57 protein-coding genes (1 of these 57 cut by a window edge) are annotated in these 55861 nt (G+C 74.6%); 36 read left to right on the forward strand and 21 right to left on the reverse strand.

The genetic code is table 11. From position 1 onward, the window contains the following. The 4 genes from ACI799_RS18055 to glfT1 all read left to right on the forward strand — a co-directional run. Window positions 1–409, forward strand: a 409-nt coding sequence (locus ACI799_RS18055; protein WP_456589957.1) for an LGFP repeat-containing protein, incomplete at its 5' end; no start/stop codon positions are given. Window positions 410–509: 100 nt separating this feature from the next. After that, the gene (gene wzm, locus ACI799_RS18060) at window positions 510–1343 is read left to right on the forward strand and encodes a galactan export ABC transporter permease subunit Wzm/RfbD (protein ID WP_456589956.1); all 834 of its coding nucleotides are present in this window, start codon (window positions 510–512) and stop codon (window positions 1341–1343) included. 2 nt (window positions 1344–1345) lie between these two features. Beyond that, complete coding sequence (gene wzt, locus ACI799_RS18065) at window positions 1346–2110, forward strand: galactan export ABC transporter ATP-binding subunit Wzt/RfbE (protein ID WP_456597069.1); 765 nt, start codon at window positions 1346–1348, stop codon at window positions 2108–2110. Next, window positions 2107–3012 (forward strand): galactofuranosyltransferase GlfT1, encoded by a 906-nt coding sequence (gene glfT1, locus ACI799_RS18070; RefSeq protein WP_456589954.1) that lies wholly within the window; start codon window positions 2107–2109, stop codon window positions 3010–3012. The genes wzt and glfT1 overlap by 4 nt, the downstream gene beginning before the upstream one ends. Here the strand turns inward: glfT1 and ACI799_RS18075 are convergent. Together ACI799_RS18075 and glf are read right to left on the reverse strand one after the other, a co-directional pair. Further along, window positions 2996–4945, reverse strand: coding sequence for a glycosyltransferase (locus tag ACI799_RS18075; RefSeq protein ID WP_456589953.1), 1950 nt, complete (start codon window positions 4943–4945; stop codon window positions 2996–2998). The genes glfT1 and ACI799_RS18075 overlap by 17 nt on opposite strands. A gap of 7 nt (window positions 4946–4952) precedes the next feature. After that, window positions 4953–6140 carry a UDP-galactopyranose mutase gene (gene glf / locus ACI799_RS18080; RefSeq protein WP_456589952.1) on the reverse strand — a complete coding sequence of 396 codons (1188 nt, stop codon included), beginning with the start codon at window positions 6138–6140 and terminating at the stop codon, window positions 4953–4955. 160 nt (window positions 6141–6300) lie between these two features. Between glf and ACI799_RS18085 the strand changes: the two genes are divergently transcribed. The 4 genes from ACI799_RS18085 (at window position 6301) to ACI799_RS18100 (ending at window position 10095) form a co-directional block, all read left to right on the forward strand. Further along, window positions 6301–7245: a glycosyltransferase gene (locus ACI799_RS18085; RefSeq protein ID WP_456613621.1), complete on the forward strand. Its 945-nt coding sequence runs from the start codon at window positions 6301–6303 to the stop codon at window positions 7243–7245. Window position 7246: 1 nt separating this feature from the next. Beyond that, entirely contained in the window at window positions 7247–8347 is a 1101-nt protein-coding gene (locus ACI799_RS18090; protein ID WP_456589950.1) for a mannose-1-phosphate guanylyltransferase, read from the forward strand. Window positions 8348–8368: 21 nt separating this feature from the next. Further along, window positions 8369–9139 carry an SDR family NAD(P)-dependent oxidoreductase gene (locus tag ACI799_RS18095; RefSeq protein WP_456589949.1) on the forward strand — a complete coding sequence of 257 codons (771 nt, stop codon included), beginning with the start codon at window positions 8369–8371 and terminating at the stop codon, window positions 9137–9139. 89 nt (window positions 9140–9228) lie between these two features. Beyond that, entirely contained in the window at window positions 9229–10095 is an 867-nt protein-coding gene (locus ACI799_RS18100; RefSeq protein ID WP_456613622.1) for a DNA-3-methyladenine glycosylase family protein, read from the forward strand. Here ACI799_RS18100 and rfbA read toward each other — a convergent pair. Genes rfbA through cofD form a run of 3 tightly spaced genes read right to left on the reverse strand, consistent with a single transcriptional unit; the run spans window position 10092 to window position 13046 of the window. After that, complete coding sequence (rfbA, locus tag ACI799_RS18105) at window positions 10092–10958, reverse strand: glucose-1-phosphate thymidylyltransferase RfbA (protein WP_456589947.1); 867 nt, start codon at window positions 10956–10958, stop codon at window positions 10092–10094. The genes ACI799_RS18100 and rfbA overlap by 4 nt on opposite strands. A 29-nt stretch (window positions 10959–10987) precedes the next feature. After that, window positions 10988–12040 (reverse strand): coenzyme F420-0:L-glutamate ligase, encoded by a 1053-nt coding sequence (locus tag ACI799_RS18110; protein WP_456613623.1) that lies wholly within the window; start codon window positions 12038–12040, stop codon window positions 10988–10990. 58 nt (window positions 12041–12098) lie between these two features. Beyond that, complete coding sequence (gene cofD, locus ACI799_RS18115) at window positions 12099–13046, reverse strand: 2-phospho-L-lactate transferase (protein ID WP_456613624.1); 948 nt, start codon at window positions 13044–13046, stop codon at window positions 12099–12101. Between the two features lie 382 nt (window positions 13047–13428). Between cofD and ACI799_RS18120 the strand changes: the two genes are divergently transcribed. Together ACI799_RS18120 and ACI799_RS18125 are read left to right on the forward strand one after the other, a co-directional pair. Beyond that, window positions 13429–13659 carry a WhiB family transcriptional regulator gene (locus tag ACI799_RS18120; RefSeq protein WP_456589959.1) on the forward strand — a complete coding sequence of 77 codons (231 nt, stop codon included), beginning with the start codon at window positions 13429–13431 and terminating at the stop codon, window positions 13657–13659. A gap of 127 nt (window positions 13660–13786) precedes the next feature. Continuing rightward, window positions 13787–14599, forward strand: a complete 813-nt coding sequence (locus ACI799_RS18125) for a GNAT family N-acetyltransferase (RefSeq protein WP_456599943.1) — start codon at window positions 13787–13789, stop codon at window positions 14597–14599. A gap of 3 nt (window positions 14600–14602) precedes the next feature. Here the strand turns inward: ACI799_RS18125 and ACI799_RS18130 are convergent, their stop codons facing one another. Together ACI799_RS18130 and ACI799_RS18135 are read right to left on the reverse strand one after the other, a co-directional pair. Beyond that, window positions 14603–15502: a hypothetical protein gene (locus tag ACI799_RS18130; protein WP_456599942.1), complete on the reverse strand. Its 900-nt coding sequence runs from the start codon at window positions 15500–15502 to the stop codon at window positions 14603–14605. Window positions 15503–15515: 13 nt separating this feature from the next. Beyond that, window positions 15516–15983, reverse strand: a complete 468-nt coding sequence (locus ACI799_RS18135; protein ID WP_456589942.1) for a metallopeptidase family protein — start codon at window positions 15981–15983, stop codon at window positions 15516–15518. A 220-nt stretch (window positions 15984–16203) separates the two neighbouring features. Between ACI799_RS18135 and ACI799_RS18140 the strand changes: the two genes are divergently transcribed. The 7 genes from ACI799_RS18140 to ACI799_RS18170 all read left to right on the forward strand — a co-directional run bounded on the left by ACI799_RS18140 (window position 16204) and on the right by ACI799_RS18170 (window position 22767). Beyond that, window positions 16204–16554 (forward strand): DUF3499 domain-containing protein, encoded by a 351-nt coding sequence (locus ACI799_RS18140; RefSeq protein WP_456589941.1) that lies wholly within the window; start codon window positions 16204–16206, stop codon window positions 16552–16554. A 97-nt stretch (window positions 16555–16651) separates the two neighbouring features. Further along, a complete protein-coding gene (locus tag ACI799_RS18145; RefSeq protein WP_456613625.1) occupies window positions 16652–18031 on the forward strand; it encodes a phosphomannomutase/phosphoglucomutase in 1380 nt (459 codons plus the stop codon). After that, complete coding sequence (locus ACI799_RS18150) at window positions 18028–18240, forward strand: Trm112 family protein (RefSeq protein WP_456613626.1); 213 nt, start codon at window positions 18028–18030, stop codon at window positions 18238–18240. Before ACI799_RS18145 ends, ACI799_RS18150 begins: the two co-directional genes overlap by 4 nt. After that, window positions 18237–19382, forward strand: a complete 1146-nt coding sequence (locus tag ACI799_RS18155) for an SIS domain-containing protein (protein ID WP_456589938.1) — start codon at window positions 18237–18239, stop codon at window positions 19380–19382. Before ACI799_RS18150 ends, ACI799_RS18155 begins: the two co-directional genes overlap by 4 nt. 75 nt (window positions 19383–19457) lie before the next feature. Continuing rightward, a complete protein-coding gene (locus tag ACI799_RS18160) occupies window positions 19458–20402 on the forward strand; it encodes a DUF808 domain-containing protein (protein ID WP_456589937.1) in 945 nt (314 codons plus the stop codon). Between the two features lie 183 nt (window positions 20403–20585). Further along, on the forward strand, window positions 20586–21761 hold the full coding sequence (manA, locus tag ACI799_RS18165; RefSeq protein ID WP_456589936.1) for a mannose-6-phosphate isomerase, class I: 1176 nt from the start codon (window positions 20586–20588) through the stop codon (window positions 21759–21761). Window positions 21762–21852: 91 nt separating this feature from the next. Then, window positions 21853–22767: a GmrSD restriction endonuclease domain-containing protein gene (locus ACI799_RS18170; RefSeq protein ID WP_456613627.1), complete on the forward strand. Its 915-nt coding sequence runs from the start codon at window positions 21853–21855 to the stop codon at window positions 22765–22767. Window positions 22768–23107: 340 nt separating this feature from the next. Here ACI799_RS18170 and ACI799_RS18175 read toward each other — a convergent pair whose 3' ends face one another. The 4 genes from ACI799_RS18175 to ACI799_RS18190 all read right to left on the reverse strand — a co-directional run bounded on the left by ACI799_RS18175 (window position 23108) and on the right by ACI799_RS18190 (window position 26824). Continuing rightward, entirely contained in the window at window positions 23108–23953 is an 846-nt protein-coding gene (locus ACI799_RS18175; protein ID WP_456589934.1) for a helix-turn-helix domain-containing protein, read from the reverse strand. Between the two features lie 104 nt (window positions 23954–24057). Further along, on the reverse strand, window positions 24058–24696 hold the full coding sequence (locus ACI799_RS18180) for an Atu4866 domain-containing protein (protein WP_456613628.1): 639 nt from the start codon (window positions 24694–24696) through the stop codon (window positions 24058–24060). Beyond that, window positions 24693–26084, reverse strand: a complete 1392-nt coding sequence (locus ACI799_RS18185; RefSeq protein ID WP_456589932.1) for an amidohydrolase family protein — start codon at window positions 26082–26084, stop codon at window positions 24693–24695. Before ACI799_RS18185 ends, ACI799_RS18180 begins: the two co-directional genes overlap by 4 nt. Further along, entirely contained in the window at window positions 26081–26824 is a 744-nt protein-coding gene (locus ACI799_RS18190; protein ID WP_456599937.1) for an Atu4866 domain-containing protein, read from the reverse strand. The genes ACI799_RS18185 and ACI799_RS18190 overlap by 4 nt, the downstream gene beginning before the upstream one ends. 506 nt (window positions 26825–27330) lie before the next feature. Between ACI799_RS18190 and ahcY the strand changes: the two genes are divergently transcribed. The 6 genes from ahcY (at window position 27331) to hpf (ending at window position 34849) form a co-directional block, all read left to right on the forward strand. Next, window positions 27331–28815, forward strand: a complete 1485-nt coding sequence (gene ahcY, locus ACI799_RS18195) for an adenosylhomocysteinase (RefSeq protein WP_456597088.1) — start codon at window positions 27331–27333, stop codon at window positions 28813–28815. Between the two features lie 185 nt (window positions 28816–29000). Continuing rightward, a complete protein-coding gene (gene mtrA / locus ACI799_RS18200; protein ID WP_456589929.1) occupies window positions 29001–29717 on the forward strand; it encodes an MtrAB system response regulator MtrA in 717 nt (238 codons plus the stop codon). Window positions 29718–29802: 85 nt separating this feature from the next. Continuing rightward, window positions 29803–31530 carry an MtrAB system histidine kinase MtrB gene (mtrB, locus tag ACI799_RS18205; protein WP_456613629.1) on the forward strand — a complete coding sequence of 576 codons (1728 nt, stop codon included), beginning with the start codon at window positions 29803–29805 and terminating at the stop codon, window positions 31528–31530. 20 nt (window positions 31531–31550) lie between these two features. Further along, the gene (locus tag ACI799_RS18210) at window positions 31551–33254 is read left to right on the forward strand and encodes an LpqB family beta-propeller domain-containing protein (protein WP_456613630.1); all 1704 of its coding nucleotides are present in this window, start codon (window positions 31551–31553) and stop codon (window positions 33252–33254) included. A gap of 85 nt (window positions 33255–33339) precedes the next feature. Next, a complete protein-coding gene (locus tag ACI799_RS18215; RefSeq protein WP_456613631.1) occupies window positions 33340–34125 on the forward strand; it encodes a ComF family protein in 786 nt (261 codons plus the stop codon). 40 nt (window positions 34126–34165) lie between these two features. Further along, window positions 34166–34849, forward strand: coding sequence for a ribosome hibernation-promoting factor, HPF/YfiA family (gene hpf / locus ACI799_RS18220; RefSeq protein WP_456589925.1), 684 nt, complete (start codon window positions 34166–34168; stop codon window positions 34847–34849). A 34-nt stretch (window positions 34850–34883) separates the two neighbouring features. On the opposite strand, the gene ACI799_RS18225 is transcribed toward hpf, so the two are convergent. Together ACI799_RS18225 and ACI799_RS18230 are read right to left on the reverse strand one after the other, a co-directional pair. Then, window positions 34884–35441 (reverse strand): GNAT family N-acetyltransferase, encoded by a 558-nt coding sequence (locus tag ACI799_RS18225; RefSeq protein ID WP_456589924.1) that lies wholly within the window; start codon window positions 35439–35441, stop codon window positions 34884–34886. 10 nt (window positions 35442–35451) lie between these two features. Continuing rightward, window positions 35452–35844 carry a pyridoxamine 5'-phosphate oxidase family protein gene (locus ACI799_RS18230; RefSeq protein WP_456613632.1) on the reverse strand — a complete coding sequence of 131 codons (393 nt, stop codon included), beginning with the start codon at window positions 35842–35844 and terminating at the stop codon, window positions 35452–35454. An 83-nt stretch (window positions 35845–35927) separates the two neighbouring features. Here ACI799_RS18230 and secA point away from each other — a divergent pair, with 83 nt between their 5' ends. Next, window positions 35928–38960: a preprotein translocase subunit SecA gene (gene secA, locus ACI799_RS18235; RefSeq protein WP_456613633.1), complete on the forward strand. Its 3033-nt coding sequence runs from the start codon at window positions 35928–35930 to the stop codon at window positions 38958–38960. Between the two features lie 76 nt (window positions 38961–39036). Here the strand turns inward: secA and ACI799_RS18240 are convergent, their stop codons facing one another. Together ACI799_RS18240 and ACI799_RS18245 are read right to left on the reverse strand one after the other, a co-directional pair. Continuing rightward, window positions 39037–39579 (reverse strand): Rv3235 family protein, encoded by a 543-nt coding sequence (locus tag ACI799_RS18240; protein WP_456613634.1) that lies wholly within the window; start codon window positions 39577–39579, stop codon window positions 39037–39039. 40 nt (window positions 39580–39619) lie between these two features. After that, a complete protein-coding gene (locus ACI799_RS18245) occupies window positions 39620–40348 on the reverse strand; it encodes a LysM peptidoglycan-binding domain-containing protein (RefSeq protein ID WP_456613635.1) in 729 nt (242 codons plus the stop codon). A gap of 96 nt (window positions 40349–40444) precedes the next feature. Here ACI799_RS18245 and ACI799_RS18250 point away from each other — a divergent pair, with 96 nt between their 5' ends. Next, window positions 40445–41014: a hypothetical protein gene (locus ACI799_RS18250; RefSeq protein ID WP_456613636.1), complete on the forward strand. Its 570-nt coding sequence runs from the start codon at window positions 40445–40447 to the stop codon at window positions 41012–41014. A 4-nt stretch (window positions 41015–41018) separates the two neighbouring features. Here the strand turns inward: ACI799_RS18250 and ACI799_RS18255 are convergent, their stop codons facing one another. Next, window positions 41019–41273 carry a helix-turn-helix domain-containing protein gene (locus tag ACI799_RS18255; protein ID WP_456599927.1) on the reverse strand — a complete coding sequence of 85 codons (255 nt, stop codon included), beginning with the start codon at window positions 41271–41273 and terminating at the stop codon, window positions 41019–41021. 201 nt (window positions 41274–41474) lie between these two features. On the opposite strand from ACI799_RS18255, the gene ACI799_RS18260 reads away from it, so the two are divergent. From ACI799_RS18260 to ACI799_RS18280, 5 genes are all read left to right on the forward strand, one after another. Beyond that, entirely contained in the window at window positions 41475–42299 is an 825-nt protein-coding gene (locus ACI799_RS18260; protein ID WP_456613637.1) for an SAF domain-containing protein, read from the forward strand. After that, entirely contained in the window at window positions 42299–43594 is a 1296-nt protein-coding gene (locus ACI799_RS18265; RefSeq protein WP_456589916.1) for an AAA family ATPase, read from the forward strand. The genes ACI799_RS18260 and ACI799_RS18265 overlap by 1 nt, the downstream gene beginning before the upstream one ends. A gap of 62 nt (window positions 43595–43656) precedes the next feature. Further along, the gene (locus ACI799_RS18270) at window positions 43657–45036 is read left to right on the forward strand and encodes a WS/DGAT/MGAT family O-acyltransferase (RefSeq protein ID WP_456613638.1); all 1380 of its coding nucleotides are present in this window, start codon (window positions 43657–43659) and stop codon (window positions 45034–45036) included. Window positions 45037–45092: 56 nt separating this feature from the next. Continuing rightward, window positions 45093–45605, forward strand: a complete 513-nt coding sequence (locus ACI799_RS18275; RefSeq protein WP_456589914.1) for a DUF6912 family protein — start codon at window positions 45093–45095, stop codon at window positions 45603–45605. Window positions 45606–45697: 92 nt separating this feature from the next. Continuing rightward, a complete protein-coding gene (locus tag ACI799_RS18280; RefSeq protein WP_113798727.1) occupies window positions 45698–46207 on the forward strand; it encodes a MaoC family dehydratase in 510 nt (169 codons plus the stop codon). A 23-nt stretch (window positions 46208–46230) separates the two neighbouring features. Here ACI799_RS18280 and ACI799_RS18285 read toward each other — a convergent pair whose 3' ends face one another. Then, complete coding sequence (locus ACI799_RS18285; RefSeq protein WP_456589913.1) at window positions 46231–46647, reverse strand: NUDIX hydrolase; 417 nt, start codon at window positions 46645–46647, stop codon at window positions 46231–46233. Window positions 46648–46729: 82 nt separating this feature from the next. Here ACI799_RS18285 and ACI799_RS18290 point away from each other — a divergent pair, with 82 nt between their 5' ends. The 5 genes from ACI799_RS18290 to ACI799_RS18310 all read left to right on the forward strand — a co-directional run bounded on the left by ACI799_RS18290 (window position 46730) and on the right by ACI799_RS18310 (window position 50123). Then, entirely contained in the window at window positions 46730–47353 is a 624-nt protein-coding gene (locus ACI799_RS18290) for a DUF6758 family protein (protein ID WP_456589912.1), read from the forward strand. 162 nt (window positions 47354–47515) lie between these two features. Continuing rightward, entirely contained in the window at window positions 47516–47674 is a 159-nt protein-coding gene (locus ACI799_RS18295; protein WP_456589911.1) for a hypothetical protein, read from the forward strand. A gap of 4 nt (window positions 47675–47678) precedes the next feature. After that, window positions 47679–48314, forward strand: a complete 636-nt coding sequence (locus tag ACI799_RS18300; protein ID WP_456599924.1) for a PH domain-containing protein — start codon at window positions 47679–47681, stop codon at window positions 48312–48314. Between the two features lie 50 nt (window positions 48315–48364). After that, window positions 48365–49222, forward strand: coding sequence for a PHP domain-containing protein (locus ACI799_RS18305; RefSeq protein ID WP_456589909.1), 858 nt, complete (start codon window positions 48365–48367; stop codon window positions 49220–49222). A gap of 37 nt (window positions 49223–49259) precedes the next feature. After that, window positions 49260–50123 (forward strand): RecB family exonuclease, encoded by an 864-nt coding sequence (locus tag ACI799_RS18310; RefSeq protein ID WP_456589908.1) that lies wholly within the window; start codon window positions 49260–49262, stop codon window positions 50121–50123. Window positions 50124–50189: 66 nt separating this feature from the next. On the opposite strand, the gene ACI799_RS18315 is transcribed toward ACI799_RS18310, so the two are convergent. From ACI799_RS18315 to ACI799_RS18330, 4 genes are read right to left on the reverse strand one after another with little or no spacing between them, the layout of a single operon-like run. Then, window positions 50190–51065, reverse strand: a complete 876-nt coding sequence (locus ACI799_RS18315; RefSeq protein WP_456613639.1) for an oxygenase MpaB family protein — start codon at window positions 51063–51065, stop codon at window positions 50190–50192. Next, entirely contained in the window at window positions 51062–51982 is a 921-nt protein-coding gene (locus tag ACI799_RS18320; RefSeq protein WP_456613640.1) for an alpha/beta fold hydrolase, read from the reverse strand. The genes ACI799_RS18315 and ACI799_RS18320 overlap by 4 nt, the downstream gene beginning before the upstream one ends. Window positions 51983–52031: 49 nt before the next feature. Then, window positions 52032–53231, reverse strand: a complete 1200-nt coding sequence (locus tag ACI799_RS18325; protein WP_456613641.1) for an outer membrane protein assembly factor BamB family protein — start codon at window positions 53229–53231, stop codon at window positions 52032–52034. Further along, the gene (locus ACI799_RS18330; protein WP_456589904.1) at window positions 53231–54928 is read right to left on the reverse strand and encodes a DEAD/DEAH box helicase; all 1698 of its coding nucleotides are present in this window, start codon (window positions 54926–54928) and stop codon (window positions 53231–53233) included. Before ACI799_RS18330 ends, ACI799_RS18325 begins: the two co-directional genes overlap by 1 nt. 317 nt (window positions 54929–55245) lie before the next feature. Between ACI799_RS18330 and ACI799_RS18335 the strand changes: the two genes are divergently transcribed. Further along, a protein-coding gene (locus ACI799_RS18335) for a ferritin-like fold-containing protein (protein ID WP_456589903.1) crosses the window boundary here: on the forward strand, window positions 55246–55861 show its 5' portion. 35 nt of this gene lie beyond the right edge of the window; the window shows 616 of its 651 coding nt (coding positions 1–616); the start codon lies at window positions 55246–55248; its stop codon lies off the right edge, out of view.

A 55861-nucleotide genomic window follows, 5' to 3' on the forward strand; every position in this document is an offset into this window, starting at 1 on the left:
GCTGGGGTACCCGACCGGGGACGATCAGCCGACGGCGGATCGGCGTGGCTACATGACGCCGTTCCAGGGTGGGGAGATCCACTGGTCGGCGCAGACCGGTGCGCAGGTGGTGCGGGGCGCGATCCTGTATACCTGGAAGCAGGCGGGCGGAACGGGTGGCTACCTGGGCTTCCCGACGACCAGCGACGCCCCCGCGCCGGGCGGTCAGGGCTACCAGACTTCTTTCCAGGGCGGCACCATCTACTGGTCCGCAACCACCCAGGCGCGGGTGCTGAGGACCGAGCTGAACGCCGCCTACCTCGCGCAGGGCGGCACGACCGGGCCGCTGGGGTACCCGATCTCCGACACCGTCGTCGTGGGGGCGCAGCAGCGGGCCGAGTTCCAGAACGGGGTGCTCACGGCGCCGTAGCGACAGGCGCGGGGCCGGCGGGACGGGTGTGACGAACAGGTCCCGTCGGCCTCGCGAGCCGACGCCGTTCCGCTCCGGTGCGCAGGTACCGTGACTGCTCGTGACAGTGGCACAACCGACCGGGCGGACTCTGTCTGCCGCCGTTGCCGATCTCCGGCGCGGGTGGGAGCAGCGGCCGCTGTGGGGCTACCTCGGTTGGCAGGACATCCGGCAGCGCTACCGGCGCTCGGTCCTCGGGCCGGTCTGGATCACCATCAGCATGGCCGTCACGGCCGTCGCGCTCGGGATCCTCTACTCGGGGCTGTTCGACATCCCGCTGGAGCGGTTGCTGCCGCACGTGCTCGTGGGCTTCATCGTGTGGGGCTTCATCAGCGGCTGCATCACCGAGGGGTCGGAGGTGTTCATCGCCAACGAGGGCCTGATCAAGCACCTCCCGGCACCGCTGTCCACCCACGTGTACCGGCTGATCTGGCGGCAGACGCTCTTCCTCGCCCACAACCTGATCGTCTACCTGATCATGCTGCTGTTCTTCCCGCAGCCGCTGCACTGGACGGTGCTCGCCGTCGTGCCGGCCTTCGTGCTGCTCGCCCTCAACGGCGCCTGGGTCGCCCTCGCCGTCGGCGTCGTCACGGCGCGGTTCCGCGACATCCTGCCGATCACCCAGAGCATCGTCCAGCTGATGTTCTTCCTCACGCCGATCGTCTGGATCTACGACGAGCTGATCAACAGCCCCAACCCCGCCATCGCCGAGCGGGCCAGGCTGGCCGAGTTCAACCCCTTCCTGCACTTTCTCGAGATCGTCCGCCGTCCGCTGCTCGGTCAGGACCAGCAGCTGCGGTACTGGCTGGTCGTCCTCGCCATCACCGTGGTCGGCTGGGCGCTGACGATGTTCGTGCTGCGCCGCTACCGGTCCCGCGTCTCCTATTGGGTGTGAGCGTGTCCCAGATCAAACCCGGCCCGGTCAGCATCGTCACGAAGGACGCCTGCGTCGACTTCCCGATCTTCGACGCGAAGAGCCGGTCGCTGAAGAACACCGTCATGGGCGTGGTCGGCGGGCACATCGACAGCGCCGCCAAGGTGCCCGTCATCGAGGCCCTCCGCGACATCACCGTCACCCTCGAGCACGGCGCCCGCGTCGGGCTCGTCGGCCACAACGGGGCCGGCAAGTCCACCCTGCTGCGACTGCTGTCGGGCATCTACGAACCGACCCGCGGTGTCGCCGAGGTCCGGGGGCGCGTGGCGCCGGTCTTCGACCTCGGGGTAGGCATGGACCCGGAGATCTCCGGGCTCGAGAACATCATGGTCCGCGGCCTCTTCCTGGGCATGACGCGCAAGCAGATGGAGGCCCGGGTCGACGACATCGCCGACTTCACCGAGCTCGGCGACTTCCTCCGCATGCCGCTGCGCACGTACTCCACTGGTATGCGGGTGCGCCTGGCTCTCGGGGTCGTCACGAGCATCGACCCGGAGATCCTGCTGCTCGACGAGGGCATCGGTGCGGTGGACGCGGCCTTCCTGGAGAAGAGCAAGCAGCGGCTGGTGCAGCTGGTGGAGCGTTCCGGTCTGCTGGTCTTCGCCTCGCACTCCGACGAGTTCCTCCGCGAGCTCTGCGACACCGCGATCTGGATGGAGCACGGCCAGATCAAGCAGCAGGGGCAGCTGGACGACGTCCTGCGGGCCTACAAGGGGCAGCGGGCATGACGGCCGGGTCCGGGACGGAGAAGGTCGTCGCCGTCGTCGTCACGCGGCACCGGCCCGAGCTGCTGGCCGAGAGCCTGGCCGCGCTGGCGGGCCAGCGCCGGCCGGTCGACCACGTCGTGGTCGTCGACAACGGGCCCGACCGGGCCGTGGCGGAGGTCGTGCGCGCCAGCGGGCTGCCGGCGACCTACCTGCCCAGCGAGCGCAACCTGGGCGGGGCCGGCGGCTTCGCGCTCGGCATGCTGCACGCCCTGGCGCTGGGGGCCGACTGGGTGTGGTGCGCCGACGACGACGGCCGCCCGGCGGACGGCACCGTGCTGGACACGCTGATGACCACGGCTCACGAGCACGGGCTGGCCGAGGTGTCGCCGTTGGTGACCGACCTCGCCGACCCGGAGAGGCTGGCGTTCCCGCTGCGCCGGGGGCTGCGGTGGCGACGCCGCCGCAGCGACTTCGACGGCATCGAGGTGCTGCCCCGCTACGCCTCGCTCTTCAACGGCGCGCTGTTCCGGGCCGAGGCGCTGGACGTGGTGGGCGTGCCCGACTACCGGCTGTTCTTCCGCGGCGACGAGACGGAGATCCACCGTCGCCTGCTCCGCTCGGGGCTGCCGTTCGGCACCTGCACCGCCGCGGCCTACCTGCACCCCGAGGGAACGACGGAGTTCGTCCCCATCCTGCGCGGGAAGCTCTCCGCGCAGTACCCGGGCAACGAGGTCAAGCGGTACTTCACCTACCGCAACCGCGGGTACCTGATGGCTCAGCCGGGGATGCGCTGGCTGCGCCCGCTGGAGACCGTGCGCTTCGGCTGGTTCTTCCTGGTGTCGCGCCGCGACCCGGGTGGGTGGCGCGAATGGCGCCGCCTCACCCGGGCCGGCCGGCGGGAGGAGCTCACGCGCCCGGCGTGAACTCCCCGTCGAACGCCTTCGACCAGCTCTGCTGGCTGGTCAGCTGCTCCATGTGCGCCCGGTACTGCTTGGACAGCCGGGGGAACTCGCGGTAGAGCTTGACGTGCACCCGGATCGAGTGCCGCAGCATCTGCCAGAACGTCCCCGGCTCCCGGCGGCGGAAGGTGACCCCGCGACCGTCCGCGGTCCCGACCGTCGCGCTGTCGAGCCGGGCGAGCAGGAACCAGCGGGCGTCCTGCGCCGAGATGTTCATCTGCGGGCGCTCGGCGGCGTCCGGCTTCGGCCTGCGCAGGTTGTGGGCGAGCGCCGCGGCCAGGGTGCGGGTGATGGTCGTCGGCGTCGTCGGCGGCTTCATGAACCGCTCGGCCTTCGTCGGGCTCATCGAGGGCAGGGGCAGGTCGGACGAGGAGCCGATGACCTGGCCGTCGGGGTAGTCGCCCTGGTGCCGCAGCGCCGTCGGCAGGGCCGTGGGCAGCAGCGGGAAGAGCCGGTCGGGGCCGGCGAGGAAGTCGTCGTACGCCCGGTGGTGCAGCGCCGCGGTGGCGTACTGCAGCATGATCAGGAACTTCAGGTCGAACTTGAAGGTGTCCCGCAGCAGCGTGCCACCCCGCTTGTACTGGCTGTGCAGCGCCGCGGCGACCAGCCGGTTCCGGGTGTGGAAGTAGGCCTGCCACCCCGCGGTGTCGTCCTTGTCGCTCCAGGACAGGTGCCACACCGCCGCGCCCGGCAGCGTCGCGGTCGGGTAGCCGTGCTCTCCGGCGCGGATGCCGTACTCGGCGTCGTCCCACTTGATGAAGACCGGCAGAGCGAAGCCCAGCTCCTGCATGACCTGGCGCGGGATCAGGCACATCCACCACCCGGTGTAGTCCACGTCGATCCGCCGGTGCAGGGCGGGAGTCGACCGCAGGCTCCGCCTGGCGAAGTCGTGGGCGTACTCGGTGTTGGGTGCCGCACGCCAGAAGAACTTGTCCGGCGCGACGACCTCGCCCATGGTGTGCAGCACCGAGCGGTCCTGCAGGGCCAGCATCTGGCCGCCCACCAGCATCGGCTTCTTGGTGAAGCGGGCGAAGGCGAACATCCGCGCGATGCTGTCGGGTTCGAGCTGCACGTCGTCGTCGAGCAGGATGTGGTGCGTCGCGTCCGTGGAGGTCAGCGCCTCGTGCATGGTGCGGGAGAACCCGCCGCTGCCGCCGAGGTTGGGCTGCTCGACCAGCAGCAGCCGGTCGCCCAGGGCGGCGGCCGCGTCGGCGAAGCCGCCCGCGTCGCGGACCTTCTTGGTGCCCTGGTCGGCGACGATGACGCGCGAGATCAGCCCGTCGACGACGGGGTCGCCGGCGAGCGCGGCGAGCGCGGAGACACAGTCGTCGGGCCGGTTGAAGGTGCAGATGCCGATCGACAGGCGCGTCTCGTGGGCCGGCTCGCGCGCGGCGGACCAGTCGGCCTCGTGCACCGTCACCGGCGCGTCGTCGGCGGTGACGTCGAACCAGTACCAGCCGCCGTCTTCGAACGGGGTGAGCTCCAGCTCGAACTCGAGCGCCCGGTCCTCGCCCGTGGTCGTCGTGCCGGTGACGTGGATGATGCTGCCGTCGGCCTTGGAGCGGTAGACGTCGACGCGGCCGGGGCCGGAGAGCCGCATGCGCAGGATGACCTGCTCCAGGACCGTCCAGCGGCGCCAGTAGCTCGCCGGGAAGGCGTTGAAGTAGGTCGCGAAGGAGACCTCGCTGCCCGCGGCCACGGTCGCGTCCGAGCGGGTGGTGGACTTGACCCGCTTGTTCCGCTCCTCGTCGACGTAGAGGCTGCGGACCTTCAGCGGGTCACCCGGGCGCGGCATGATGACGCGCTGGAGGAGCGTGACGGCCTTGCCCTCGGCCAGATCCGCGGCGGTCGGTTCGCTGACCCGCTCCGGGGACACCGTCTGATGTGTTGTCGTCATGTGGTGCTCAGTCCTCCAGGCGGCCGTCGAGGGCGCCGCCCTGGTCGAAGAAGGGGCGGATGCGGTTGTCGAACATGGTCAGCGCCGACCCGATGGCCATGTGCATGTCCAGGTACTTGTAGGTGCCCAGCCGACCGCCGAAGAGAACGCGCTTCTCGGCGGCCTCCTTGGCCGCGAGCTCGCGGTAGCGCTCCAGCTTGGCGCGGTCCTCGGGGGTGTTGATCGGGTAGTAGGGCTCGTCGCCGGTCTGCGCGAACCGTGAGAACTCCCGCACGACCACGGTCTTGTCCGTGGGGTAGTCCCGCTCGGGGTGGAAGTGGCGGAACTCGTGGATCCGGGTGAAGGGGACGTCCTCGTCGGCGTAGTTCATGACGGAGGTGCCCTGGAAGTCGCCGATCGGGAGGACCTCGGTCTCGAAGTCCAGCGTCCGCCAGCCCAGTTCCCCGGCCTCGTAGTCGAAGTACTTGTCGATCGGCCCGGTGAACACGGTGGGGACGTCACGGGGCAGCTCGTCGCGGACGTCGAAGTAGTCGGTGTTCAGCCGCACCTCGATGTTCGGGTGGTCGGCCATCCGCTGGAGCCAGGCCGTGTACCCGTCCTTGGGCAGGCCCTCGTACGCGTCGTTGAAGTACCGGTTGTCGAAGGTGTACCGCACCGGCAGACGGGCGATGACGGCGGCGGGCAGCTCGGTCGGGTCGGTCTGCCACTGCTTCTTCGTGTAGCCGCGGATGAACGCCTCGTACAGCGGGCGGCCGATCAGCGAGATCGCCTTCTCCTCGAGGTTCTTCGCCTCGCCGGTGTCGAACTCGCCGGCCTGCTCCGCCACGAGGGCCCGCGCCTCGGAGGGGGAGAAGCTCTTGCCGAAGTACTGGCAGATGGTGGCCAGGTTCATCGGGAGGGAGTAGGTCTGGCCCTGGTAGATCGAGTAGACCTTGTGCTGGTAGTTCGTGAACTCGGTGAACCGGTTGACGTACTGCCAGACCCGCTCGTTGGACGTGTGGAACAGGTGGGCGCCGTAGACGTGCACCTCGATGCCGGTCTCCGGCTCGGGCGCGGAGTAGGCGTTGCCGCCGATGTGGTCGCGGCGGTCGATGACCAGCACTCGCTTGTCGAGCTGGCTGGCCACCCGCTCTGCGACGGTGAGGCCGAAGAAGCCGGAGCCGACGACGACGAGGTCAGGTCCTGTGGTGGTCACGGGTCTCGACGGTACCTGTCGGTCCGGAGGGGCACGACCACGGAGCGGCGGTTTCCCGGCCGTAGCGACCCGTTCCGTCACACTGACCACACGCACCCCGGAGACCGCTCCGCGGCGCGCATCCGCGCTCGCCCGCGGTCAGTGCCTAGGGTGGTCCTCCGTGTCGTCTGCCTCCGACTCGTCGCCCCTGCGCGTCGTCGCCGTCACCTACTCGCCGGGCGCGGCGCTCGAGGACTTCGTGGCGTCGCTGGCGGGTGCCACCACACGGCCGGTCGAGGTGGTGCTGGCCGACAACGGCTCGACCGACGGGGCACCGGAGCGCGCCGCGGCCCGGTACCCGCACGTACGCGTGCTGCGCACCGGCGGGAACATCGGCTACGGGGCAGCGGCGAACGCCGGGCTCGCCGACGCCCGCAGCGGACGGGCGCTGATCGCCAACCCCGACCTGCGCTTCTCGCCCGGGTCGGTGGACGAACTGCTCGCCGCGGCCGACCGCTGGCCGCGGGCGGCCACGCTCGGGCCGGCGATCATGACGCCGGCGGGTGAGCTGTACCCCTCGGCCCGCGACCTGCCGCGGCTGTCCACCGGCGCGGGGCACGCCCTGCTGGGCTGGGCCTGGCCGGGCAACCCGTGGACCGCCCGCTACCGGCGCGAGCGCGAAGCCCCCCGGGAGCGGCCCGCCGGCTGGCTCAGCGGCTCCTGCCTGCTCGTCGACCTCGAGGCGTTCTGGTCGGTGGGCGGGTTCGACCCCGGCTACTTCATGTACTTCGAGGACGTCGACCTCGCGGAGCGGCTCACCCGCGCCGGGTGGCTGCACGTCTACGTGCCCACGGCCGTCGTCGAGCACGAGGGCGGGCACGCGACCCGGCGGGAGCCGCACCGGATGCAGCGGGTGCACCACACCAGCGCGCTGCGGTACCTCTCCGGGCAGTACCCACGCCGGCGGCACGCCCCGCTGCGCGCCGCCCTCCGCGCCGGTCTCGGCGGCCGGATGCTGGTCTCCTACGCCAGCGGGCGCGTCGCGGCCGGCGCCCGGTTCCAGCGCCGGGCCCGCGACCTGGCAGCCGTGCCCGACCCGCGGCGCACCGGCGCCGAGGGGGGCTGACGTGCGCCACGCGGTGATCATGGCCGGCGGCTCGGGCACGCGGCTGTGGCCGTTGTCGCGGGAAGGCCGGCCCAAGCAGCTGCTCGACGTCGTCGCCGGCCCGGACGGTGCGCCGCGGAGCCTGCTGGCGGAGGCCTGGGACCGGCTGCGCGCGGTGCTGCCCGCGGAGCGCATCTGGGTGTGCACCGCGGCCCGTTACGCCGGGCAGGTCCGGGCCGCGCTGCCGGAGCTGCGGGCCGACCGGCTGGTGCTCGAGCCGGTCGCCCGCGACACCGCGAACGCCGTCGGGCTGACGGCGGCGCTGGTCGCGGACGTCGACCCGGACGCCGAGCTCGCCGTCGTCAGCGCCGACCACGTGATCCGGCCGGTGGAGCGCTTCGCCGACGCGCTGCGCACCGCCTACGACGCCCTCGCCACCCGCCCCCGGTCGCTGGTCACCCTCGGCATCCGGCCCACCGCGCCGGCCACCGGGTTCGGCTACGTGCAGCGTGGCGCGCCCACCGGGCAGCCGGGCGTGGCCGAGGCGGCGTCGTTCCGGGAGAAGCCCGACCGCGCCACCGCCGAGCAGTACCTGGCGTCCGGGCAGTACCTGTGGAACTCGGGCATGTTCGTCTGGCGCGCCCGCACGGTGCTCGACGCCCTGGCCGACCACCTCCCCGCGTCGGCGGAGGGGCTCGCCCGGATCGTCGCGGCGCCCGCCGGGCCGGGCCGGGACGCGGTGCTGGCCGACGTCTTCCCGACCCTGCCGAAGATCAGCGTCGACTACGCCGTCCTCGAGCCGGCCGCCGCCGAGCCCGGACGGGTGCTCGTGGTCGACCTGGACGTGGCCTGGCTGGACGTCGGCTCGTGGCCGGCGCTGGCGCACACGCTGGACCACGACGGCGCGGGCAACGCCGTCCGCGGCCTCGCCGTCGTGCTCGACGGGGCGGGGAACATCGTGTTCAGCGACGACCCGCGGCACCTGGTCGCCCTCGTGGGCGTGCGGGACAGCGTCGTGGTGCACACCGCCGACGTCACCATGGTCTGCCCGGTCGCCGACGCCGAGCGGGTGAAGCAGCTGCTCGCCGCGGTGCAGGAGAGCCACGGCGGCCGTTTCGCCTGAGCTCGTGATTGGCTGCGGGGCATGAAGAACTTCGACGTCGCAGCAGTGGTCAGCGGGGGCGCCTCCGGGCTCGGGGAGGCCACCACCCGGGCGCTGGCCGCCCGTGGGGCCGCGGTCACCATCATGGACCTGAACGAGGAGCGCGGGCAGGCGCTCGCCGCCGAGCTGGGCGGGCACACCACGTTCGTCCGCACAGACGTGACCGACGAGGCCTCGGTGCAGGCCGCGGTCGCCGAGGCCACCGGCAAGGACCGCCCGCTGCGGATCGCGGTCAGCTGCGCCGGCATCGGGCTGGCCCAGCGCACGGTGGGCCGCAACGGCGAGCCGCACGAGCTCGGCGGGTTCCAGAAGGTGCTGGCCGTCAACCTGGTCGGCACGTTCAACGTCCTGCGCCTGGCCGCGGCGGCGATGTCGCAGACCGAGCCGGGGGAGGAGGGCGAGCGCGGCGTCGTCGTCAACACCGCCTCCATCGCCGCCTTCGACGGCCAGATCGGCCAGCTGGCGTACTCGGCGTCGAAGGGCGGTGTCGTCGGCATGACCCTGCCCGCGGCCCGCGACCTGTCCAGCGTGGGCGTCCGCGTCTGCACCATCGCCCCCGGGCTGGTGGACACGCCCTTGCTGGGCTCGCTCCCCGAGGAGGCGCGGGCCGCCCTCTCGGCGGGCATACCTTTCCCCAAGCGGCTCGGCCGCCCGGCCGACTTCGCCGAGCTGGCGCTCGCGATCGTCGAGAACGGCTACCTCAACGGCGAGGTCGTCCGGATGGACGGCGCGCTGCGCATGGCACCCCGCTGACCTTCCCCCCCCCCCCGGAGCACCTGCTGAGCACCGCCCTTGACGCCCCCGCCTACGCGGCGGTGTGGACGCCGGACTGGCCCCTCGACGTGGGCCGGACCCTGGCTCCGCACCGCCGCGGGCCGGGCGACCCCGCGCTGCGGCTGGCCGACTCCGGGTTCTGGCGCACGACGTCGACCCCGGCGGGCGCGGCCACGGTGCGGCTGGTCCGCACGGCCGCGGGGGTGGCCATCAGCGCGTGGGGCCCCGGTGCGGAGTGCGCGGGGGTCGCCGTGCCCGAGTGGCTGGGCGCCGCCGACCGCCCCGAGCAGTTCCGCCCCGGCGACCACCCGACGGTGGCCGAGCTGCACCGCACGACGCCGTGGCTGCGGCTGGGCCGGACCGGTCGCACCTGGGACGCGCTCGTGCCGGCGGTGCTCGAGCAGAAGGTGACCGTCGTCGAGGCCCACCGGGTGTGGCGGGAGCTGCTCCGGCTGGCGGGCGAGCCCGCGCCCGGCCCCGCACCCGAGGGGATGCGCGTGGTGCCCTCGGCGCAGCGCGTGCTCGAGGTGACCGACTGGGAGTGGCACCGCTGCGGGCTCGACGGTGCGCGCCGCCGGGCGCTGCGCGCCGCCGCGACGGTGGCCGCCGCCCTGGAGCCCGAGCGGGCCGGGGACTCCGGCGGTCTGCAGCAGCGCCTGCGCTCGATCCCCGGCATCGGCATCTGGACGGCGGCCGAGGTGGCGCAGCGGGTCCACGGTGACCCGGACGCCGTCAGCGTGGGTGACTACCACCTGAAGAACCTGGTGGGCTACGCGCTCACCGGCCGCCGGAACACCGACGACGAGGGCATGCTCGAGCTGCTGGAGCCGTGGCGGGGGCACCGGCAGCGGGTGGTGCGCCTGCTGCTGGCCGGCGGCCCCCGGCGGCCGCGGCGCGGGCCCCGGTTCGCCCCGGTGGACAACCGGCGCCGTTAGCGCTCGGCGAGCAGGCCGAGCAGGTAGGCGCCGTAGCCGCTCTTGCCCAGCGGCTCGGCGATGGCGCGCAGCCCCTCGTCGTCCAGCCAGCCGTTGCGCCAGGCCACCTCCTCGATGCAGCCGATCTTCAGGCCCTGGCGCTCCTCGACCACGGAGACGAACTCGGTCGCCTGGCGCAGCGAGGCGAAGGTGCCGGTGTCCAGCCAGGCGGTGCCGCGGTCCAGCGCGGTGACGGTCAGCCGGCCCTCCCGCAGGTAGTGCTCGTTGACCGCGGTGATCTCCAGCTCGCCCCGCGCGCTCGGGGTGATGCCGCGGGCCACCTCGACGACGTCCCCGGCGTAGAAGTACAGCCCGGGGACGGCGTAGGCGCTCTTCGGGCGCACCGGCTTCTCCTCGATCGAGAGCACCCGGCCGGCGTCGTCGAACTCCACGACGCCGTAGTCCCGCGGATTGGCCACGTGGTAGGCGAACACGTGCCCGCCGGCGGGCACGGGTAGCCGGGACAGCGCGGTGCCCAGGCCGGCGCCGTAGAAGATGTTGTCGCCGAGGACCAGGGCAGCGGCCTCGCCGCCCAGGAACTCCGCCCCGATGAGGAACGCCTGGGCCAGGCCCTCGGGTCGCGGCTGGGCCGCGTACTCGATCCGCATGCCCAGCCGGCTGCCGTCACCGAGGAGGGCGCGGAACGCCGCCTGGTCCGCCGGGGTCGTGATGACCAGCACCTCGCGGATCCCCGCCATCATCAGCGTGGAGAGCGGGTAGTAGATCATCGGCTTGTCGTAGACCGGCATGAGCTGCTTGCTCACCGCCTGGGTGATGGGGAACAGACGGCTCCCCGTGCCACCGGCCAGGATGATCCCGCGCATGGGGACGAACCGTACCGAGCGCTCCGGCTCTACAGCGCCGGACCGCCCAGCCACAGCCTCCCGACGAGTGAGGTTCCTCCGGGGGAGCCGACCGGCTCCCACCGCGTCGACCAGCCCATGGCGTGCAGCTGCACGAGCGCGGCGCCGATCACGGCGCCGAGGTTCAGCGCGGTGGTGAGGGTGACGGTGTCGGAGAGGTGGAGGTCGACGACGCCGTCGCCGTCGCCGCCGTGGCGCAGCACGACCGGGAACTCCGGGAGGGCGGCGGCCGCGACGCGGAACGCCTCTGCGACGGCGTCGAGCTCGCCGGGCCGGGGCGCGAGGTCGGTCGCGGGGGAGCGGGACGCCACCACGTCGCGCGACCCGTAGGGGAAGAGGTCCTCGCCGGGCAGCCGCACCAGCGGCCGCGTGCCCTCGTCGGCGTCGTCGGCCGGCCGTCGCGCCGGCAGCCCGCGGACGACCGCGACCGGAACGCCGGCCAGCTTGCCCTTCACCAGGTCCGCGGCGGAGGCGAGCTCGTCGACGACGGCGACCCGGGTGGTCTCCAGCCGGTTGCCGTGGGCGTCCAACGCCCCGCGGAGGTCCTCGAGCGCGACGATCCCGGCGGCCCCGACCGCGACGTCGGTGAGCCCCTCGCGCCAGGTCCGGCCGAAGGTGTCGCTGACCACCACCGCGACCTCCACCCCGGCCAGCTCCCGCAGCCGGGCCCGCAGCCGCCGGGCGGAGGCGTCGGCGTCCTCGGGCAGCAGGACCAGCGCGTCGGCGGAGACGTTCGAGGCGTCGATGCCGGCGGCGGCGACGACCCAGCCCTGCCGGGTCTGCACGATCTTCAGCGGCCCGCGGCGGGCGACCACCCGCACCGTCTCCGCATCGATCGCCCGCTGGCGGGCGGCCTCCCGGTCGGTCCCGGGCTCCAGGCGGACCAGTCGGCCCTCCACCTTCGAGACCACCTTGGAGGTGACCACGACGACGTCGCCGTCGGCGAGCCAGGGCGCGGCGCGCGCGATGGCCGCGGCCAGGTCGTCACCGGCGGCGAACTCCGGCAGCCCGGCGACCGGGTGGATCGAGACACCGGATGGCACGGCCCCGTCCAGAGGCGCGCGGCGATCGTGCGACCCGTGCGGAGGACGGGGTCCTTCTTCAGGCACAGGCATCGAGCGCGGCGCGGGCCAGGGCCGTGGTGGCCTCGGGGGTGGACATGAGCAGCGGCAGCCGCCGGACGTCGACGCCGGGCACGTCGGCGGGGTCGTCCTCGGCGACCAGCCAGGCGTCGAGCAGCCCGCCGTCGGCGCGGGCGCCGTAGTGCCGGCCGACCCCCTCGGCGCTCACCTCGATGCCCAGCACGGGCAGGCAGCGGTCGGCCATGCCGCGCACGACCGCGCCGCCCACGATCGGCGAGACCCCGGCGATCCGGGCCGGTGAGGCCCGCAGGGCGTCGCGCAGCCCGGGCACGCCGAGGACCGTGCCGATCGAGACCACGGGGTTGGAGGGGGCGAGCAGGACGGCGTCGGCGGAGGCGAACGCCTCCACGACGCCGGGTGCGGGGCGGGCACCGTCCACGCCCACCTGGACGAAGGCCGAGGGGTCGAGCCCGGCCCCGTGGCGCACCCACCACTCCTGGAAGTGGATCGCGCGCGACCGGCCGTCCTCGGGGTCGGTGACGACGACGTGGGTCTCCACCCGCTGGTCGCTCATCGGCAGCACGGTCACCCCGGGCCGCCAGCGCTCCGCGAGCGCCGCCGTGACCTGCGAGAGCGGGTAGCCGGCGTCGAGCATCCGGGTGCGGATCAGGTGCGTGGCCAGATCGCGGTCACCGAGGCCGAACCAGGCGGGGTCGGCGCCGTAGGCGGCGAGTTCCTCCTTGACCGTCCACGACTCGCCGGCCCGGCCCCAGCCGCGCTCCTCGTCGATGCCGCCGCCGAGGGTGTAGACGACCGTGTCCAGGTCCGGGCAGATGCGCAGCCCGTGCAGCGTCACGTCGTCCCCGGTGTTGACCACGGCCGTGATCTCCGCCTCGGGGGCCGCGGCGCGGACCCCGCGCAGAAATCGAGCCCCTCCGGTCCCACCTGCCAGCACGACGATCTGCACGAAACGCATGGTGCCCGATGAGCACTTGTCGACTGTTCGCCGGGCGTGTCGAGGGCTACCACGAGATGTGACGAAGGCCCCGTGACGGATGGGGCTGGTGTGGCGTGTCGCTTACACCGGGCGAAGTTGACGCCTGGGCAACGACACGCGTGTAATTCCGGCGGTGTCAACGAGTGCTGATCGGCCCGGGAACGTCCTGCCGGCCGCGCACCGGGACGAGAGCGAGAGGGGACGCACCGTCATGGCAGAGGTGTCGTGGTTGAGCGACTACGTCAACGGGTCGGAGCGGTCGGCCGACCGGCTGCCGGTCACCGGGCATGCCACGGGCCAGGCCGTGGGCCAGGGGACGGGGCAGCCGTTCGTCGGCTTCCTCGGCTTCGGGCTGGAGCCGGACACCCAGTCCTGGCAGGAGCAGGCGCTGTGCGCCGAGACCGACCCCGAGGCGTTCTTCCCCGAGAAGGGCGGCTCCACCCGCGAGGCGAAGAAGATCTGCACCGGCTGCGAGGTCAAGGCCGAGTGCCTCGAGTACGCGCTGGCCAACGACGAGCGCTTCGGCATCTGGGGTGGCCTCTCCGAGCGCGAACGACGCCGGCTCCGCCGCCGAGCGGTCTAAGGACCCCCGGAAGGACCCCCTGCTCCCCACCGCTCGCGAGCTCGCGGCGGGTCCCTGCAGGGGCCGATCCAGCACTCTCACCCCAGCCGCCGGCGCCCCTCGCCGGCGGCTGTGGTTCTGTTCGGGCATGGTCGCCCGCGTCGCCCTCGGTCGAGCGCACGTGGTCCACGAGGTCCGGGCCGCGGAGCCGCTGGCGGAGGCGCTGGCTGCGCCGCTGACCGCCCGCGCGCCGTGGCTGACCGCGGTGCTCAACCACGGCGCCGCGCGCCCGCTGCCGACCCGCCCCGCCGCCGTCGTCGTCCCGGGGCACAGCGACGGCACGCCGCGCGCCGCCGCCTTCCTGGAGCTGCGCCGGCGCGGGGTGCTCACCCAGGTGACCGTGCTGGGCCAGGCGACCCGGCCGCTGCCCGGTGGCCGCCCCACCGCGCGCCTGCTGGCCCGTGACGACGAGGCCGCCGGGCACCTCGCCGAAGGGGTGCTCGGCCTCCTGGGCTCGCTGCGCGGACCCTGGGCGCTGCACCTGACCGGGCTCCCCCTGGGTGATCCCACCGCCCGCGCGCTGGCTGCCCGGCTGCCCACCGCCGTCCTGGCCAACGCCCGCACCGCGCTGCTGGTCGACGCGCTCGACCGGGCCGGGCCCGTGGAGCGCACGCACGACCACCGGCACCTCGAGCGCTGGCTCCCCGCGTTCCTCGCCGCCGCGCCCGATCGGCGGGCGCGGGAGTTCCTGCGGGCCGCGGCCCGGCTGCACGCGGCCGTCGGCCGCCTGGAGGTGGCGGTCGTCGCCGAGGGCGACCGGCCGCGTGCCGGGCTGCTCACCCTCGTCGACGGCGGGAACCGCTGGCCGTGGTGGGGCATCGACGGCGACGGCGGTCCCCGCACGGTGATGGGCGCACCGGTGAGCACCCTCTCCGTGCCGGTGCGGCGCTGGCCCCGTTGAGGCTCAGCCGGGGAGGTGGACCCGGCTGCGCTCGGGCAGGAGCGGGGCGCTGCCCGTGCCGAGGCGCAGCTCCCCGGTGGCGGCCCGGGCGCTGTCGGCAGCCGGTGCGCCCTGGGGCACGAGGGTGAGCTCCAGCGGGTAGACCCGGCCGGTCGGCTCCGGGGCCGAGCCGCCCGGCCGGAGGACCGTCGGGGCGCGCCCGCGCACGGTCCACCGCTCGCCGTCGCGGGAGACGACCAGGTCCTCACCCTCGACGACGGCGTGCTCGACGGGCGTGGCGGTGCACCCGGCGGCGACCGGGTCGGCCGGGGCCTCGGCGGCCAGGCAGTTGTAGGTGGGCAGCCGCAGCTCCAGCCGGGCCGTGCCGGCGGAGGTGGTGAGCCGCGCCTCGGGGTAGGCCGCGGTGACGCCCACCGCCCGCGGCTCCAGGACGAGCCCGCCGGCGACCAGGTCGGCGACGAGGGCGTCGGGCGCCCCGGCGTCCGAGGTCGGCGCGGGACCCGGCGTCCCCCGGTCGTCGGTCCCGGGCCCGCCGGCGGAACCGCTCGCCGCGAGCCGGCCGGCCGCGACCGCGGCGGCGGTGCCGACGACCGCCAGGGCGACGACGCAGAGCGCGGCCAGGACGGCGCGGCCCCGCCCGTGGTCCTCGCCGGGAAGAGCGGGCGCCACCGACGGCGGGGCCAGCGTCGCCCAGCCGGCGGGGGACGGCGGCTCCGGCCGGGTGCCCGGTGGGTGCTCGTGGAAGTCGGCCAGGTCGTCGACCGGATCCGGTGCGCCGGTCGCGCGGGACCGGCGCGCCCGGACGACGGCCGTGGCGGCGACCAGGGCCGCCACGGCCAGGACGCCCAGGACGCCCAGGACCACGCCGGTGACCAGCCAGGCGGTGGTGGCGGCGGCGTCCATCCCGTCCAGCATGTCAGCGGGTGGGGTCGATCTCCTCGGGATCCCGGCCCAGCAGGGTGGCGACCTGGTCGACGACCACGTCGCGCACCAGGTCGGCGAGGTCCTCCCGGTCGTGCGCGCGCAGCTCCAGCGGCCGGCGGTAGACCACGATCCGCGGCGGGACCTCCTGGCCCTGTTCCCGCCGGGCCGGCAGCAGCCGGGCCAGCGGGACGCCCGCGTCGTCGAGGACGTCGGCGTCCAGCAGCGCCTCGTCGGGATCGGTGTGCTCGACCCAGGGCACGTCCTCGACGGCGAACTCCACCCCGGCCAGCTCGCGCTCCCAGCGGCGTTCCAGGTCCTCGACGGCGTCCAGGACCAGGTCGTCGAACAGCTCGGCCCGGCTGCGCGACAGCGGCACCTCGGCAGGGGCGAGGCGCCCGCGCAGGCCACGACCGTGGCGGTCGCGACGGGAGCGGGCGCGGCGGCGCGGAGGATGGCTCATGACTGCCCGAAGGGTACGGCGACCCGCGACACGCCGGGCCCCGGGACGGCTCGCCGGGCGTTCTCCCACGTCGAGCCGCGCCGGTCCCGAACCCGCGCCCGACCGGTGACGATGCCCACGGGGTCATCGTGCAGGATGGTGCGCCACAGCCGGTTTCCCGGTGTGCCTGCTGTCGCGCACCGCCGGGCGGGATTACTGTGCCGTGCGTGAGGAACCGGTGGTGAGGCAGTCACGGCGCTGCTCGCGCAGCGGCTGCGCGCAACCGGCAGCGGCGACCCTGACCTACGTCTACGCGGAGTCGACCGCTGTCGTGGGCCCCTTGGCGACGTACTCCGAGCCGCACAGCTACGACCTGTGCGAGTTCCACGCGGAGCGGCTGACCGTCCCGCGCGGCTGGGAGGTCGTGCGGCACGAGATCGACGTCGAGGACGCCGGGCCGACGGGGGACGACCTGCTGGCCCTGGCCGACGCCGTCCGCGAGGCCGCCCGCCCCGAGCCGCCGCGCGCTCCCGCGGACGACGGCAGCGGCATCCGGCGCGGGCACCTGCGGGTGCTTCCCGACCTCCCCTAGAAGGACCACCCTTCCCCCCACGCCTCGCAAGCTCGGCGCGAGCCCCGGAAGGGTGGCCGTTCCAGCGCGTGGCGGGGCGCGCCGATAGTGTCGCGGCGTGCGTGATCTCTCGGCCCTGATCAAGGCCTACGACGTCCGCGGGGTGGTCCCCGACCAGTGGGACGAGGACGTCGCGCGGGCGATCGGGGCGGCGTTCGCCGAGTTCGTCCTCGTCGAGAGCGGTGCGACCGCCGTGGTCACCGCGCACGACATGCGCGAGACCTCCGTCCCGCTCTCCCGCGCCTTCGCCGAAGGCGTCATCGGCCGCGGCGTCGACGTCGTCGAGGCCGGGCTGGGCTCCACCGACCTGCTGTACTTCGCCGCCGGATCGCTCGACGTGCCCGGGGCGATGTTCACCGCCAGCCACAACCCCGCGCAGTACAACGGGATCAAGATGTGCCGTGCCGGGGCCGCCCCCATCGGGCAGGACTCCGGGCTGGTCACCATCCGCGAGTGGGCCGAGCGCGACACCTACGAGCGCGTGCCGGAACGGGTCGGCACCGTCACCACCCGCGACGTCCTCGCCGACTACGCCGCGCACCTGCGCTCGCTGGTCGACCTCGCCACGATCCGGCCGCTCCGCGTCGTGGTCGACGCGGGCAACGGCATGGGCGGGCACACGGTCCCGGTGGTCCTCGCCGGGCTGCCGCTGGAGATCGTGCCGCTGTACTTCGAGCTGGACGGGTCGTTCCCCAACCACGAGGCCAACCCCCTGGACCCGGCGAACCTGGTCGACCTGCAGCGCGCCGTCGTCGAGCACGGCGCCGACATCGGCCTGGCGTTCGACGGCGACGCCGACCGGGTCTTCGTCATCGACGAGCGGGGCGAGCCGGTGAGCCCCTCGGCCATCACCGCCCTGGTCGCGGTGCGCGAGCTGGCCAAGGGGCGCGGGACGACGATCATCCACAACCTGATCACCTCCCGGGCCGTGCCGGAGATCGTGCGCGAGCACGGCGGGCAGCCGGTCCGCACGCGCGTGGGGCACTCGTTCATCAAGGCCGAGATGGCCCGCACCGACGCGGTCTTCGGTGGCGAGCACTCCGCGCACTACTACTTCCGCGACTTCTGGCGGGCCGACACCGGCATGCTCGCGGCCATGCACGTCCTGGCCGCGCTGGGGGAGCAGGGTCGGCCGCTGTCGGAGCTGACCGCCGCCTACGCGCGCTACGCCGCCTCCGGCGAGATCAACTCCACGGTGGCCGACGCGGGGGAGCGGATGGCGGCGGTGCGGGAGGTCTTCGAGAAGGAGGAGGGCGCGACGGTCGACGAGCTCGACGGCCTGACCGTCGAGCTGCCCGACGGCGCGTGGTTCAACCTGCGGGCCAGCAACACCGAGCCGCTGCTGCGGCTGAACGTGGAGGCGCCGGACGAGGCGCGGATGAGCGAGGTGCGCGACCGGGTGCTCCGCACCGTGCGCGCGGAACAGGAGTCGAAGTGACCACACCCCGGAGCGGCAGCCCGAGCGGCCCGCTCGGCCTGGACCCGGAACTGCTGGCCATCCTCGCCTGCCCGGACAGCCACCACACCCCGCTGGCCGTCGACGAGGCGGCCGGTGAACTGGTCTGCGGCACCTGCGACCGGGCGTTCCCGGTCCGTGACGGCATCCCCGTGCTGCTGCTCGACGAGGCGCGGCACCGCTCGTCATGACCTCGCCCGAGCTGGCCGAGGAGGTCCTCGACGACCTCGAGCTGCTGCGCGCGCGGGATCCGCGCGGGCTGCTGCCGGCCGTGGCCGGGTCCGGTGCGCAGGTCCGGGAGACCGCGCGGCTGACCGAGGAGGCCGGGCTGGACCGGGTCACCGAGGGCGGCCGGCCCCGCGGGCTCGTCATCGTCGCCCGGCGGGAGGGCGCCGTGGCCGCGTCGGTGCTGCGGGCACTCCTCGGCCCCGCCAGCCCGGTCACCGTCGACGTCGTCCCCGGTCCCGCGCTGCCCGTGTGGACCGGCCCCAGCGACGTCGCGGTCGTGGCCACGCGCACCGGTGCGGGCGCGTACGCCCTCGCGCCGGCCTACGAGGCCGCCCGCCGGGGGGTCGCGCTGGTCGGGATCGGCGCCGAGGACGCGCCGCTGCGCGGCGTGTGTTCCTCGGCCCGGGCGCCCTACGTCGCGCTGCCGGCGAGCCGCGTCCGCCACACGACCCTCTGGTCGCTGCTCACGCCGATGCTTCGCCTGGCGGCCGACCTGAGGCTGCTGGCCGACGGCGTGGCCGACACCGAGGCGGTGGCGGGGGCTCTGGACCGGGTGGCCGAGGAGTGCGGCCCGGCGCGGGAGTCGTTCGTCAACCCGGCCAAGAGCCTGGCGCTGGAGCTGCTCGACGCGCTCCCGGTGATCGCCTCGGAAGGGCCGCTCGCCGGGGCGGCGGCGACCCGCGTCGCCGACCAGCTGGCCACGCTCGCGGGGCTCCCGGTCGCCGACTTCCGGCTGCCGGACCAGCGGGTTGCCGCCTGCGCCGTCCTGGGCGGGCCGCTCGCGCCGCAGGACGCGGCCGACGACTTCTTCCGGGACCGCGTCGCCGACAGCGGCCGGCGGCTGCGGCTGCTGACGATCCGCGACAGCGACGCCGGCGGGCACGACGGCGCGGGGGAGCGGGAGCCACGCTCGGCGGCCGAGGCGATGCAGCAGGTGCTGAGCACCGCCGCGGCGCACAGCGTGCCGGTCAGCGGCCTGGCCGAGCACGGGGAGCCGGAGCGGTTCGCTCGGCTGCCCCGCCTGGCCCGGCAGCTGGCCGTCGCCGACTTCAGCGCCGTCTACCTGGCGCTCGCCCTCGACACCGAGCGGGCCCGACCTCGCTGAGTGCGCGCGCGGCCCGTGGCGGGTCCACCATCATGGCGACAGCACGCCGGTGCTGACCGATCGGAAGGAACTCCCTTGGCGGGTGGACTCGTAGCCCTGCTCGACGACGTGGCGGTGCTGGCGCGCGCGGCCGCGGCCTCGATCGACGACATCGGGGCGGCTGCCGGGCGGGCCAGCATCAAGGCGGCCGGCGTCGTCGTCGACGACACCGCCGTCACGCCGCAGTACGTGCACGGGCTGAACGCCGACCGCGAGCTGCCGATCATCCGGAAGATCGCCGTCGGATCGCTCCGGAACAAGCTCCTGATCATCCTGCCGGCGATCCTGCTGCTCAGCCAGTTCCTGCCGTTCCTGCTCACCCCCATCCTGATGATCGGTGGTGCCTACCTCTGCTACGAGGGAGCGGAGAAGATCTGGCACCGGGTGAGCGGCCACGCAGAGGCGCACGCCACGGTGGAGGACGCGCTCCCGGACGAGAGCACGATCGTGTCCGGGGCCGTGCGCACCGACTTCATCCTCTCGGCCGAGATCATGGTGATCAGCCTCAACGAGGTGGCGAGCGAGGGCTTCCTGTCCCGGGCGGCCATCCTGGTGGTCGTCGCGCTCGGCATCACCGTGCTGGTGTACGGCGTCGTCGGCGTCATCGTGAAGATGGACGACGTCGGGCTGAACCTGTCGCAGCGGACCTCGAAGGGGCTCGCCGCGTTCGGCCGCGGCCTGGTGAAGGGCATGCCGAAGCTGCTGTCCGCCCTCACCGTCGTCGGCACCGTCGCCATGCTGTGGGTCGGTGGGCACATCATCCTGGTGGGCACCGACGAGTTGGGCTTCCACCCGCTCTACGAGTTCGTGCACCACCTGGAGGAGGCAGCGCACGACGCCACCGGCGCTCTCGGCGGGGTCGTGGGCTGGCTGGTCAACACGCTGGGCAGCGCGCTGCTCGGGCTGGTCGTGGGGGCCGTGGTGGTCCTGGTCATGAACCTCACGGTGCACCGGGGCAAGGCCGGGGCCGGGGCGCACTGAGACGCGGCGCCGGCGGCGCCGCACCCGTGCCCCGGTCGCCGGGGCGGGGGAGAAGGCCACCGTCCCGGGAGGTCCCCGCCCCGGGCGCCGCGGGGCCGTCCGCGGTGTGACCAGGGGGCGACCCGCCCCGCGGGGGTGAGGTTCGTTCCCAGGGACGCGGTCGGGCCGTAATCTGCCCAGACCATGTGGCAGCTGAGCAACGGTGTGCGGTTCTACCCGTGGGGGAGCCGCACCGTGATCCCCGAGCTCCTCGGTGAGCCCGTGCCCGCGGAGCGGCCGCACGCGGAGCTGTGGATCGGGGCCCACCCCGACGAGCCCAGCGTCCTGGCCGACGGGCGCCCGCTGGACAAGGCGATCGCCGAGGAGCCCGCCGAGCTGCTGGGCACCCCGGTGGTGGAGCGCTTCGGGGCGCGGCTGCCCTTCCTGATGAAGGTGCTCGCCGCCGAGACCCCGCTGTCGCTGCAGGCGCACCCCACGACGGAGCAGGCCGAGGCCGGCTACGCCGCCGAGGAGGCCGCCGGCATCCCGCACGACGACCCGACGCGGACGTTCAAGGACCCCTTCCACAAGCCCGAGCTGCTGCTCGCGCTCACCACGTTCGAAGCGCTGTGCGGGTTCCGCCCGGTGGAGGAGTCGCTGCACTGCCTGGCCAAGCTGCAGGTGCCTGAGCTCAAGCCCACCATCGCCGCCCTGGCGCGCGGCGGCCTGCGCGCGGCGATCCCGCAGCTGCTGGCGCTGCCCGGGGAGCGCCGGACGGAGCTCGTGGCCGCCGTGGCCACCGCGGCGGGCAGGTTCGTGGCGGCGCACGACCCGGAGTTCATCAACACCTACCGGTGGGCGGCGACCCTCGCCGAGACCTACCCCGGCGACCCGGGCGTCGTCATCTCGCTGATGTGCAACCACCTCAAGCTGGCCCCGGGAGAGGCGGTGTTCCTCCCCGCGGGCAACCTGCACGCCTACCTGTCGGGTGCCGGTGTCGAGGTGATGGCCAGCTCCGACAACGTGCTGCGCGGCGGGCTGACCGCCAAGCACGTCGACCTCGCGGCGCTGATCGAGGTCCTGGACTTCTCCGACGGGCGGGTGCCGGTGATCCACCCGGTGCTCGGGCCAGGCGGCCTGCGCTACCCGGTGCCGGTGCAGGACTTCGACCTCACCCGCTGCCAGCTCGACGAGCAGGCGGGCACGCTGACCACGCGCGGACCGCAGCTCCTGCTGTGCACGGACGGCACCGCGGTGCTGGCGTCGGTCGACGGAGAGCTGACCCTGGCGAAGGGCCGCGCGGCGTTCGTCCCCGCCGGTGCGCCGGTCGCCGCTCGCGGCCCGGCGGTGCTCTACCGGGCCACCACCGCCATCTCGTGAGACGCCGGCCGGCCCCGGCGTTGCGCCGACGGGGTCCGGCAGCCGCGGCCTAGCGTCGGGCCGGTCGCCGTCCGGCTGGTGGGGGAGTTGCGTGCACGTACGACCCGGTTCCCGGTCCCGTCGGCTCGCCGGTGCGGTCCTCGCGTTCGGCGTGGCGATGGCGTCGGCCGGCTGCGAGGCGGTGGACGTCGGCGAGGGCGCCGACCGCACGGAGGCCACGGCGGCGCCCGCGCTCGTCACCGGCTCCGCGCTCGCAGCGCTGGACGAGCTGGACGTCAAGGGCCGCGCCCCGAAGACCGGCTACGACCGGGACCAGTTCGGCGCGGGCTGGGTCGACACCGACCGCAACGGCTGCGACACGCGCAACGACGTCCTGGCCCGGGATCTGACCGGGGAGACCTTCCAGCCGGGTACCCGGGACTGCGTCGTCGCCACCGGCACCCTCGCCGACCCCTACTCGGGGGAGACGATCCCCTTCCTCCGCGGCCAGGACACCAGCGCCGACGTGCAGATCGACCACGTGGTCGCGCTCTCCGACGCGTGGCAGAAGGGCGCCCAGGGCTGGGACGAGCCACGGCGGGTCCGGTTCGCCAACGACCCGCTCAACCTGCTCGCCGTCGACGGCCCGCTCAACATGCAGAAGGGCGACGGCGACGCCGCCACCTGGCTGCCGCCGGACCGCGGCTACCGGTGCGCCTACGTGGCCCGGCAGATCGCCGTGAAGGCCGTGCACGGCCTCTGGGTGACTCCGGCCGAGCACGACGCCATGGCCGGGGTGCTCGCGGGGTGTCCGGACGAGCCGCTGCCGTCCGCCGACCATTCACCGCTGCCCGTCCCGCAGCCGGCGGCGACCGTTCCCGAAGCCGACCCGCGGTCCGCGTCGGCGCCCCGCTACGCCGACTGCGCGGCGGTACGGGGCGCCGGAGCGGCGCCCATCCACCGGGGTGAGCCCGGCTTCTCGGAGGCGTTCGACGGCGACGGGGACGGGGTGGGCTGCGAGTCCTGACGTGTGCCGCGACGATCCGGTGGGCCCGCCGCCTGGCTCCCGGGACGTCGCGTGCCCGGCGCGCTGCTCGCGGCGCGTCGAGCACTGCAGGCCACTCCACGAGGCTCACGCCGGTCGGGCGCGGTTCCTCGATGTCGAGCCGGGGCTGCAGTCGGCGTGCCACTGAGGCGTCCACGCGGCCCTGTCGGCGTCGGGCCAGGTGAACGTCTCGCGGGTGGTTCAGGACGGCGAGCCGAAGGCGCGACCGGACTGGCGCAGGAGTTCCGGGCGCACCGGCCCGGCCCCGAACCCGTGGGGACCGGTGCTGGGTGTGCTGTCGGGGTGAGGACGGTTGGCCTGCCTACGGGGCGTCCGGGGTCGCGGGCGCTGCCAAAGGCGTGGCGTGCAGGGAGGCGAGCAGCTGCAGCCTGTCCGCGCTGGGCGAGCCGGGCGCGGCGTGGTAGACGATGAGCTGGCGGCCGGGTGAGCCCTTGACGTCGAGCGTGTGGTAGTCGAGGACGAGGTCGCCGACGTCGCGGTGGCGGAACGCCTTGGAGTCGTGCGTCTTGCCGCGTACGTCGTGCTTGGCCCACAGGTGGCGGAACGCGGAGCTGGCCGTGGAGAGCTCGACCACCAGCCGGCGCACGGCATCGGCGGAGTCCACGTGTCCCAGGGCCAGGCGCAGGTTGGCCACGCAGGACTCCGCGGCTCGGTCCCAGTGGGCGTAGAAGCTGGAGCCGACCGGGTCGAGGAACGTCATGCGGGCGACGTTGTCGATCCGGTCGAAGTCCGAGTACAGGGCGCCGGCCAGGGCGTTGTGCGCCAGCACGTCGAGCTGCCGGTTGATGATCACCGCGGGGGTGTGCGGCCACGCCTCCAGCAGGTCCAGCAGTGACTGCGGCGGCGCCGGGGTGGTGGGCGCCAGGGTGGTGGGCGCCAGGTGGGCCAGGCGGAAGAGGTGCTCGCGCTGGTCGGGGTCGAGGCACAGGGCGCTGGCGATCGCGTTGAGCACGGACGGTGACGGGTTGCGTTCGCGGCCCTGCTCCAGGCGGGCGTAGTAGTCCACGCTGACGCCGGCCAGCATCGCCACCTCCTCGCGACGCAGCCCGGGCACGCGGCGGGTGGTGTGCCCGGTCAGCCCGACGTCGTCGGGCTGGAGGTGGCCGCGGCGGGCCTTGAGGAACGGGCCGAGGTCTGCGGTGCGCACGTTCCGACCGTAGGGGCCGCTCACCTCGGCAACCAAGACCTGGTGCTCCCTGGCAGCCGTCGGCCGCGGCGCGCCGGGGCCCCTCGGCCCGGCGCGCCGCCTGCTCAGCGTCGGGTCATCACGAACCCGGCGTGGTGAAGGACGCCGTCCAGCAGCTGGCCGAACGCCCAGAAGCCGGAGTCGTCCAGGTAGGTGACCCGGTCCTCGTGCAGCCAGTAGCGGCCGGTGTACGCGTCGGCGCGCCCGCCCCGGGTCTCGGAGTAGCGGCCGTCTGGTCGCAGGTGCTGCAGCAGGCCGCGGCCAGGGTCGTGCCAGGTGCCCACCCACGTCTCTCGGACGGCCGGGTCCGCGACGTCCTGTCCCGCGGGTCGGGTCGGCTCGCCGTCCCAGGCCTCGAGGTGTCCGGCGACCCACACCGCCAGCAGGTCCTGCGGGTCGACGACCAGCATGCTGTGCACCTGCGCCGCGCTGACCGGGCGGCGCACGACGGCGAAGGTGGCCGGGTTGCCGGGCACGAGGTCGTACCCGCCGCGCCGGGCCGGCGGCAGCTGCGCCACGGCGCTGTCCACCAGCAGCGGGACGGCGTAGGCGCCGTCGGCGTCGATCACCTCCACCCCGGGGTCGGCCGGCCCCGCGGCCAGACGCTCCCCGACCACGTGCAGATCGCCGGGCGCCACGGTCCCGGACCCGGTCCTGACGTGCGCACGCGTGACGACGAACGTGTCGGCGTCGGGCGGGGTCACCGGCCGGCTCCGGTGGTGGCGAGACGCTCGGTGATCGCGGCGACCGAGTCGTGCACCTGGGTGCGCAGGGCGTCGACGTCCACCCCGACGAGGGCGCCGTCCCACTTGCGCACCTGGCCGGCCACCCACACCGAGGTGATGTTCGAGCGGTCGGCGCCCAGCACGAGGGTTCCGACGGCGTCGTGCAGCGGCATGGTGTTGATCGCCTCGGCGTCCACGATGACGAGGTCGGCCTGCTTTCCTGGGGTGATGGAACCGGTGCGGTCGTCGAGCCGCAGCGTGCGCGCCCCGGACAGGGTCGCGAAGTCGAGCACGTCGCGGGTGGTGATGCGGCTGGGCGCCTGCCCGGTGCCGTAGGCGGCGTTGACCGCGCGCATGCGTTGGATCGTCAGCAGCGACCGCATCTGGGTGAACATGTCGGAGGCCAGCGCGACCTCCACGTCCACCGACAGCCCGGGCCGGATCCCGTGGGCGAGCGCCTCGTCGACCGGCGGGACGGCGTCCTCCAGCCCGATCTGGGCGTCGGAGGTGGGGGCCAGCGAGACGGTGACGCCGTGGTCGCGCATCGCCGCCCAGGCGTCCGCGGACAGCGCCGTGGAGTGGATCGACTCCAGGTGCGGGCCGAGCAGCCCTTGCCCCTGCCAGTCCAGGATGGCGCGGGAGGCGGCCTGACCGAACATGACGTCCAGGCTCACGCCGATGTCGAGGTCGGCTGCGACCCGAGCCAGGTCGGGACCGTAGGCGAGGTGCCCGGCGATGTCTCCGGTGGCCAGTGCCGCCACGCGCAGCGTGACCAACTGGTCGTCGGTGGGGACGTAGGTCGAACGCAGCCGGGTCAGGTCCGCGGGCCACTGGCCGTCCCAGTCGCCGAAGTGCGGGGCCATGGAGGCGTGCACACCGCGGATGCCGGAGTCGATCAGCGCGGTGATCGCCGCGTCCGAGTGGGCGGTGGTGCGCGAGTTGTGCGAGAAGTCGAGCATCGTGGTGATGCCGCCGTCCAGTGCGGTCAGCGCGGCCAGGCGTGTGCCGAGGTACACGTCGTCGGGGGCGTAGGTCGGCGCCACGTGCATGAGCGTGGACTGCAGGTATCCGGCGAGGTCGTCGACGTCGGGGATGGTGCGGCGCATCTGTGCCTGCCAGGCGTGCCGGTGGGTGTCCACCATGCCCGGGGCGACGATGCTGCCGGTCACGTCGACGGCGATCGCCCCGGCGTCCGGAAGGTCGCGGCCGACGTCGACGATGCGCGCCCCGCGCACCAGGACGTCACCGGTGTCGATGGTTCCCAGCGCAGGATCCATCGTCACGACGGTCGCGCCGCGCAGCAGGACGAGGCGGTCGGCATCGGTGGCGGAGCGGTTCAGTGCGTCCAGGACGGGGTCGGTGCTCATCGGGCGTCCTTCCGGTGCATGGTGTAGCCGGCGTGGTGCAAGGCGTCGTCGGCGAACCGGCCGAAGGCCCAGAAGCCGAGGTCGTCGAGGTAGTCGATGCGGTCACCGTCGACCCAGTAGCGGCCCGCGAAGGCGTGCGGGCGGCCCCCGCGGGTCTCGTCGTAGCGGCCGTCGGCGGTCAGTTCCTGGTGCAGGAAGTCGCCGGTGTCGACCCACACGCCTACGCGGCCCGGGTCGACCGCGAGCCGGTCGGGCTGCAGCCGGGTGCGGGGCGGCACGGAACCGAGGGGGTCGCCGGCCCAGTGGACTGGGCGTCCCCCCTGCAGGACTGCGAGCAGTAGGTCGGGCCGCGTGAACGCGGTGTGCAGTGCCGTGGCCAGGTCCGGGGCGTGCTCGTCGGGCACGACGGCGAGGTCGGCGTCCGCGCCGGGTGCGAGCGTCCCGGGGCCGGTGCCGCGCGCGACGGCGCCGAGGGTGGTGGTCGCGTCGAGGCGGGCGGGGAGCACGGTGGTGCCGGTGGCGTCGATGACCACGGCGCCGTCGTCCTCGGCCGCGGTGACGATGCCGGGCCCGACGCCGACGACCAGCGTGCCGCCGAGGAGCACGTCGGCGTCGTGCATGGTGCCGATCAGCGGGTCGAGGGTGTGGATCGTCGCGTTGGTCAGCAGTAGCGGCCGATCGGCGCCGGCGCGGACGGCGGCCAGTCCGGCGGCCGTGAAAGCGGGGAAGGTGGTGGGCATGGCTTCACCCTCGTGCGGCCCGACACGGCGGAGAAGGCCGCGATGCACCCAGGGAGTGCCGCACCCCGGCAAGGGGAACTGGCTCTTCTACGGCGCGCGATCCCCGAGGCAACCGGCCGACGGACGGCCTGGAGCTGCCGGGGGAGAGAGCGGGTGACCTCGACGGGCGGGCGGGTCTGCGGTGGAAGCGCCGGGACGAGCCCCGCATCAGGCCCCGATCACCATGGGGGCGACATCGCCCGGCCGTGGCCTCGATCCACCGACCGGCGGGGTGCGCGGTGTGGTTCTCGGGCGAAGGGTGAGTGCCGCCTTCAGGGGGCCGGCCGGCCCAGCCGATGCAGGCGGTGCACAACCGACGTGCGTGAGCAGGGACGGGCGCCCGTCCCGGGCCGCGCGTCTAAGCTGGACGCCGGCACGAGCCCCGCCGAAGCCTCGGCATGCTCGCTCTCTCAGACCACCCCGTAGCGCCCCGCGGGCCACGGCCCGGGCGCGGACACTGGAGCGACATGACCGCCAGCACTGGCACCCGCACGCTGACCGACGGCGACTTCAAGGTCGCCGACCTCTCCCTGGCGCCGTTCGGCCGCAAGGAGATCCAGCTCGCCGAGCACGAGATGCCCGGCCTGATGGCGCTCCGCGCCGAGTACGGCGATGCCCAGCCCCTGGCCGGTGCCCGCATCGCCGGGTCGCTGCACATGACCGTGCAGACCGCCGTCCTCATCGAGACGCTGACGGCGCTGGGCGCCGACGTCCGCTGGGTGAGCTGCAACATCTTCTCGACCCAGGACCACGCCGCGGCCGCGATCGTCGTCGGCGACGGCACCCCCGAGCAGCCGGCCGGCGTGCCCGTCTTCGCCTGGAAGGGCGAGACGCTCGAGGAGTACTGGTGGTGCACGCAGCGGCTGTTCGAGTTCCGCGACGAGAACGGCGACGTCGTCGGCCCCAACATGCTGCTCGACGACGGCGGTGACGCCACCCTGCTGATCCACCTGGGCACCCGCTTCGAGGCCGACGGCGTCGTCCCCGACACCACCGAGGCCGACTCCGAGGAGTACGGCGTGATCCTCGACGTGCTGCGCGGCACGCTCGCCGAGGACGGCCAGTACTGGACCCGCATCGGCCAGGGCATCACCGGCGTCACCGAGGAGACCACCACCGGCGTCATGCGCCTGTACGAGCTCGCCCGCGAAGGCCGGCTGCTCTTCCCGGCGATCAACGTCAACGACTCGGTGACCAAGAGCAAGTTCGACAACCTCTACGGCTGCCGGCACTCGCTGATCGACGGCATCAACCGCGCGACCGACGTGATGATCGGCGGCAAGGTCGCCGTCGTCTGCGGCTACGGCGACGTCGGGAAGGGCTGCGCGGAGTCGCTGCGCGGCCAGGGTGCGCGGGTCATCGTCACCGAGATCGACCCGATCAACGCCCTCCAGGCGGCGATGCACGGCTACGAGGTAACCACGCTGGACGAGGTCATCGGCAAGGCCGACATCATCATCACGGCCACCGGCAACAAGGACATCATCTCGGCCGACCAGCTGAGCCGGACCAAGCACCAGGCGATCATCGGCAACATCGGGCACTTCGACAACGAGATCGACATGGCCGGCCTGGCGCGCACGCCGGGGATCGAGCGGACCACCATCAAGCCGCAGGTGGACGAGTGGCGGTTCGCCGACGGCCACACGATCATCGTGCTCTCCGAGGGCCGGCTGCTGAACCTGGGCAACGCCACCGGGCACCCCAGCTTCGTGATGAGCGCGTCGTTCTCCAACCAGGTGCTGGCGCAGATCGAGCTGTGGAACAACCGGGCGGCCTACGAGGGGCAGACCCCCGGCGTCACGGTGCTGCCCAAGAAGCTCGACGAGCACGTGGCCCGGCTGCACCTCGACGCGCTGGGCGTGAAGCTCACCCAGCTCACCAAGGTGCAGGCCGACTACATCGGCGTCCCGGTGGAGGGGCCCTACAAGAGCGACCACTACCGCTACTGAGGAAGGACCCCCTCGCCCCCCACCGCTCGCGGCGGGACCCTGCGAGGGGGCCGTTCCAGTCCCTGACAGGGGCCGGCCGCTCGTGACCCAGCGCGGCGATCTGCGGCCCTGATCAGCCTGTTCCGCCCCGCCCGGGGGATCTTCTCCGGGCGGGGCGAAGCGTTTTCGGGGGTGCGTCACGCAGAATGGGCGCCGTGCCCCCCACTGCTCCGCAGAACGGACCCAGCCGTGGCCGTGTCCTGGTCGTCGACGACGACGCCGCCCTCGCCGAGATGCTCGGCATCGTGCTGCGGCGCGAGGGGTACGAGCCGGCCTTCGTCTCCGACGGCAACCGCGCTGTCGGCGTCTTCCAGCAGACCAGGCCCGACCTCGTGCTGCTGGACCTGATGCTGCCCGGCCGCAACGGTCTGCAGATCTGTCAGGACATCCGGACCCAGTCGACGGTGCCCATCGTCATGCTCACCGCGAAGGGCGACACGATCGACGTCGTCCAGGGGCTGGAGGCCGGCGCCGACGACTACGTCACCAAGCCGTTCAAGCCCGTCGAGCTGGTGGCCCGCGTGCGTGCACAGCTGCGTCGGGGGGAGACCGGGCAGGCGGAGAACCTGAGCATCGGCGACGTGCAGATCGACGTCCCCGCGCACCAGGTCACCCGGGACGGCGTCCCCATCGCGCTCACCCCGCTGGAGTTCGACCTGCTGGTGGCGCTGGCGCGCAAGCCGCGTCAGGTGTTCACCCGGGAGCTCCTGCTGGAGCAGGTGTGGGGCTACCGGCACGCGGCGGACACCCGCCTGGTCAACGTGCACGTGCAGCGGCTGCGGGCGAAGGTCGAGCGCGATCCGGAGAAGCCCGAGGTCGTGCTGACCGTGCGCGGGGTGGGCTACAAGGCCGGGCCTCCGTGAGCGGATCCGGATGCACCGTGAGCGGAGCGGTGCCCGCTGGGCGCGGAGTCCCGGGATCGGCAGCCGGCTGAGGGACACTGAGGCGGTGACCGCCACCCGGACCCCCGAGACGGGCGCCGGGTCCGGGCAGTACTCACCGGATCCCGGGCGCGGCCCAGGGGCGCGCGAGGAGCTCCTCCGGGTAGGGCGCGGGCTGCGCCGCCGCGCCGGGCAGGTGCGCCACCGCGTGCGGCGCACCGCCGGTGCTCTCGGCTCGCGGGCGGCGCAGGCCTGGCGGTCGTCGCTGCAGGTGCGGATCGGCGCGATCACCATGCTCCTCGCCGGCACGGTCGTGCTGATCGTGAGCATGGTGCTGTTCAGCCAGATCCGCGACCAGCTGCTGCGGGTGAAGCGCGACGCGGCGGTCGACCAGGTGCAGGCGGGCGTCGTGTACGCCCAGAGCGAGCTGGCCGGCATCGCCACCGGGGACGCCGCCAGCGTCCGCGCCACCCTCGAGCGCACGGTGAACCGGCTGCTGGACCGCGGTGGCGCGGCCGGCGACTTCGACGTCGTCATGATCTACCGGCCGAGCGGCGGGGCAGAGGTCCCGGCCACCAACCGCCGGCCCCTGTACGCCGCGCTGCCCCCCGAGCTGCGGTCGGCGGTCGACGCCGGCAACCAGGCGTCGAAGTACCACCGGGTGCCCGGCGAGTCCGGTGACCCCCGGCCCGGCCTGCTGGTGGGGGCGCCGGTCAGCGGCGACGCGCAGGGGCCCGACCGGATCGAGCTGTACTACGTCTTCCCGCTGCAGCAGGAGCAGGAGAGCCTCCAGCTGATCCGGAGCACGGTGGTCATCAGCGGGGTGGCGCTCACGCTGCTCGTGGTCGGCATCGGCGTCCTGGTCACCCGGCTGGTGGTCGACCCGGTGCGACAGGCCGCCGGCACCGCCCAGCGGCTGGCCGAAGGTCAGCTCGAGGAGCGGATGGAGGTGCGGGGCGAGGACGACCTCGCCCGGCTGGCGACCAGCTTCAACGCGATGGCCGACAGCCTGCAGCGGCAGATCACGCAGCTGGAGGGGTTGTCCCAGCTGCAGCAACGGTTCACCTCGGACGTGTCCCACGAGCTGCGCACCCCGCTGACCACCGTGCAGATGGCGGCGGAGATCCTGCACGAGGCCCGGGAGGACTTCCCGGCGCACGTCGCCCGCTCGGCCGAGCTGCTGCGCGCCGAGCTCGACCGGTTCGAGGCGCTGCTCACCGACCTGCTGGAGATCAGCCGCTACGACGCCGGCGCGGCCGTGCTCGACTCGACCCCGACCGACATGGGTGCGCTGGTCGGCCGGGTCGTCGACGGGATGAGCTCGCTCGCCGAGCGTCACGGCTGCGAGCTGCGGGTCACCCGGCCGGCCGAGGCGGTCCTGGCCGAGGTGGACGTCCGCCGGGTCGAGCGCATCCTGCGCAACCTCGTCGGCAACGCCATCGAGCACGGTGCCGGGCGCCCGGTGGAGATCACGCTGGCCGCCAACCGGTCGGCGGCCGCGGTAACCGTGCGCGACCACGGGGTCGGGCTGAGCTCCGGCGAGGCGCAGCACGTGTTCGACCGGTTCTGGCGCGCCGACCCCTCGCGGGTGCGCACGGTCGGCGGCAGCGGCCTCGGGCTGTCGATCAGCCTGGAGGACGCCCGTCTGCACGGCGGTTGGCTGCAGGTGTGGGGGCAGCCCGGCGCCGGCGCCCAGTTCCGGCTCACCCTGCCGCTGGTGGCCGGCGGGGATCTGACCAGCTCGCCCCTGCCGCTGCGTCCGGTGAGGCTCCAGCGACCAGGCGCGGCGCGGTGAGGCGGCGTGCGTCGGTCGCCGTGGCGTTGCTGACGGCGCTGCTGACGCTGGTCGCGTGTTCGACGGTGCCCACCGACTCACCGACGGTGCTGATCACCCAGGCGCCGGCCCGGGTGCCGGAGGCGGTCGGCATCGAACCGATCGCGCCGGCCCCCGGGGCCAGCACCGAGGAGATCGTCCGCCAGTTCATCGACGCGGCGGCCAGCACCGTGCGCCGTCACCCCGTGGCCCGGGAGTACCTGACCCCGGCGGCGCGGGAGTCCTGGGACGACACGAGCGGCATCAGCATCATCGGCAGCGACTACGCGGTCGTGACGACCGACGAGGGCGCGGTCACCGTGACCGCCAACCTGATCGGCACGGTCGATCCCCGCGGCGTGTTCACCGTGGCCGAGCGGGGCGTCTTCACCCGGGATTTCACCCTGGAGCGAGTCGACGGCGAGTGGCGGATCAGCAACCCGCCGGACGGGCTGATCATGCTCGAGCCGGACTTCCGGCGGCTGTACGACGAGGTCGCCGCCTACTTCCTCGACCCCACCGGGTCGCGCGTGGTCCCCGACCCGCGCTACCTCATCCGCGGCGAGTCCCAGCCCACGGTGATGGTGGAACGGCTGATCGCCGGCCCGTCGCCGGCGCTGGCCGCCGGCGTCCTCAACCCGCTGAGCGGCGTGGAACTGGAGCGGTCGGTGACCGTCGAGGGGCAGACGGCCACCGTGGAGCTCACGGGTCTGCCGGCCGAGCCGGCGCCGCTCCTCGCCGAGATCTGCGCGCAGCTGGTGTGGAGCCTGCAGCAGCTGGTCCGGCCGCGGATCGTCAACGTCGTCGTCCTGCTCGACGGGGAACCGATCGCCCCCGACGGGGTGCCGCAGCGGCAGACCGCCGAGGACTGGGCGTCCTTCGACCCGGACGCCGTACCCGTCGACGGGGTCGGCCACTACATCGATGCAGGGGCCGTCCGCACGGTCCCACGGGGCGACCCGGTTCCCGGACCGGCCGGAGAGGGCGTCTACGCGCTGGAGAGCGCCGCCGTCGCGGCGGCCGGCGGTGAGCTGAACTTCCTCACAGGTGTCCGCGCCGACGGCACGGGCGCCACGCTGCTCGCCGGCCCCTACGGCGGCGAGCTGGCGCCGGTGCTCGACGGCCGCACGCTCAGCGCACCCACGGTCGCCGCGACCCGCACGGAGGCCTGGGTGGTGCGGGACGGCGCGGAGCTGGTCCGCGTTCCCGCCGGAGGGCCGCCGCAGCCGGTCGCCGCTCCCACCCTCCCCGGCCTCGGGCGGGCCGACGTGCTGCAGCTCTCGCCCGACGGCGTCCGGGCCGCCGTGGTGGTGGAGGGCAGCCAGGGGCGCCGGCTCCACGTCGGCACCGTCGTCCGCTCGGACGCGGACGGCGCCGTCGTGCTCCGCGACCTGCGCGCCGTGGCGCCGACCCTGTCCGGCGTCGTCGACGTCGGCTGGCGGGACAGCGGCGAGCTGCTGGTGCTGGCCGGCGACGAGGGTCAGGACCGCATCGTCCCGTACTCGGTGGGTGTGGACGGCTGGGGCCTGAGCCCGGTGCCGACCTCGGGGCTGCCCAGACAGCCCACCGCGCTGGCGGCCGCCCCGTCGCGCCAGCCGCTGGTGAGCACCGGCGCCGACATCTGGCAGCTGTCCGGCGGGAGGTGGGTGACCCTGGTTCGCGGGGAGGAGCCGCTGCCGGGGACGGCGCCCTTCTACCCGTCCTGAGGTGCACCCGTCCTGAGGTGCACCGCCGTCCACAACCCGGAAGCGGCGTTCACCTCGTGCCCGCGCCACCCGGCAGGCTGGCCCGGTGGGCTCCGGGGTGCTGTCGGCGCTGGCCGACCTGGTCCTGCCCCGCACCTGCGCGGGGTGCGGGCTCCCCGGCGCCGTGCTCTGCACCCGCTGCGCGCGGCTGCTGGCCGTACCGCACCTCGCCTCGCCCCGGCGGTTCCCCGCGGGCTTCCCGCCGACGGTCGCCGCCGCGGTCTACGCGGGACCGGTGCGCCCGGTGGTCAACGCGTTCAAGGAGCACGGCCGTGCGGAGCTGGCCGCGCCGCTGGGCACCGCGCTCGCCCTGGCGGTCGCCGGGGTCCGGATCGGGGTGGCCGGGGAGCCACCGCTGCTGCTGGTGCCGGTACCCGCGTCGCGGGCGGCCCTCCGGGCCCGGGGCCGCGACCACGTGCGCGAGCTGACCGGGCGGGCGGTGCTCGAGCTGCGCGCGGCCGGGGTGTCGGCGCAGGAGTGCCGGCTGCTGCGCCGGCGCGGCCGCGTCCGGGACTCGTCGGGGTTGTCCACCGCCGAGCGGCGGGCCAACCTGGCCGGCACCTTCGAGGTCACCGGCCCGCCGCCGACGCCCGGTGCGCTGCTGGTGCTGGTCGACGACGTGGTGACCACGGGCGCCACGCTGACGGAGGCGGCGCGGGCGCTGGGAGCCGCCCGGGGGGCTGCGGGCGGGGTGGTCGCGGCGGTCGTCGCGGCCACCCCTCGGACGCCGGCAGGCCCGGCGCGGGGTGCCGCGGGGAGCCCCGCGTACCGGACCGGGACGGTCCTCCACCACGACCTCGATCGACTGTCGCGGTCCAGGGGGAGGGACTAGCGTCGAAGCGACCAACGCCCGTCCCCAACCGGGAGGTCCCATGGAGATCGTGGTCCGTGGTCGCAACGTCGAGGTCCCCGAGCACTACCGCCAGCACGTCGAGGACAAGGTCGGCCAGCTCGAGCGGTTCGACGCCAAGCTGTCCCGCATCGACGTCGAACTCTTCCACGAGAAGAACCCGCGCCAGTCGGCCAGCTGCCAGCGGGTGGAGATCACCCTGCGCGGCAAGGGGCCGGTGATCCGCGCCGAGGCAGCGGGCCCGGACTTCTACGCTGCGCTCGACCTGGCCTCGGGCAAGCTGGACAACCGGCTGCGTCGGGCGGCCGACCGTCGCCGGGTGCACCACGGCCGGCGGACCCCCGACAGCGTGCGCCTCAACGGTGCCGCGCTGGACGCCGGCAATCCCGAGCTGACCATCGAGCAGCAGCTCCAGCTCGACCGCGAACTGGCCTCCGGCACCCACGTCACCGACCTCGACGAGCACCTGCCCGGCCAGATCGTGCGGGAGAAGCACCACCCCGCGACACCGATGACCGTCGACCAGGCCCTCCACGAGATGGAGCTGGTCGGCCACGACTTCTTCCTGTTCCAGTGCGCCGACACCGGCCAGCCGACGGTCGTCTACCGCCGGCACGCGTACGACTACGGCCTCATCCGCCTGGCCCCCGTGGCCTCGGACGGCGCCGCGCCGGCGTCCGCGGTGAAGCAAACGGCGAGCGCCTGACCTGAGCGGGGCACGGCCGCCGGCCGTGCCCCGCTCAGTCGCCGGCGAGCCGGCCGAAGAGGACGGCGTCGGCCCACGTGCCGTCGCGCTGGTCCAGGCAGGCGCGCACCACACCTTCCTGGCGGAAGCCGGCACGCCGGGCCACCACCTGCGACGCGGCGTTCGCCACGTCGACGAACAGGTGCACCCGCGGGGCGCCGAGGCCCAGCGCCCAGTCGGCGAGGGCGTGCGCGGCCTCCGCGGCGTAGCCGTTGCCGCGCGCCCAGGGGGCGACCGTGTAGCCGATCTCCGGGCCGAGCCGCCCAGGACGGAAGTGCAGCCCGCCGGTTCCGGCCAGGCGCCCGTCGGCCTCGATCACGACGGATAGCCCGGTGCCCTCGCTGCGCTCCCGTATGGCCACGTCCTCGACGAAGCGGCGGGCGTCCGCGGGGGTGTACGGCACCGGAATCGTCGGGATCCAGCGCTGGGTGTCCGCGTCCTGGGACGCCCGGTGCACCGCGTCGGTGTCGCTGGTCCGGAACGGGCGCAGCACGAGCCGCTCGGTCCGCAGCGTCTCGGTGGGCAGGTCGACGGCGGAGAGATCGAGGCTCACCGCCCGATCCTCACTGGTTGCCGAGGATGCGGTCCACCGAGATCTCGATGACGACCCGGGCCGGGTTCTCCCGCGGCTGCTTGTACCGCCGTGCGTACCGCTCGACCGCGTCGGCCACCGACGCGGCGTCCTCGCGGACCACGGCGGTGCCCTCGAGGGTGGCCCAGCGCCGCCCGTCGACCTGGCAGACGGCGACCCGCGACCGCCCGTCACGGACGTGCCGCGCCTTGACGGAGGTGCCGGAGGTGATCACCCGGGCGGTCCGGGTGGCCGCGTCGTAGGTGACGCCGACGGGGACCACGTGCGGGCTGCCGTCGGGGCGCAGGGTGGTCAGCGTCGCGAGGTGCCGCTCGGTGAGGAACTCCAGCAGCCCGGGGCCGGGGTCGGACGGATCGCGTGCCATCGCTGCAGCGTACGGATGGGACGCGTGGTGCCCAGGGCGGTCGCCGCGACCGCAGCCGCGGCCGGGCCGCCTACGCTGGGGGCGTGCTGTTCTCGAAGATCCTCCGTGCCGGTGAGGGCAAGCTGGTCCGACGCCTCGGCAGAATCGCCGACGCCGTGGAGTCGCTCGCCGACGACTACACCGACCTCTCCGATGCGGAGCTCCGGGCGAAGACCGACGAGTTCAAGGCGCGCCACGCCGACGGCGAGTCCCTCGACGCGCTGCTGCCCGAGGCGTTCGCGGTCGTGCGCGAGGCGGCCACCCGCACCCTGGGGCAGCGGCACTTCCGGGTGCAGCTCATGGGCGGTGCGGCGCTGCACCTGGGCAACATCGCCGAGATGCGCACCGGTGAGGGCAAGACGCTCACCGGGGTCCTCCCCGCCTACCTCAACGCGCTCTCCGGCAAGGGCGTCCACGTGGTCACGGTCAACGACTACCTGGCCAAGCGCGACGCCGAGTGGATGGGCCGCGTGCACCGCTTCCTGGGGCTGTCGGTCGGCAGCATCCTGTCCGGCCAGACCCCCGCGCAACGGCGCGAGCTGTACGCCTGCGACATCACCTACGGGACGAACAACGAGTTCGGCTTCGACTACCTGCGCGACAACATGGCTTGGAGCAAGGCCGACCTGGTGCAGCGCGGGCACCACTACGCGATCGTCGACGAGGTCGACTCCATCCTCATCGACGAAGCCCGCACCCCGCTGATCATCAGCGGCCCCGCGGAGACCGCCGGCAAGTGGTACCAGGAGTTCGCGCGGATCGTGCCGCTGATGAAGCGCGACGTCCACTACGAGGTGGAGGAGGACAAGCGCACCGTCGCCGTCACCGAGGAGGGCGTGGAGTTCGTCGAGGACCAGCTCGGCATCGACAATCTCTACGAGGCCGTCAACACCCCGCTGATCGGCTACCTGAACAACGCCCTCAAGGCCAAGGAGCTGTTCAAGAAGGACCAGCAGTACATCGTCAGCAACGGCGAGGTCCTCATCGTCGACGAGTTCACCGGCCGCGTGCTGGCCGGGCGCCGCTACAACGAGGGCATGCACCAGGCCATCGAGGCCAAGGAGCGGGTGAAGATCAAGGACGAGAACCAGACGCTCGCCACGATCACCCTGCAGAACTACTTCCGGCTCTACGAGAAGCTCTCGGGCATGACCGGCACGGCCCAGACCGAGGCCGCCGAGCTGCACCAGACCTACAAGCTGGGGGTCGTCCCGATCCCCACGAACCGGCCGATGGTGCGGCAGGACCGCTCCGACGTCATCTACAAGACGGAGAAGGCGAAGTTCGACGCCGTCGTCGACGACATCGCCGAGCGGCACGAGGCCGGCCAGCCGGTGCTCGTGGGCACCGCCAGCGTCGAGAAGTCCGAGGTGCTGTCGAAGTACCTGCTCCGGCGCGGGATCCCGCACGAGGTGCTGAACGCGAAGAACCACGCCCGGGAGGCGTCGATCATCGCGCTGGCCGGGCGGCCGGGCGCGGTGACCGTGGCCACCAACATGGCCGGGCGCGGTACCGACATCCAGCTCGGCGGCAACGCCGAGTTCATCGCCGACGAGGCGCTGCGCGCCCGCGGGCTGTCGCCGACGGAGACCCCGGAGGAGTACGAGGCCGCCTGGGACGAGGCCCTCGAGGCGGCGAAGGCCCAGGTGAAGGCCGAGCACGAGGCGGTCGCGGAGGCCGGCGGGCTGTACGTCCTGGGCACCGAGCGGCACGAGAGCCGCCGGATCGACAACCAGCTGCGCGGGCGTTCCGGCCGGCAGGGCGACCCGGGGGAGTCGCGGTTCTACCTCTCCCTGGGTGACGACCTGATGCGCCGGTTCAACGGCCCGATGCTCGAGTCGATGATGAACACCCTCCGGGTGCCCGACGACCAGCCCATCGAGTCGAAGATGGTCAGCCGGGCGATCCTCTCGGCGCAGACCCAGGTCGAGCAGCAGAACTTCGAGGTCCGCAAGAACGTCCTCAAGTACGACGAGGTCCTCAACCGCCAGCGCACCGTCATCTACGACGAGCGGCGCAAGGTGCTCGAGGGGGCCGATCTGCACGAGCAGGTGCGGTCGATGGTCGACGACGTGGTCTCCGCCTACGTCGACGGCGCCACCGAGACCGGGTACGCCGAGGACTGGGACCTCGACCAGCTGTGGAGCGGTCTCAAGGCGCTGTACCCGGTCGGGGTCACCGTCGACGAGCTCGTCGCGCAGAAGGCCGGCGGGGAGCAGTCCGACCTCTCCGCCGAGGACCTCAAGGCCGCGCTGCTCGACGACGTCCACCGCGCCTACGAGGAGCGGGAGACCGCCCTCGGCGCGGAGGTCATGCGCGAGCTGGAGCGGCGGGTGCTGCTGAGCGTGCTCGACCGCAAGTGGCGTGAGCACCTCTACGAGATGGACTACCTGCGGGCCGGCATCCACCTGCGCGCGATGGCCAACCGCGACCCGGTCGTGGAGTACCAGCGCGAGGGCTACGACATGTTCGTGGCGATGCTCGACGGCATCAAGGAGGAGTCGGTCGGCTTCCTGTTCAACCTCGAGGTGAAGACCAAGGACGAGCAGGAGGCCGAGGCGAAGGCCAAGCAGGCCGAGGCGGAGGCCAAGGCGCTGGCGGCTGCCCAGGCCGGCACGGCGAAGCTGCTGGCCCGGCAGGCCGCGGCGGCGAAGGCGGCCGCCGGTGGCGCTGCGGCCGCGACGGCGCGCCGCTCGTCGGCGCCCGCGGCACCGAACGCCCCGCTGGTGGAGGCCCCTGATCCGGCGGCCGCTGTCGCGGATGCCCCTGCTCCGGCGCCCCCGTCGGAGGTCCCTGCTCCGGCAGCTCCCGCGCCGGCTGCCGAGGCAGCCGAGGAGGCGGCCACGGCCGGCACCGGGCCGGTGCTGGCGGTCAAGGGTCTCGACGAGCCGCGCCGTGCGCCGGAGAACCTCACCTACTCCGCGCCCAGCCTGGACGCATCCCCGGCCGAGGGTGGAAAGGCCAAGGCCGCCAAGACGGCGACGGTCTCCGGCACCAAGGAGACCCCGCGCAACGCGCCCTGCCCGTGCGGGTCGGGCCGGAAGTACAAGCAGTGCCACGGGGCGGCCGGCAACTAGCAGAAGGACCCCGTCCGGACGCCCCGCCGACCGGCACACGGTCGGCGGGGCGTCGTCGTGCAGGGGCCCGCGGGGCTCAGCCGATCTGCAGCACCGTGCAGCGCCAGTGGCCGTCCATGCCCTCCAGTCGAGCCGCCACGGCGTGCGCGCGGCCGCCCCGGTGCGTGACGGCGCTGACCTCCGCGACCCCGTCCACGGGCTCGCAGACGCGCACCCGGCCGATCACCACCGGCGCGTTGCCCTCGGCGCACCACCGCGGGCGGCGGCCGGCCGACAGCGCCGCGTAGACGCCGGGCGAGGCCAGGGGCCGAACCTGGGCGAGTGGTCGCCGTCCGGCCAGCGCCTCCAGCGCCGTGGTCACCAGCCGCCGGGCCGCCGCGCCGACCGGCGGGAGTTCGTCCCGCCCCGTCAGGACGGGTCCGAACTCGTCGCGCGCGGCGGCGGGGGCCGCGACGCTCGGCCGGGGGCCCGGGCGTGGGACGGGCCGGGGGAGCGGCCGTCCCGGGTGCACCAGCCGCAGAGCCGGCAAGGGGTCGGCCGGCGGCTGCGGTGTGGGGATGACGGTCAGGCGCAGGGCCGGGCGTGCGGTGGGAGGGGCGGGGCGGGACGGCGCGGTCATCGGGGCTCCCGGGAGTGGCGGTCGGTGGCGGACGGGCGGGTCACGGCATGGCGGGCGGGCGCAGCACCTGGCCGGGCAGCAGCAGGTCGGGGTCGGGGCCGATCACCTCCGCGTTGGCGCGCCACCAGGCCGTCACGGCGGTGGCCACCTCGGCGGTGGCGGGCGCGCGCCCCGCGGTGCGCGCCAGGTGGTCCTCGGCGATGCGCCAGAGGCAGTCGCCGCGCACGACGACGTGCTCGTCGGCGGAGGGGGCCGGCGGCCAGTCGGGCGGCGCATCGGCCCGCGCACCGTCGTCCGGCGTCGGCGCGGCAGGCGGTGCCGGGGCCGGCCAGTCGGGGACGGCGCTCCCCGCTCCCGGACCGGGCCGGGCCGGGACCTCCTCCGCCGCGGCCGCGGCCGGCAGCCCGGGTGCGGCGGTCACCAGCAGCGGTGGGGCGATGCCCAGGCCGACGCCCAGGGCGAGGGAGGCGGCCCGGCGTGCGGATCGGGGGAGCAGCCCGCGGAGTGCGCCGTCGGCGAGGGCTCCGGCCGCGCCGGGCAGGGCCGAGCACGCGGTGAGCGCGAGGCCGAGCGCGCCCCAGCCCCACACCGCCCAGGCGAGCAGCCCCACCAGGTGGAGGACGAGGACGTCGGCGCCCGTCGTGTCGGCCGTGCGCTGCGCGGCGCCGAGCGCGGCGAGGGAGGCAGGGACGGCGGGGGTCAGCAGCCCCAGCAGGACGGCGATCGCGGCCATGCCGAGGCCCGTGCCGAGCAGTCGTCGCGCCGACATCCGCGCCTCCTCCGTGTTGACGTTGCGTCACTAAAACAATCAAACGCAAGCAAATGCGAGTATCCGCACGATCTAGGCTGTCGGCGGAGGTGGGAGATGCGGTGGCAACAGCTGTTCGCCGACCTGCAGGCGCAGTTCGAGGCGGCGGAGGAGGCGGAGGAGCGGGCCGAGTGGGCGTCGCGTGCCCGCGCGGAGATCGGCGCCGTCCGGCTGGCCGACCGCATCGGGGGCGCGCTCGGCGCGGAGCTCGTGGTGACCTGCCGCGGCGCGGGACGGGTCCGGGGGGTGCTCGCCGACCGGGGGAGCGACTGGCTGCTGCTCACCGACGAGCGGGCACGCGACCAGCTCGTGGCGGTCGCCGCGGTGCGGGCCGTCGACGGGCTGGGCCGGTGGACCGCGCCGGCGGAGGAGGCGGGCTCGGTGCGGGTGCGGCTGGACCTGCGGCGGGCGCTGCGCGGGCTAGCGCGGGACCGGAGCGCCGTCCAGCTCGTGCTGGACGACGGCACGCAGCTGACCGGGACGATCGACCGGGTGGGCGCCGACTACCTGGAGGTGGCCGAGCACCCGGCGGACCAGCCGCGTCGCCCGCACGCGGTGCGGCGGGTGTCGGCCGTGGTCGTGGACGCGGTGGCCGTGGTGCGCACCCTGGTGCCGGGCTGGGACTGAGGCGTCAGGCCCGCTGGTCGGCAGCCTCCTCCGCGCCGGCACCCGGAGCCGGCTCGGCGGGCACCGTGCCCGCGCGGGCCTCGGCGTACTTCTGCTGGATGAACCGCTCCAGCTCGTCCACCTCGACGCGCCACTGGCCGCGGCCGCCGATCTGGATGGCGATCAGCTCCTTGCGGCGCACCAGCGCATAGGCCTGCGACCACGAGACGTTGAGGATCTCGGCGACGTCGTCGAGGGTCAGGAAGCGAGGTGTGGGCATCGGCGTCTCCATCCGGTCGTCGTCCAGTCTGTCAGCCGTGCCGGTGGTCCGTGGCGGCCGTCCACACCCGAACGTGTGGACGGCGGATGCACGAGTACGCACGCGTGCCGCATCATCGGCACCCCATTGCCGCCATCGGCCCGTACCCGCGGGTCGACGCGCCCGACCGGGCCGGTGGCCTGCCGGCAGAGAGAAGGTCGTGTGACCGCCGTGCGCACCCCGGGCGCCGTCCCCGACGCCCCCGAGCTGCCGGCGGGGCCCACCCCGCGGCGCGTCCGGGCACCGGGGTGGCTGGACCTCCGGCTGGTGCTGGGGGTGCTGCTCGTCCTCGCCTCGGTCCTGCTCGGCGCGCGGGTGGTCAGCGCCGCGGACGCCACCGTGCCGGTCTGGAGCGCCGCCGACGACCTCGCGGCCGGGACGGTGCTGACCGCGGACGACCTCGTGGTGGTCGACGTCCGGCTCGACGACGCCGCGGACCGGTACCTGGCGGGCAGCACCCGTCCGGACGGCAGCACCCTCGCCCGCGGGGTCCGGGCCGGGGAGCTCCTGCCCCGCTCGGCCCTCGAGGAGCCGTCGGACCTGGTGCAGCTGGCGCTCCCGGTCCAGGCTGGCTACGTGCCGCCGGGTCTGCGCCGGGGGCAGCTGGTCGACGTGTACGCCGTCGCCGACCCGGCGGCCGGGGCCACCGGGCCGGCCGTCGGCAGCGTGGACCTTGTCGTCGGCGCTGCGCCGGTGCAGGCGCTGTCGGGCAGCTCCTCGGGCGTGCTCTCCACGCCGACCACCACGGTGCAGGTCGTGGTGAGCGTCGCGGCCGACGACGCCGCAGACGTGCTGGCGGCCATCGCCGGGCGCCCGCTCGTGGTCGTCGCCCACCCGGCCGGGGCGACCGCGGTGCAGCGGACCGGCCCCCCGGCGCCGTCGAGCGCGGCGCGCGCCACGCCCGCACCGTCGTCCGCGCCCGGCCCTGCTCCGGGGCCGGCCGCGGCCACCGAGGGAGCGCCCGCACCGGCGGGACCGACCGGCTGATGGCACTGCAGGTCTTCACCGCCGTGACCGGGGCCGGCTGGGAGTCCGAGCTCGTCGGCGCCCTCGACCGCGACGACCACGGGGTGACCGTCGTCCGGCGCTGCGTCGACATCTCCGACCTGCTGGCCGCCGCCGCCACCGGCACCGGTCAGGCGGCCCTGCTGTCGGCGGAGCTGCGTCGCCTCGACGGCGACACGGTGGCCCGGTTGCACGCGGCCGGCGTCGCGGTCGTCGGGCTGGTGGAGCCCGGCGACGACGCCGCGGCGCAGCGGCTGCGCCGGCTCGGGGTCGCCCAGGTGCTGCCGGCCGATGCAGATCCGGAGCTGATCGCCCGGGCGCTGCGGGAGGCGGTCACGGGCGTACCGGCGTCCGGCCACGACGTCGCCGACCTGCGCGCGGCGCTCCCCGGGCCCGGTGCCCCCGTCGAGCCGGCGCGGCCGCCGGGAGAACGGGGCCGGGTGGTGGCGGTCTGGGGACCGACAGGGGCCCCCGGCCGGACGACGGTCGCGGTCGGCGTGGCCGACGAGTCCGCTCGGCTGGACGTGCCCACCCTGCTCGTGGACGCCGACGTCCACGGCGGGGTGGTGGCGCAGGTCCTCGGGCTTCTCGACGAGTCGCCCGGGCTCGCCGGCGCGGCCCGGCAGGCCGGCCTCGGATCACTGGACGGCGCGGCGCTGGCCGCGCTGGCGTGGGCGGTCCGCCCCCACCTGCGCGTGCTCACCGGCCTGGCCCGCGCCGACCGCTGGCCGGAGCTCCGGCCGGCCGCGGTCACCGCGGTCCTCGAGCAGGCGCGCCTCCTCGCGCGGCTGACCGTCGTCGACTGCGCCTTCGCCGTGGAGGACGACGAGGAGCTCTCCTTCGACACCGCGGCGCCGCGCCGGAACGGCGCCACGCTGGCCGTCCTGGAGCACGCGGACACGGTGCTGTGCGTGACCGGGGCCGACCCCGTCGCCCTCCAGCGGTGCGTGCGGGCGCTGGAGCAGCTGCGCGACGTGCTGCCCGACGTCGAGCCGCTGCTGGTCGTGAACCAGCTGCGCCGCGGACCGGTCCCGGGTGAGCCGCGCCGGGAGATCGGGGAAGCCCTGGAGCGCTTCACCGGCCGGCGGCCCCGGTTCTTCCTCCCGGCCGACCGGCGCGCGACCGATGCGGCGCTCGCGGCCGGCCGCACCCTGGCCGAGGCGGCGGCGGGCTCGGCGCTGCGCACGGAGCTGCGCGCCCTGGCCGCCCAGCTCGCGGGGGTCCCCGTCCCCGTGGCCGGCCGACGCGGGGCGGTGCGCGGTCGGCGGGCGGGCTGAGCGCCGGGCTGTCCGGAACCGCGTCGCCGTCGTAGCGTGAGGGCCCCGTCGGGAGGAGCACGATGGTCGAGCGGTTGGGCACCCTGGAGGCCTCGTTCCTCTACCTGGAGGAGCCGGGCGTCCCCATGCACGTCGGCGGGGTGCTGATCCTCGAGACGCCTCCCGGTGGCCTCGACGCGCTCGCCGCGCTGGTCGAGGCGCGGCTGTCGCTGGTGCCGCGGTACCGGCAGCGGGTCGCCGAGGTGCCGGGGCACCTGGCCAACCCCGTGTGGGTCGACGACCCCGACTTCGACATCACCTACCACCTGCGCCGGTCGGGGCTGCCGCGGCCGGGCACGGAGCAGCAGCTGCTCGACCTGGTGTCCCGGCTGATGTCCCGCCCGCTGGACCGGCGGCGCCCGCTGTGGGAGGCGTACCTCGTCGAGGGCCTCGGTGGAAACCGGATGGCGGTGGTGACCAAGACGCACCCCGCGCTCGTGGACGGGCTCAGCGCCGTCGACATCGGGCAGGTCCTGCTCGACGTCTCGCCGGACGCGCCGGCACCGGAAGCGGCGGAGTGGCGACCCCGCCGGCCGCCCTCAGGCGTCGAGCTCGTGTGGTCGGCCCTCGAGGACTACCGGCAGCGCCCGTCGTCGCTGGTCGGGCTGGCGCGCTCCGCGGCGACCGACGCGCGCGCCACCGCCGTGCGGATCGGCGGGGTGACCGGCGGCCTGCTCCGCACGGCCCGCTCGGCGATCCTCCCGGCGCCGCACAGTCCGCTCAACGCCCCGATCGGGCGACAACGTCGGGTCGCGGTGGCGTGCGCCGACCTCGACGACCTGAAGCGGGTGCGGAAGGCGCACGGCGGCACGGTGAACGACGTGCTGTTGACCGTCGTCGCCGGCGCCCTCCGGGAGTGGCTGCTCTCGCGCGGTGAGCCGCTCGTCGGCGGCACCTCGGTGCGGGCCCTGGTGCCGGTGTCGGTGCAGGACGAGGACGGCTCCGCGGGCAACCAGGTCACCTCCCACCTGGTGGACCTGCCGGTGGGGGAGCCCAACCCGAGGGTCCGGCTCGCCCGGCTCACCTACGCCATGCGCGGGCTCACCCAGCACGGGCAGTCGGTCGGGGCGGACAGCCTGATCGCGCTCAGCGGGTTCGCCCCGTCGACGCTGCACGCGCTGGGCGCCCGGGCGGCCCGGGGGCTCTCCCGGCGGCTGTTCAACCTCGTGGTGACCAACGTGCCGGGCCCCCAGGTGCCGCTGTACGCCGCCGGTGGCCGGGTGCTGGAGGTGTTCCCGGTGGTGCCGCTGGCCCGCGGGCAGGGGCTGTCGATCGGCATGACCTCCTACGACGGCACGGTGTTCTTCGGCCTCAACGCCGACCGGGACAGCATGGGTGACGTCGACGTGCTCGCCGACCTCATCGAGCAGGAGGTCGCCGGGCTGGTCGAGACCTCGTCCTGACCCGCCGTCCGGCGGCGGCTACGGTCGTCCTTCCACCGACGAAGGGGGTCAGCCGGGTGCGCGTGTACCTGCCGGCGACGACGAACGTGCTCCGCACCCTGGTCGAGGAGGGGCACCTGCCCGCTCCGCAGACCGTCTTCGCGGTCACCCCGCAGCTGCGCGAGTTCTACGCGCTCAGCGACGCGGAGGCCGACACCGAGGAGCTGGAGTACGCCGCGCTCCTGGCCGCGGCGCGGGCGAGCCTGCGGCTGCTCGACCTCGACCCCCTGGCCGCCCGCCGCCGGGTCGTGCTCGCCGCCGACGTGCCCGACGACGCGGTGACCCCGATGGACGACCCGCACGTGGAGCGCGGCGCGGCCCGGCTGGCCCACGAGGTGCGGCTGCCCGAGGTCGTGAGCGCGCACATCGACGACGCCGAGGCCGAGGAGGACGTCCGCCGGGCGGTGGGCGTGGTCCTGGAGGCCGACCTCGGCAGCGAGGACGCGCAGTTCGTCGTCGACCAGGCCGAGGGGCACGAGCTCGGCTGGTACGCCAGGCAGGAGCTCGGACCGGTCCTGGAACTGCTCTGACGCCCGGGGCCCGGGCGCCGGCGGGTGCCGGCCCGTGCCGCGTCCGTAGGATCACCAGCCGTCTGTCAGCGTCGACGTCGGGAGCCAGCGAGATGCAGTTCGGTCGGTACTACGAGGAGTTCGAGGTCGGGGCCGTCTACAAGCACTGGCCCGGGAAGACCGTCACCGAGTACGACGACCACCTGTTCTGCCTGCTGACGATGAACCACCACCCGCTGCACATGGACGTGAACTACGCGGAGAAGACCACCGACTTCGGCAAGAACGTCGTCGTCGGGAACTACATCTACTCGCTGCTGCTCGGCATGAGCGTGCCCGACGTCTCGGGCAAGGCGATCGCCAACCTGGAGATCGAGTCGCTGCGGCACGTCGCCCCGACCTTCCACGGCGACACGATCTACGGCGAGACGACGGTGCTGGACAAGACGCCGTCGAAGTCGAAGGACGACCGCGGCGTGGTGTACGTGGAGACCATCGGCTACAAGCAGGACGGCACCGTCGTCTGCATCTTCCGGCGCAAGGTCATGGTGCCCAAGCGCTCGTACGGGGAGGCCCGCGGCGGCGAGCAGCCCGGCCGCCCGGAGCCCACCCCCCGCGGCTGACGACGGCGGGGCGTGCGGTCGGGTCAGCCCGGCAGCACGCCCCACTCCTGCAGGGTCTCCACGAGTCGCGGCGTGCACCGCAGGGCGGCGATCGTCGCCGCGTCCGCGAAGACGACGTCGAGCGCGTCGTCCCCGGCGACCGGCTGCGCCCCGGGCTCCAGCAGGGCGCACGCGAGGTCGACGACGTCGTAGACGACCGCACCGCCGTCGATGCGGATCCGGCCCACCTCCGCCCCCGCGCGGACCCGCAGCCCGGTCTCCTCGCGGACCTCCCGCTCGACGGCCTGGCCGACGGTCTCGCCCGGCTCGACCCGGCCACCGGGGAGCGACCACAGGCCCCGCCCCGGCTCGTTGCCCCGGCGCACCAGCAGCAGGCGGCGCTCCGCGTCGTGCACGACGGCGCCGACGCACGGCACCGCGGGAGGCTCGGCGGCGGTCACACCCGGGAGGCTACGCACGCCGGCCGCGGCCCCGCACCGCTGCGCTTGACGATCGGGGCCGCTCCCGCGACCGTGTTCCCCGATGAGTGCGTCACCGGTCTGCCCGCGCTGCGGTGAGCCAGTGGCCGTCCGCCCCGGATCCGAGGCGCACGCCTGGTGCCACCGGCACGGCGCGGTCACGCCGCTGCACCACACCGCCCTGGTCGCCCACGACGCGATCGCCGCCGTCACCGCCGACGCGCGGGTGCCGGCGTGGGTGCCGGACCCGGTGCCCCCGGGCTGGGCGGTGACCGGGCTGGCCTGGGGTGGTGAGCCGGGCGCCCGGGCGATCGTCGTCGACTGTGCCGGACCGGCCCCGCTCGGGGGCGCCGCCGAGCTCGTGCTGGTGGCCGAGGAACCCGGTACCGGCGTCGGCTGCGGCTACGCCGGTCTCCCGGGGCTCGACCCGGGGGACGTGATCTCCGGGCCGAGCTCGGTCGACGTCGAGGCCGCCGGCCAGCACGCCCCGCTGTGGGCGGTGCCGACGAGCCAGGACCGTGCGGCGTTCGTGGGGGAGGCCTACGGGGTCTGGCTGTGGCTGGTGATGTGGCCGATGAGCGCCGCCTGGCTGCTGGTCGAGGAGCTGCGGCTGCTCGACCTGCGGGAACGGATCTACCCCGACCTGCCGCTGGGGCCGGTGGGGGAGCACCTGCTGCCCGGCCGCTGATCCCCGGTCGCGGAACCGACCGGGCCGCTCGTGACCGGCGCGTCGGTGCGGTGCGCCGTGGGGCCTGTGTTACTCATGGGACGAACGCGTCCGCCGCACCCGGCGGACCCTCCTGCCGGCCCGGACGCCCGGGCTGCCTCGTCCCACACCACGGAGGTGGCGGTGAACCTCAAGAAGGTCCTCACCTGGGTGGTCGTCGCCTTCGTGCTCTTCTACGTGATCCAGGCGCCGGAGTCCTCGGCGGAGATCGTCCGCAGCGCCGGCGAGGCGCTCGGCGAGGCGGCGTCGTCGCTCGCGCAGTTCGTCGGCTCCCTGGTCTGAGCCGGTGGCCGATCCTGTCGGGCTCCCGACCAGGGCCGCCAAGGACGTCCGGAAGTACCTGCTCGACGACGAGGACGCGGTGGTGGTCACCCGCCGGCACTGGGCGGTGCTCGTCGTCCCCACCCTCAAGTTCCTGCCGGTCCTGTTCGTCGGCGGCTGGCTGCTCGTGCTGGACCCGGAGAACCGGGTCACCAGCACCGTCGGGATGCTCGTGGTCCTGGTCGCGTTGGCCACCTACGCGATGCGGGTCGGTGAGTGGTGGATGCGGCACTTCATCGTCAGCCGGCGGCGGGTGCTGCTGACCTCGGGCGTGATCGTCCGGACCGTCACGCTGCTGCCGCTGCGCCGGATCACCGACCTGACGTGGAAGGAGACCTTCTTCGGCCAGCTGCTGGGCTACGGCACCTTCCGGTTCGAGTCCGCCGGGCAGCAGCAGGGGCTGTCGGAGATCACCTTCCTGCCGCGCGCCGGCGACCTCTACCGCGAGGTCAGCGGCCTGCTGTTCGGCAGCGACTGGGGCAGCGCCGGCGCCGGGGACGACGAGGGCAACCCCGAGTCGCCGGCACCGGCCGGGCCGGTCGCCACCGGCGGACGGCGGGACACCGAACCCATCCCGCCGCTCCCGCCGCGAGAGCCGTGACCGGCCGCTCCCCGGGTGGTGCACGCCCGCGTGCGGCAGGCTGACCGGTGATGCGGATCGACCTGCACACCCACTCCTCGGTGTCCGACGGGACCGACGACCCCGCCGCGCTGCTGGCCGCCGCGCGGGCCGCGGGCCTCGACGTCGTGGCGCTCACCGACCACGACACGACGGCCGGCTGGGCTGCGGCGGTGGAGGGCCGTCCGGCCGGGCTGACCGTCGTCCCCGGCATGGAGATGTCCTGCCGCTGGTTCCCCTCCGACCAGCCGCCGATCAGCGTGCACCTGCTCGGCTACCTGTTCGACCCGCTGCACCCGGTGTTCGCGGCGGAGCGGGCCCGGCTGCGGGACGAGCGCCTCGGTCGCGCCGAGCGGATCGTGGCGGCGCTGGCCGCCGACGGGTACCCGGTGGTCTGGGCGGAGATCGTCGCGCACGCCGGCGGCGGGGTGATCGGCCGGCCGCACGTGGCGCAGGCGCTGATCCGTGCCGGCGTCGTCGGCACCGTCGCGGAGGCGTTCGCCGGGCTGCTGCACCACCGCAGCCCGTACTACGTCAGCAAGGCCGACACCGACGTCCGCGAGGGGATCGCCCTCGTGCGGGCGGCCGGCGGCGTGCCGGTGTTCGCCCACGGGCTGGCCACCGCGCGCGGCCGGGTGGTCGGGGACGACGCGATCGCCGCCATGGCCGCAGCCGGGCTGCTCGGCCTGGAGGTCGACCACCCCGACCACACCGCCGAGCAGCGCGCCCACCTGCGCGGGCTGGCCGCCGAGCTCGACCTGATCGCCACCGGCTCCAGCGACCACCACGGCACCAACAAGGCGACGCCGCTCGGCGCGTGCACGACGGACCCGGCGCAGTTCGAGCGGCTGCTGGCGGCGGGCACCGGCACCGCGCCGTGGCGCGACTGATCCGGAAGCGTCGCCCCCCGCGGCTACCGTGACCGGTATGCGCAACCCCACGGACGGCGGGCAGGGCGTCCTGCCCGGCATGCCCCGGCGGCTGCTGCGCGCGAGCCCGAAGTCGCTTGCCGACTTCTCCGACTGTCCACGGCGCTACCGGTTCGCCAACGTGGACCGGCCGAGCCCGCCGCGCGGCCCGCGGTTCGCCCACCACACCGTCGGCACGGCGCTGCACCAGGTGCTCTCCTCGTGGTGGGACCTGCCTGTCGAGCGCCGCACGCCCGGGGCCGCGCGGCAGCTGCTCGTCGCGGCCTGGAGCCCCGCGGGGTTCCGCGACGACGAGCAGTCCGACCGCTGGCGGGCCCGGGCGGCCGGCTGGCTCACCGACTACCTCGCCGGCGTCGACCCGACCGAGGAGCCCCGCGCCCGGGAGCGGACCGTCAGCACGATGACCGAGCGGATGACGCTCTCGGGCCGGGTGGACCGCATCGACGAACGCGGCGAGGAGCTCGTCGTCGTCGACTACAAGACCGGCCGTGCACCGAGCACCGATGACGAGGCGCGCGGCTCCCAGGCGCTGGCGCTCTACGTCCTCGCCGTCCGCCGCACGCTCCGCCGGCCGTGCACCCGGGTCGAGCTGCACCACGTGCCCTCCGGCACGGTGGCCGCCTTCGAGCACACCGAGCGGTCGCTGGCCAACCACGCCCGGCGGGCCGAGGACGTCGCCATCGACATCCAGGCGGCGAGCGAGGCGGTGGCCGCCGGGCAGGACCCCGACGCCGCCTTCCCGGCGGTCCCGGGCAAGCAGTGCGGGTGGTGCGACTTCCGGCCCAGCTGCCCGGCGGGGCAGGCCGCCGGCCCGGCCCGGGAGCCGTGGAGCTTCCTCCCCGAGGACGACGCGGCCACCTGATGGAACGGCCACGCTGCAGGGTCCCGCCCCGAGCTCGCAAGGGGTGGGGGGCAGCGTGGTCCTCTCTCAGGCGGCCAGCGCCACGGGCGCGCGGACGAGCCCGGCGCGCACGATCGGTGACCGGTACGCCCGATCGGGCAGCGCCAGGAACGCGGCCCGGAACGCCCGGAGCCCGGCGGTCGCCGCGGCGTCGGTCAGCGCCAGCCCCGGCAGGGAGTACATCCTCCGGGCCCAGGCGGGCAGCAGCGCGAAGCAGAGCGCCGCCAGGGTGCCCCACACCGGCCTCGCCGGCGTCAGCACCTGCAGCCACCCGGGCATCGGCGGCAGGAAGAGGTCCCGGACACCCTTCACGGCCGCCGGGGTGGCCGCCAGCGAGGGCCGCATGCCCTCGAAGTACGCGTCGAGCTCGGCCACCGACCTCGGCACCGTCGCCAGCGGCACCCCCACGAGGTGCGCGAAGGTCACCTGCTCGTCCACGTAGCGGTCGGCCTCGTCGTCCGTCAGCGCCACCCCCGCCCGGCGGGCCGTCGTCAGGATCGACGCGACGGCGCAGGCGTGCACCCACAGGAGCAGGTCCGGGTCGTCGACCCGGTAGGCGCGGCCGGTCGTCTCCTCGACGCCGGAGAGCTTCCGGTGGTAGCCCCGCACCCGGGCGGCCATCCGGCGCGCCTCGGTCCGCCGCCCGAAGACGACCGTCTCCATGTACTGGCCGGTGCGGGTCATGCGCATCCACCAGTCGTCCTTGAAGCCGGCGGAGTTGCGCGCAACGCCGTCCATGGCCACCGGGTGCAGGGCCTGGAGCATCAGCGCCCCCATCGCGCCGACGTGGTACGCGGGGTCGCCGTGGATCCGCCAGGTCACGCTCCCCGGGCCGAAGAAGCCCAGCCGGTCCTCCTCCTCGGTCCAGTCGTCGGGCGAGGGCAGCGGTGCCAGCCGGCTCACGACCGCTCCTCGGCGCTCGACCAGAAGTCGCAGAGCACCTCGAGGGTGCGCGGCGGGTTCTCGACGGCGGGGGAGTGGATCGCGTTGTCGATCACCTCGTGCCGGGCGCCCAGCCGGCGGGCCATGTCGGCCTGCACGTGCGGCAGCCAGGCGTCGTCGGCCTCCCCGTGCGCCACCAGGACCGGCACACCGGCCTCCTTCAGCTCGGCCACCCGGTCGGGTTCGGCCAGCATGGCGTCGGCCATGCCCCGCAGCCCGGCGGCGGAGTTGCGCAGGAAGCGGCGCGAGTAGAACTCCCGGGTCGGCGCCGGTACGGCCTGCGCCTTGGGATCGGTCATCGCCAGCTGCTCCAGCGTCTCGTGGACCAGCGGCACGCCCCCGGCGTCCAGCAGGGGGCCCAGGTGGTCCAGCAGCTCGGCGCGGCGTCCGGTGAGCTGGGAGGGCCCCGACCCGAGCAGCGTGAAGGTGGTGAACAGGCCCGGTTCGGCGAGGACCGCGGCCCGGGTGACCAGCCCTCCGAAGCTGTGCCCCACCAGGTGGAGGGGCGCACCGGACTCCTCCCGCAGCACCTGCGCCACCGCGACGACGTCGGCGCCGAGGGCCGCCACCGAGTACTGGGCCGGGTCGTCGGGGCCCGGTGACTCGTACTGCCCCCGCTGGTCCAGCGCGACCACCCGGTACCCGGTGGCGGCGAGCGGGCTCAGCAGCGGGGCGAAGTCCTCCTTGCTGCCCGTGTAGCCGGCCACCATCAGCGCGGTGCCGCGGGCGGCGCTTCCCCCGGTGTCCAGGGCGGCGAGCGGCCCGGCGCCGCCGGGAAAGGTGCGCGCGACCGCGTCGTGCCGCGCGAGCTGGCGGAGGTCGTCGGGCGCGATGGCGAGGGACACGGGTCGGGCATCGGGGCCGCCGGGCAGGACCATGGCCCCCAGTGAACCCCGAACGCAGCGGGCGCGCCGGGGCGGGGCGGCCTCAGCGGTAGACGCGGACCTCGCCGGGCAGCGCGAGGACGACCGCAGGGCCGACGACGGTGGCCACCGCACCCTCGGGCAGGTCGCTCGCTCCCGACCGGCCCAGCTCGTCGCCGGTGCCGGGGTCGAGGTGGACGATCCCGTCGGACGTCGGGACGGGCAGCGTCGTGGTGCCGTCCGCGGTCGCCTCCCCGGGTACACCGGTGGCGGGAGCCGTCCACAACGGTCGGGCGGACTCCGGGTCGAGCGCGGTGAGCGTGCCCCCGGCGGAGACCAGCACCGCGGTCTCGGTGGCCGACGCCCGCACCGCGGACCCGGGGCCGGCGGCCAGGGTGGTGAGCAGCGAGCCGTCGGCGGCGGAGAGCAGCTGCACCTCGTCGCCCAGGCGCACCGTGACGAGCTGGTCCGCGCCCACCAGCTCGGTGGTCCCACCGTCGGATCCCGGCAGGTCGCGGGTCCAGTGCGGGTCGCCGTCGAACCCGTCCAGCAGCTCGAGCTGCGCGGTGTCGGAGCCGGCGCACTGCTGCAGCACCGCCACGCCTGCGTCGCCGGCCGCGGACCGCAGCAACCGGCAGCCCTCCGGAGGGGCGTACCGCCAGCGGATGCCGCCGGCGGTGGGGTCGAGCGTGACGATCCCGGTGGGGCTGCGGGCCAGCACGATGCGGTCGGTGGAGGAGAGGGTCGCGTCCGCGCGGAAGTCGACGTTCCGGATCCATGCGCGGACGCCGGTGCCGGCGTCCAGGGCGACCGCCTCGTCGCACCGGTCCTCGGTCCGGAAGACCGCCACCGCGACGCCGTCGGTCGCCGTGAGCCCGCAGAGCCGGGCGTTGGCCCGCGTGTAGTGCCAGGCCTCCTCGCCGGTCGCCGGGTCCAGCCCGCGCACCCCGTGCGGCGAGCCGACCAGCACGCGCCCCTCCTCGACGACGTCCCCGGGCACGGGGTCGCCCTCGGTGGACCACGCCTCGGCGACGGTGTCGGCCGGCGCCCCCGCAGGGGGATCGGCCGCGGGCGCGGTGCTGCTCGACGTGGCGGCCGCGTCCGAGCCCCGCCACAGCAGCGCGGCGACGACGACCAGTGCGACCGTGGCCGCCGTCCAGACCCACACCCGCAGCGGCGGCGCGCCGACGGTGGTGGACCGGCCACCCGCCAGGGGTCCGCGCCGAGCGTGCGAGGCGTGGGCCCCCGGGAGGTGCTCCGTCATCAGCCCTCGGAGCCGGCGCCCGAACTCTCCGCGCCGGCGCCACCCGCGCCCGAGCCGCCGCGTCCGGCACCGCCACGCCGGCGCCGGCGGCGCGGCCTGGCGCTCCCACCCTCGGCGGAGGCCGCCGGGGTCGTTCCGGCCGGTGCGGCGCCCTCTGCCGCCGGGCCGTCGGCAGCGGCCGCCGTCTCCCCGCTGCGGCGGGTCCGCCGCCGCGGACGGCTCTTGCCGCCGCCCGCGGACTGCTCGTCGCCGGGCTCCTGGCGCTGCGCCGGGCCGCGCGAGTCGCCGCGACCCGCGGGGCGGTTCCGCTTGCCGGTCTCGCCGAGGTCCTCGAGCACCTCCGCGTCCAGCCCCTCACGGGTCCGCTGCGAGCGCGGCAGCCGGCCCTTGGCGCCCTCGGGGACGTCGAGGTCGGTGTAGACCCACGGGGAGGTCGAGTAGGTCTCCGGTGGGTCGGCGAAGTCCAGGTCCAGCGCCTTGTTGATCAGCTGCCACCGGGGGATGTCGTCCCAGTCGACCAGGGTGACCGCGACACCGGTCGACCCCGCGCGGCCGGTGCGGCCGATGCGGTGCACGTAGGTCTTCTCGTCCTCCGGGCACTGGTAGTTCACGACGTGGCTGACGCCGGTGACGTCGATGCCGCGGGCGGCGACGTCCGTGGCCACCAGCACGTCCACCTTGCCGCTGCGGAAGGCCCGCAGCGCCTGCTCCCGGGCGCCCTGACCCAGATCGCCGTGCACGGCCGCGGCGGCGAAGCCGCGGTCGACGAGCTCGTCGGCGACCTTCTGCGCGGTGCGCTTGGTGCGGCAGAAGACCATGACCAGGCCGCGGTCGCGGGCCTGCAGCACGCGGGAGAGCAGCTCGGGCTTGTCCAGGTTGTGCGCCCGGTAGATGAACTGGGTGGTCTGCGGAACCGTCGAGCCCTCGTCGTTGCCGTGAGCGCGGATGTGCGTCGGCTGCGTCATGAAGGTCCGCGACAGGGTCACGATCGGGCCGGGCATCGTGGCCGAGAAGAGCATCGTCTGCCGCTTCTCCGGAACCATCGCGAGGATCCGCTCGATGTCGGGCAGGAAGCCGAGGTCGAGCATCTCGTCGGCCTCGTCGAGGACGAGCGCCTTGACCTTGCCCAGGATCAGGTCGCCCCGCTGGGCCAGGTCGAGCAGTCGCCCCGGCGTGCCGACGACGACCTCGACACCCTTGCGGAGCGACTCGATCTGCGGCTCGAAGGCGCGGCCGCCGTAGATCGCCTCCACGCGGATGCCGCGCTTGGCGCCGGCGGCGCCCAGGTCGCGGGCGACCTGCACGCACAGCTCGCGAGTGGGGACGACGACCAGTGCCTGCGGCACCCCGTCACCGCCCTCGGCCGGCGGGACGACGCGCTGCAGGAGCGGGACGCCGAAGCCCAGGGTCTTGCCGGTGCCGGTGCGCGCCTGGCCGATGAGGTCGTTGCCGGCGAGCGCCAGCGGGAGGGTGAGCTCCTGGATGGCGAAGGTGCGGTGGATGCCCACGTCGGCCAGTGCGGCGACGATGTCGGGGTGCACGTCGAAGTCGCTGAACAGCGGGCTGTCGGCGGCGACGGGGGCGCCGCCGAGCTCCTCGACGGTCTGCGCGAGCTCCTCGGGAGCGGGCGCGCCGGTCTCGGCGTGCTCCAGCTCGGGGGCGGTGGTCTCGGTGGAGGTCTTCTCGGTGGAGGTCAAACTCTCGCCTCTGGTCTGCTGGGGACCGGCTGCGGCAGCGGTGTCGCCGCCTCGCGCCCGTCCCGGGTCGGTTGTCGCGGGATCGGTTCCTGCGCCGACGCGGCCAGCGGAACCGGACCTCGCCACGGCCCGGGAGACAGCCCGGGGGGCGTCGTCCAGCGATCGTCAGCGCACAGATGTTCGAGCGCGCCCGGAGGCTCGCCGATTCCCATGCTAGCGCGAGCACCGGTTAGCCTCTCGGCGCCGCGCTGCCCGGTGTCGGGTGCGTCACCCCTCCGGGGCACGCGGCGCCACCGCTGCCGAGCCCAGGAGTTGCCGTGCCACCGGTCCAGAACACGGCGGTCGCCGACCTGCTGGGGGTGCTCGCCTACGCCGAGCTGACCGCGTTCGACCGGCTGGCCGAGGATGCCCGGATGGCGCCGTCGCTCACCGGCCGGGCTGCGCTCGCCCGGATGGCCGCCGCCGAGATCGCGCACCACTTCCGGCTCACCGCGCGGCTGGAGGAGCTGGGCGTCGACCCCGCGACGGCGATGGCGCCGTTCGTCTCGGCGCTGGACACCTTCCACGAGAGCACCCGGCCCAGCACGTGGCTCGAGGGGCTGGTGAAGGCCTACGTCGGCGACGGGCTGGCCGCCGACTTCTACCGCGAGATCGCCGGCTTCCTGCCCGAGCCCGACCGGGGGCTGGTGCTCGACGTGCTCGCCGACACCGGCTACGCGGACTTCGCCGTCCGCGAGGTGCGCGCGGCGATCGCCGCCGACCGCGCGGTCGCCGGCCGGCTGGCGCTGTGGGGCCGCCGCCTGGTGGGGGAGGCCATGACCCGGTCGCAGGCGGTGATCGCCGAGCACGACCCGCTCGCCGAGCTGATCGTCTCCGGCACCGGCGACCTGTCGGGGATCGGCCGGCTCATCGAGCGCATCACCAGCGCGCACA

The organism is Blastococcus sp. SYSU DS0753 (assembly GCF_054051175.1).

Bases quoted from the DNA above. Each gene is read 5' to 3' on its own strand.
- glfT1 (WP_456589954.1), top strand. From the start codon at position 2,107: ATGACGGCCGGGTCCGGGACGGAGAAGGTCGTCGCCGTCGTCGTCACG.
- ACI799_RS18075 (WP_456589953.1), bottom strand. From the start codon at position 4,945: ATGACGACAACACATCAGACGGTGTCCCCGGAGCGGGTCAGCGAACCG.
- ACI799_RS18095 (WP_456589949.1), top strand. From the start codon at position 8,369: ATGAAGAACTTCGACGTCGCAGCAGTGGTCAGCGGGGGCGCCTCCGGG.
- rfbA (WP_456589947.1), bottom strand. From the start codon at position 10,958: ATGCGCGGGATCATCCTGGCCGGTGGCACGGGGAGCCGTCTGTTCCCC.
- ACI799_RS18125 (WP_456599943.1), top strand. From the start codon at position 13,787: ATGGTCGCCCGCGTCGCCCTCGGTCGAGCGCACGTGGTCCACGAGGTC.
- ACI799_RS18130 (WP_456599942.1), bottom strand. From the start codon at position 15,502: ATGGACGCCGCCGCCACCACCGCCTGGCTGGTCACCGGCGTGGTCCTG.
- ACI799_RS18135 (WP_456589942.1), bottom strand. From the start codon at position 15,983: ATGAGCCATCCTCCGCGCCGCCGCGCCCGCTCCCGTCGCGACCGCCAC.
- ACI799_RS18155 (WP_456589938.1), top strand. From the start codon at position 18,237: ATGACCTCGCCCGAGCTGGCCGAGGAGGTCCTCGACGACCTCGAGCTG.
- manA (WP_456589936.1), top strand. From the start codon at position 20,586: ATGTGGCAGCTGAGCAACGGTGTGCGGTTCTACCCGTGGGGGAGCCGC.
- ACI799_RS18185 (WP_456589932.1), bottom strand. From the start codon at position 26,084: ATGAGCACCGACCCCGTCCTGGACGCACTGAACCGCTCCGCCACCGAT.
- ACI799_RS18190 (WP_456599937.1), bottom strand. From the start codon at position 26,824: ATGCCCACCACCTTCCCCGCTTTCACGGCCGCCGGACTGGCCGCCGTC.
- ahcY (WP_456597088.1), top strand. From the start codon at position 27,331: ATGACCGCCAGCACTGGCACCCGCACGCTGACCGACGGCGACTTCAAG.
- mtrA (WP_456589929.1), top strand. From the start codon at position 29,001: ATGGGCGCCGTGCCCCCCACTGCTCCGCAGAACGGACCCAGCCGTGGC.
- hpf (WP_456589925.1), top strand. From the start codon at position 34,166: ATGGAGATCGTGGTCCGTGGTCGCAACGTCGAGGTCCCCGAGCACTAC.
- ACI799_RS18230 (WP_456613632.1), bottom strand. From the start codon at position 35,844: ATGGCACGCGATCCGTCCGACCCCGGCCCCGGGCTGCTGGAGTTCCTC.
- ACI799_RS18240 (WP_456613634.1), bottom strand. From the start codon at position 39,579: ATGACCGCGCCGTCCCGCCCCGCCCCTCCCACCGCACGCCCGGCCCTG.
- ACI799_RS18245 (WP_456613635.1), bottom strand. From the start codon at position 40,348: ATGTCGGCGCGACGACTGCTCGGCACGGGCCTCGGCATGGCCGCGATC.
- ACI799_RS18250 (WP_456613636.1), top strand. From the start codon at position 40,445: ATGCGGTGGCAACAGCTGTTCGCCGACCTGCAGGCGCAGTTCGAGGCG.
- ACI799_RS18255 (WP_456599927.1), bottom strand. From the start codon at position 41,273: ATGCCCACACCTCGCTTCCTGACCCTCGACGACGTCGCCGAGATCCTC.
- ACI799_RS18265 (WP_456589916.1), top strand. From the start codon at position 42,299: ATGGCACTGCAGGTCTTCACCGCCGTGACCGGGGCCGGCTGGGAGTCC.
- ACI799_RS18270 (WP_456613638.1), top strand. From the start codon at position 43,657: ATGGTCGAGCGGTTGGGCACCCTGGAGGCCTCGTTCCTCTACCTGGAG.
- ACI799_RS18280 (WP_113798727.1), top strand. From the start codon at position 45,698: ATGCAGTTCGGTCGGTACTACGAGGAGTTCGAGGTCGGGGCCGTCTAC.
- ACI799_RS18290 (WP_456589912.1), top strand. From the start codon at position 46,730: ATGAGTGCGTCACCGGTCTGCCCGCGCTGCGGTGAGCCAGTGGCCGTC.
- ACI799_RS18305 (WP_456589909.1), top strand. From the start codon at position 48,365: ATGCGGATCGACCTGCACACCCACTCCTCGGTGTCCGACGGGACCGAC.
- ACI799_RS18310 (WP_456589908.1), top strand. From the start codon at position 49,260: ATGCGCAACCCCACGGACGGCGGGCAGGGCGTCCTGCCCGGCATGCCC.
- ACI799_RS18320 (WP_456613640.1), bottom strand. From the start codon at position 51,982: ATGGTCCTGCCCGGCGGCCCCGATGCCCGACCCGTGTCCCTCGCCATC.
- ACI799_RS18325 (WP_456613641.1), bottom strand. From the start codon at position 53,231: ATGACGGAGCACCTCCCGGGGGCCCACGCCTCGCACGCTCGGCGCGGA.